This is a genomic window from Campylobacter volucris (assembly GCF_008011665.1).
Lineage (GTDB): Bacteria > Campylobacterota > Campylobacteria > Campylobacterales > Campylobacteraceae > Campylobacter_D > Campylobacter_D volucris_A.
In genome coordinates this window covers 55,333-112,870 of sequence record NZ_VOWJ01000033.1, presented here as the reverse complement: position 1 = coordinate 112,870, position 57,538 = coordinate 55,333, and the positions used below count along the sequence as shown (strand labels likewise).

Sequence of the window (57,538 nt, the reverse complement as noted above, 5' to 3'; positions counted from 1 at the left end):
GATTTGTCAAGGTATAGCTATAGGTGGGGAATTGCCTGGTGCTTGGGTTTTTGTCTTTGAGCATGCTCCAAAAGGACAAAAACGCACTTATCTTGGATTTTTAACAGCTTCTGTGGTGGGTGGAATTTTGCTTGGTAGTTTTGTATTTTTAATGATGAACAAGCTTTTTACACAAGAAGAGCTTTATGAATGGGCTTGGAGAATTCCATTTTTCTTGGGAGGAATTTTTGGAATTATTTCTGCTTATTTGCGCAAATTTTTACAAGAAACTCCTATTTTTGAACAAATGAAAAAAGACAAAGTTTTAGAAAAATTCCCTTTAAGGGAAGTATTTAAGAAAGCTAAGTTAGGTGTGGCACTTTCTATGTTGATAACTTGGGTTTTGACTGCTTGTATTATTGTGATGATTTTAATCATACCTTCTTTTATGGGAAAAATGTTAAATATTGATGCAAGTGTTCAAACTTACATACAAATGCTTGGTATAATGATGCTTGTATTTGGTTGCATATTAAGTGGAATTTTGGCCGACAAGATAGGTATAGTAAAAGCTTGTGTTATTTTTTCATTAGGATTTTTCTTAGTTTGTTTGTTTTATTTTGATGCTCTTTATACAAAATCACCTGATTTTAACTTGGTGAGTATGTATTACTTAAGTACTTGTTTTTTTGCTGGAGTGATGAATTTTTGTCCTTTGATGATGAGCGAAGTATTTGATACTAAGATTAAATTTTCAGGACTTAGTTTTTCATATAATATAGCTTATGCATTAGCTGGTGGTTTTACTCCACAGCTTGTTTTGTTTTTACATACTATTGCTTTGGAAAATTTAGAAAATATTATGCGTTTTTCTTTGGGATTTTATATGTTTGCTATGGTTATAATTTCACTTTCTTCTGCTTTGATATTTAAATATCTTAGTAATACCCAACGCACATACTCTCAGTGATTTTAATACGTTTTTCTAAGGGAGTAGGGCTGAAAAAATGGCATTTTTCGATATAAATATTATAACTATAATCTAGCTTTAAAAAATCGTAAAATGCCTTTAAATTTACAAATTTTATACCTTGAATTTCTTTTATTTGCAAAATTTTATAAATTTGAGAATTATTTTTTTTAACTAAATGAGAAGGTGCTAAAGTAGTAAAAGAACAAAATGCACTAGCTAAGACAAAGCCGTTTAAGTTGGTGCATTGATCTATGATATGTTGGTATTTATGCAAGATATTTTTTTTATGCAAGAAGATTACTCTAGCGCCTTGATATTTCGCAGCTTGAGTATTTTTCCAAAATTTAAAAGCATTTTTAGAAATACCTGCTAAATGATAAAATTCTACATTTAAAATATAATCATCCAAAAATTGATTGGGTGGTAAAATGGTATAGATCATTATAATTTTCTTTGTTTTTATAAAATTATACTAAAAATTGATTTATGTTTATATTTTTATTTTTTAAATAGATTAAAATATATAAAAACAAATTGAAGGAAAAATCAATGAAATTTGATAGTATTAACCAAGAAGGTATTGATAAACTAATGGATATTTTTTATGCCAAAGTTAGAAAAGATGGAAATTTAGGTCCTATTTTTAACAGGGCAATAGGAAATGATGATGAGAGTTGGATTAAGCATAGGGAAAAAATAGCTAGTTTTTGGAAAGGCATGTTTTTAGGTGAAGGTGGATATAATGGATCACCTTTAAAAGCTCATCATGATTTACCTCCTTTTCCAAGAGAATTTTTTGATATTTGGCTTGGATTGTTTGATGAAAGTTTGGCTGAAATTTTTACAGATGAGCCAAGAAGTATGATGCTAGAAAGAGCACAAATGATTGCTCAAAGATTTCAAATGATTATTTATGATCATAAATTCATCTAAGATAAAACTTAGATGAGATTAAATACATGAAGATTTTTACCTTTAGAATATTCATAGTCATATTTTCCATCTAAGTATATTACTAGTCTATAATAACCTTTATGGGATCCAAATACAACTTTTTTTACATTAGCCGTATTAACTTGCAGTGTTTTGGTATTGAAGTTTTGATTTTTTGCAAAATCAACGATGATTTTTGTAGGATCTCCAATAGATAAATTTCTTAGCATTTTATCTCGTGTTTTAATATTGATTTTATTATTATAAAAACTAAGAGAAAGAAAATTATAAATATCTCCTGTAAATAGTGGTGTTTCTATGTTTATAGTAGTGTTATTTTCTTCAACTTTTTTGCTAGATTTTTTATCAACTGTTACTGATACATCAAGGATGGGAGTAGCATTAGGTGCTTTACTTTTTATAAAAGCAAAGTTATCATGCCAATCTATGCTTTTGTTGATATCTAGCGTCATTTGTTGTTCTGAACCATCAAGATTTATATAAGTAATAGTAATATTTTTTAAAATTCTTGCATTAGAATCAAAATTAAAATCTTGTCTTTGAAAAGGACTAAATTGTGCAAATTCGAGATTTTTTTTCTCCATATTATTATCAAAAGGATTGTCTTTTGCATTTAAAAGTATTGTAGATAATACAAAAAATATAAAAAATTTAATTTTCAACATTTGCTCCTTTGAGTCGTAAAAGTTGTAAGTATTCTTTTTGTGCTTGAGCATTTTTTGCTTTTAAAATATCAATTTTATTTTCTAAATTTCTTTGTTCTTGTTTTAAACTTAATAACACATCTAAAGATGATTTACCAAAAAACATATTACCAAAATATATAGCAACAATTATTGCTACAAAAGATAGCATAATAGTTTTGATAAGATTTTGACGAGCTTCTTTTTTCTTAGAATGCTCATCATACTCTTTTAATAATTCGCTCAGAGCTTATCTCCTAAATATTCATCATTATCTAGTTCAATTTCTAATAAACGATTATATTTTGCAGTCCTTTCACCTCTTGCTAAAGCCCCAGTTTTAATTTGTCCTGTATTTAGTGCTACTGCAAAATCAGCTATAAACGCATCCTCACTTTCACCACTTCTATGACTCATAATGCATTTGTAATTATTTCGATGAGCTAATCTAACCGTTCTCATGGTTTGAGTGATGGTGCCTATTTGATTTGGTTTGATTAATACAGCATTGGCCATGTTTTTTAAAATTCCATCTTTTAAAATTTCTTCATTGGTTACAAACAAATCATCTCCAACAAGTTGTATTTTATGACCAAGTTTTTGGGTTAATTTTGTCCATCCTTCATAGTCATCTTCAGCTAAACCATCTTCTATGCTATAAATTGGATATTTTGAGCAAAGCTCTTCATAACGCGCTATTAAATCCTCGCTTGAAAAACTTTTTCCTTCTAAGTGGTATTTTCCATCTTTATAAAGTTCGCTACTTGCTACATCTAAAGCTAACTTGATTTTATTTTCATAACCAGCTTTTTTAATACAAGTCATTAAAAGATTAAGCGGTTCAGTGTTGTTTGCTAAATTTGGAGCAAAACCACCTTCGTCTCCTAAAGCTGTAGAGTGTCCTAAATTAGTCAGTTCTTTTTTTAATACTGCATAGATTTCACACACTGATCTTAAGCCTTCTTTGAAAGATGAAAAACCAAAAGGCATAATCATAAATTCTTGAAAATCCACGCTATTATTAGCATGAGCACCGCCATTTATGATATTGCACATTGGTACAGGTAATACACTAGCATTAGCTCCACCTAAGTAACGATATAATGGAATTTTAAGAGCATTGGCTGCTGCACGAGCTGTAGCCATAGAAATTCCTAAAGTTGCGTTAGCTCCTAGGTTTGAGTAATTTTTTGTCCCATCAAGTTCTAATAGAGTAAAATCAAGTTGAGTTTGATTAAAAGCATCAAGTCCTATAATATTTTCAGCTATGGTACCATTAATATTTTCTATAGCCTTTAAAACTCCTTTACCGCCAAATCTTTCATCATTGTCTCTAAGTTCTAAGGCTTCTTTTTTACCTGTGCTTGCTCCGCTTGGAACTATAGCACTGCCCATACTTCCATCGCTTAGCATGATTTCAGCTTTTATAGTGGGATTACCTCTGCTATCTAAAACTTCAAATGCCCTTACATCTTCAATCACTATCATTATTCTTCTCCTTCTTCGTCGTCTTTAGAACCTAAAATAACATTATCAATACCGATAGAATTTTGTATAGCTTGAGTGATTTCATCGGCTATGGTAGGATTTTCTTTTAAAAATGCTTTTGCATTTTCTCTACCTTGTCCAAGTTTAGAAGCATTATAAGAAAACCAAGCACCGCTTTTATCAATAATATCAAGTTTCACACCATAATCTATCAACTCACCTTCGCGGCTTATGCCTTCTCCAAACATCACATCAAATTCAGCTTGTTTAAATGGAGGAGCTACTTTATTTTTAGCTACTTTTACTTTTACACGATTTCCAATAGGCTCATCATTTTGTTTTAAAGTGGCGGTTTTTCTAACATCTAAACGCACTGAAGAGTAAAATTTAAGCGCATTTCCACCTGTTGTAGTTTCTGGGGTTCCGTAGCCCATCATGCCTATTTTCATACGAATTTGATTGATGAAAATTACTGTGGTATTCATTTTATGAACTATTCCAGTTAATTTTCTTAACGCTTGAGACATTAATCTAGCCTGAAGACCAACATGTTGATCTCCCATGTCACCTTCTATTTCTGCTTTTGGAGTCAGTGCAGCGACACTATCTACTATTATTAAATCAATAGCCCCGCTTCTTGCTATGGTTTCAACGATTTCTAAAGCTTGTTCTCCGAAGTCCGGTTGAGAAATATATAAATTTTCTGTATCCACTCCTAAATTTTTTGCATATTTTACATCCAGAGCATGCTCAGCATCTATAAAAGCACAAACTCCGCCTTTTTTTTGGCATTCAGCAATGATATGCAAGGTAAGTGTAGTTTTGCCCGAACTTTCAGGTCCATAAATTTCTATAATTCTTCCTTTTGGAACCCCGCCTATTCCCAAAGCTAGATCAAGCCCAACTGATCCTGTAGGAATAGAATCAATTTTTTCAACTTCTTTATCTCCAAGTCTTAAAATAGTGCCTTTTCCAAAAGTTTTATCCAAGCTTTTTAAAGCTGCATCTAAAGATTTTCTTTTATTATCATCCATGAATTATTTTCCTTGCTAAATTGAGTTTAAAATTGTATCAAAAAGAATTTAATGTAAGTTTTATTCTTTAAATTTGTTAAAATATCTTTATTAATTGATCAAGGAATAATATGAAAAAAGTTAGTGTTGCTCACTCTCCTGATGCTGATGATATTTTTATGTATATGGCTATAAAATTTGGTTGGGTTGGAAATGCTTATAAGTATGAAAATATAGCTTTAGATATACAAACTTTAAATGAATTTGCTTTAGAAAATATTTATGATGTTAGCGCTATTTCTTTTGCGTTATATCCTTTGATAGCAAATGAATATGCTTTATTAAAAACAGCTGTGAGTTTTGGGCAAGGTTATGGTCCAAAGCTTATCAAAAAAAAGAATAAAACTTTAAAAACAAATTTTAAAGTAGCTTTAAGTGGAGCTCATACTAGCAATGCTTTGATTTTTCGCATTAAATACCCACAAGCTAAAATTGTATATAAAAATTTTTTAGAGATTGAAAAGGCGGTATTAGATGGTGAAGTGGATGCGGGGGTATTAATACATGAGAGTATTTTAGAATTTGATAATAATTTATGCGTAGAGGCTGAACTTTGGGATATATGGCAAGAATTAGCAAAAGATGATTTGCCTTTGCCACTAGGTGGGATGGCTCTTAGAAGATCTTTACCTTTAAATGATGCTATTTCTATTGAAAAAGATTTGATCAAGGCTGTGCAATTAGCTAATGATAATAGAAAAATTTTAGCACCCATGTTAATGGAGAGAAATTTAATACGCGTTGATGCACAAAAATTAGACACATATTTAAATTTATATGCAAATAAAAATTCAATCAATATGAATGATAAGCAATTTGATGCTATAGATAAACTTTTTGAGCTAGGATATGAGCATAAATTTTATGATGTGTTGATTAAAAGTAGGGCTTATCTTATACCTAGTGAGTATGAAGAATTTAGAAATTCTTAAAAAATTTGGTAAAATTTCAATTTTAAATACAAGGAGAAAAGCAATGGAAAGTGCTTTAGTGTCTTTAGGCGTACAAACTTTTAAAATCACTCTTATGCTTTCTTTGCCTATGTTGCTAGCTGGGCTGATAGCGGGTTTGATTATAAGCATTTTTCAAGCTGTTACTCAAATTAACGAAGCTACTCTTTCTTTTGTGCCAAAAATTTTACTTGTTGTTGTTGTGATAGTGTTTTTAATGCCTTGGATGATAAGTTCTATGATGGATTTTACTATTAATATGCTCAATCATATTCCAAGTTTTATACGATGATTATTGATTTTTCAAAATATTCTTCTGTGCGAATAGGGCAAAGTTTTGAAGTTCAAGTTTTAGAAGAACTTTGCCAATTTGATGGAATTTTAATAGGTGGAGCAAATAATCTTTTGGTGTCTTCTAAGCCTAAAAATCTTGCGATTTTGGGAAAAAAATTTGACTATATTGAAATTTTAGATCAAAATGAAAAAGGTTATTTTTTAGAAATAGGATGTGCAAGCAAAGCGATTAATATATACAATTTTGCTAAAAAAAACAATCTTAAAGGTTTTGAATTTTTACGAAATATCCCAGGAACTTTGGGTGGTATTTTGAAAATGAATGCAGGTTTAAAAGATGAAAATATCAGCAAAAATTTGCTTAGTATTAGAATTTTTGATAAAGAAATTTCAAAACAAGACATAGCTTTTGATTATAGATTTAACCCTATTGCGCAAATAATGTTTAGCGCTAAGTTTTTTTTAGAATACGGCTTTGATACCAATAAAGATGAGTGTTTAAAAAATGCTAGAAAAAATCAACCAAAAGGAGCAAGTTTTGGTTCAGTATTTAAAAATCCACCTCAAGATCACGCAGGAAGACTTATAGAAGCGGTAGGTTTAAAGGGTTTTAATAAAAACGATGCTATGTTTAGTGAAGAACATGCAAATTTTTTAATCAATAAAAAACATGCAAGTTTTGATGATGCAATGTATTTAATCAATCTAGCCAAAACAAAGGTGTTTGAACAATTTGGTATAAATTTAGAAGAAGAAGTGGTGATTATATAGAATTTTGCAAGTCGTTGTAAATCTCATTAGCTATGTTTTGCACTAATTCTTGATAAGATTTTTGTTTATTATTTGTGCTAAATTGACTTTGAATTTGTAGTATTTTATGATCTTTTAGTTTGTTTGATTTGGCATTATATATTTTATATTCTATATTAACTAAAACATCAAAATTTGAAAAGAAGAAAAAATTTCTTTGAGTGGCTTTTATGTTTTTTAGATCAATCAAAATAATAAAATTAGCTTTTTTAAAACGATTAAATTCTAAAAAGTCACTAGCATTGATGAAACTTTTTTGTGGATATATGATGTTTTGAGAATCAATATAGTTTTGGTTTTCTTTTTGACTTAGCAAAATAAAATTATTTTTTTCATTGATAGTGTGGTTTAAGGCTATCAAGGTATCTTTAGCCATTTTATAAGCATTGATTTTTAAATCTGAAAAATAGAAATTATATTCTTTTTCATAGCTTGGAATTAAAGCTATAGTAGTGATATTAGAAAGTTTTTCATAATTAATATTTTGATTTAAATCAATGATGCTAAATTCATCTTTAGTACCTAATTTTATGATTTTTTTGTTTTCAAATGAATTCGCAAAAATAGCATTAACTAAACACAAAAATACAACAAAAAATTTCACTAAAAATCTTTGAGTTTGTATTCTTTTTTAGCAAAGGCTATAAAACTTGGCAAAGAAAGATCTTTAGTGTTATAATCTAATAATTTTTTATCAAAATCTTGCATTATTCCACCATTTTGAATGATTAAAAAATCACCCGCAGCTATATCCCAAGCTTTTGGCCCACCAAAACGAGGATAAATTCCAGCTTTAGCTTCAAGTAAATATACAAATTTTAAAGCAGAAGATACTTTTATACCTTCTAGTTTATTTTGGATAAAAAATTCTTCATTGTTGTCGTGATTTTTCGAATATAAAGCAATATTTTGTACTTTTTCATAAGCTTCATTGCTAATGTTAAGCAAATTATCGTTTTTATATACTTTAGTATGAGCATGAGCATAATAATATGCATCATTTTCTACATCTACTATAAGTGAAAGAATGGGGCGATTTTTATGGATTAGAGCTATTAAAACACAATATTCTTTGTCATTTTTAGCATAAGATTTAGTTCCATCTAAAGGATCTATTAGCCAAAAATATTCTAAATTTTGTCTAGTTTCATAAGAGAGTATATTTTCTTCTGAACATATAGCTATGTCACTTGAAGCTAAAATTTCACTAATGACTTTGTTAGATTTTATATCTGCTAAGCCAACAGGAGAGCTATCATCTTTGATCCAAATTTCATTTTTATTTTTATATTCTAGTAAAATTTTTGCAGCTTCTTTGCCTGCTTTTAAGCTTAATTGTAAAAGTGTGTCTAAATTTTTCATAATCAAAGTATAACATATAAAACTAAAGTAAAATCATAATCTTTTAAAATTATTAATAAATTTAATCAAACTTATAGCTAAAATTGCTTCAAGTAATGCAGTAAGAACTAATCCTGAATAAATTTCTTCAGATATGATTTTAGCACCAAGTGATAAAGTCGCTATAGCAATGAGTAAAGTTAGTGGCATAGAATGACTAAGTCCAAATAAAAAAGTATTTGTTAAGCCTAAATTTTTTAAAAAAACCATAGCAGATGCAATTCTTACAAATATCATAAAAGCAGTTAGCGAAAAGGCTATAATCAAAACTTCAGGATTTAAAAGTTTTTCGAGTTTAAAACTTGATCCTATATAAATAAAAAATATAGGAATTAAAAAACCATATCCAAAACTTGAAAGTTTGTGTTCTAAATCTTTTTTGTGATCAAAAAATGTTGCTATAAATGAACCTGCTATAAAAGCTCCTAATGCTACTTCAAGTTTAAAATAAATCATAATCGCTACAATAGCTATAAAAATTGCCATGCAAAATCTTATATCTTTTTCATTATGATCTTGCCAAGGCATAAGTATGGTTTTTAACTGCGGATACCACCAAAAAAGCACCTCTAAAAATTTAAAACTAAATATACAAAGAGCTAAAAATCCTACTAAATACAATAAATTTTGAGTGAGAGAAAAAAGATCTGTTCCTTGTCCTAAAAAAGCTGCTGTAATGGTTAGTAAAACTATGCTTACAACTTCTGCTAAGGTTGCAACTATCATGGAAATATTTAACCAATCGCAATTTTTCCCAAAATCCTTATATAAAGTAGAAAGCAAACCCACGCTCATTATAGGTATGATGATAACAAATACATAAGAAATTTCTATACTTTCAACAGCAATAATACTAAGCAAATATAAGCTTGCTATATAAATGAATGCTTTATTTAGCAAAGTTCTTTCAGTATTTAAAAAGGTTTTAAGATTAATTTCCATACCAGCGATAAACATTAAATAATAAAATCCAGCATTAGCTAAGAGTTTGAAATTCTCACTTTCTCCTATAAATCCTATAAATCCTATAAGCGAACCAAGTATGATCTCAGTTGCTGATAAAGGTAGTTTTAAAAATTTAGCTATATAAGGAGAAGTTAGCAAACAGCTTGCTACAACAAGTAAAATTTGTAAATCTGTTGCAGCTTGAGCGTCAATGACATTGTGTAGCAAAGCTAAATCCCATTTGTTTTAATTTTTGTATATCTTTACTAGGTTCTTCACCTTTTGTGGTTAAATAATCCCCTACAACAATGGCTCTAGCACCTGCATCAAAAATTTCATATTGTCTTTCTTTTAGCACTACTTCTCTACCACCTGCTACCATGATAACAGTTTGTGGTAAAGCTTTAACACTATCTTTGATAATCTGTAAAGCTTCATCAGCACTTAATAAAGGCTGTTTTAAATTTAAATTCTCATTGGGTATAAAAAAATTTATAGGAGAAGAAAAAGGTTGAAGCTCTTGTAAGCTTTTTCTAAGACTTATTCTATCATCATAACTTTCACCAAGTCCATAAATCCCACCACAGCAAAGCATTAATCCTGCTTCTTTAGCATAAAGATTAGTTTGAAATCTTTCTTCCCAAGTATGAGTAGAGCAAATTCGTGGGAAAAATTCTTTTGAGCTTTCAAGATTATGATTGTATGAAAAAATTCCAACTTTTTTTAATTCTTTTAGTTGCTCTAAATTTGCTTGTCCATTGCATGCTATTAGCAATAAATCAGGCTCTTCTTTTTTTACTGCATGAGCAGCTTTGCAAACATATTCTAATTTTTCATCATCTAAGCCAAGTCCAGCAGTAACTAAACAAAACCCTAAGGCTTCATTTTTTTTAGCCAATTTTGCTTCTTTTACGATTTGTTCAATATCTTTTTTTTTGTATTTTGGGATATTTGTTTTTACATGAGCACTTTGCGTGCAGTATTTACAATCTTCACTACAACCACCACTAGCTATATTTGATATAGCACAAAGCATTATTTGCATTCAATTTCCTTTTTAATTTTACATTTTAAACACTCTAAAAATGTGCCTTTTTTTAATTCTTTAATTACCATATTTTCATTACATTCTTCGCATTTTTCTTCGCTTGGTTTGTATTTGCTAATAAAATTACATTTTGGATAAGCGCTGCATCCATAAAATTTACCACGCTTTGAAAAACGCTCTATAATCATACCTTCATTGCAAGAGGGGCATTTAATACCTGTAGAGCTTAAAGGTGCTTTTTTTTGTTTTTGATTTTCTTGATTTAAATTTCTTGAGTATTTGCATTTTGGGAAATTTAAACAAGCTACAAATTCTCCATATCTTCCTTTGCGTATAGCAAGTTCACCACCACATTGTGGGCAGTTTTCATCAAGTTTAGTAAAAGTTTTTAAACTTTTTATATTTTTTTTACCTGCTTCAATTTTTCTCATAAATGGAAAATAAAATTCTTTCAACAACTCTTGCCAGTCTAGCTTTCCTTCTGCTATAGCATCTAATTCTTCTTCCATTTTAGAAGTAAAAGCACTATCAACAATGTCGCTAAAATTTTGCTCTAAAATTTTTATTACACTAAAGGCTATTTCATTAGGAATGAGTTGTTTTTTATCAATGCTTACATAGGTTCTAGCACTTAAAAGTGATATGGTTGGAGCATAGGTTGAAGGACGCCCTATGCCTAAATTTTCTAATTTTTTAACAAGTCCAGCTTCAGAATACCTAGAAGGTGGTTCTGTAAAATGAGAATTTAGCTCTATATTTTGGATATTTAAAGTATCATTGATGTTTAAATTAGGCAAGATTTTATCTTTATCCATATCTCCATAGATTTTATAGTGTCCATCAAATAAAATTTTTCTACCGCTGATTTTAAAGCTAGCATCTTTAGAATTTACAAAGACATTTTGAGTTTGAGAGATAGCAGCTTGCATTTGACTAGCTACGAAGCGATTATAAATTAGCGTATAAAGTTTTGCTTCATCTTTTTCTAAAAATTCATTTGCAAGTTTAGGAGTAAAGCTTAAATTTGTAGGTCTTATAGCCTCATGTGCTTCTTGGGCACCTTTGGTTTTGGTCGTATAAATATTTGCTTTGCTTGGTAAATATTCTTTACCAAATTCATCTTTTATGAGTTTTCTTACTTGGTCTAATGCTTCTTTGGCTATATTTAAGCTATCTGTTCTCATATAAGTAATCACCCCCATAATGCCCTCATGAGTTTTGACACCTTCATAAAGTTTTTGTGCTATCATCATGGTTTTTTTAGGGTTAAATCCTAAGCGGTTACTAGCACTTTGTTGTAAAGTAGAAGTCATAAAAGGTGGTGGTGGAGTGATTTTTCTATCTTTACTTTCTATGTTGCTTACTTTGAATTTAGCATTTTTGCAATTTTCAAAGATCAATTTTGCTCTATCTTCATTGGTTATAGTGAGTTTTTCTATTTTTGTATTTTGAAATTCGATTAACTCGGCTTCCAAGTCTTTATCAAAAATCATATCTATACTAAAATATTTTAAAGGAATAAAAGCTTTGATTTCTCTTTCTCTATCTACTATGATTTTCAATGCCGCGCTTTGAACTCTACCTGCACTAAGACCTTTTTGAATTTTTTGATTTAATAAAGGACTTAATTTATAACCTACAATACGATCAAGCAAACGCCTAGCTTGTTGAGCATTAACGCTGTTTATATCTAAAATTCTTGGATTGCTTAAAGCATGCTCTATAGCATTTTTTGTGATTTCATGAAAAACTATTCTAGGTAAAGAATTTTCATCTTTATTAATAGCCTTTGCTATGTGATAGGCTATGGCTTCACCTTCTCTATCTTCATCGGTTGCAAGATAGACTTGTTTTGCATTTTTTGCCTTTTCTTTTAATTCTTTGACTAAAGCAGTATGATCGCTTGAAATTCTATATTCTGGTTTAAAATTTTCATCTTCTATTTTTATGCCAAAGCTTGTTTTAGGTAAATCTCTAATATGACCTTTAGAGGCTATAACTTCATAGTTTTTTCCTAAGAAATTTCCTATGGTTTTTGCTTTAGCGGGTGATTCTACGATGATTAAATTTTTCATTTATTGCCTTAAAAATATAAATTGCCAAAAGTTTATAAAAAAAATATAAATTTTTTGCTTATAAGCATAGATTGTAAATTTAAACAATAAATAATGATATAATTTAATTTATTTTAAAATATGAGGAAAAAATGATTTTACAAAACAATCTCAATGCTTTAGAATTTACCAATAAACCCTTAAAAGAAAAAATTTTAAGCTTCAAAAAAGAAGAATTTATCGATATTTTTTCTAGTCAAACGCCTTTTGTGCCATCAAAACAAGATCTAAGCATGCCAAATATATTTTTTTGCGGCATAGGCGAAGGGCTTTTTTTGAAAAAATTGATTAATAAACATATTTTTATTTTCGATAAAGCTGAATTTTTTGCTAATGTTTTAAGTAAGATTGATTTAAGTATGGAGCTTTCAAGCGGGAAAATTTATCTTTGTGATGTAGAGGAAAAAAGACTAGAAGAGCAACTTTGTTTGCTTTTTTATCAGAAGGATTGTTTTGAATATTTAGGTCTTTTTAAACTTTTATCTTATAGTGAATTTTATGAGCAAAATGCTATGTTTTATTTTGTTTATAATATGTGCTTGAGTGTGATAAAAAGAGTGGTTGGAAATGTCGATATAAGCTTTGCTATGGATGCTAAAATTTATAAACAATTTTTAGCTAATATTCCTAGTATTCTTGAGAATATACCTTTTCAAAGATTTATTTATGAAAATAAAGCTAAAAATAAAAGTGTTATTGTAGTTTGCGCAGGACCTTCTTTAAACAAACAACTTGAACTTTTAAAAGCTTATCAAGATGATTATGTGATTTTTTCTTTGGATGCTACTTATAAGACTTTACTTAAAAATGAAATTTATCCAGATTTTGTTTTTTCTATGGATATTTATGAAGAATGTGCAAGTTTTTATGAAAATTTGCCATTAAATAAAAAAGAACCAATTTACATTGTAAGTTCTGCTGTAGATCAATCTTTAATGAAAATTTTAGAAAAAAAAGAGAACAAAATTTTTATTTTAAAAAATTTAGATTATCAACAAAAATTTAATCTAAATGAATTTGGATATTTAGATATAGGCATCAATGTAGCTCATTTTGCTTACTCCTTTGCTATCGCTTTAGGGTTTGTTAATGTCATTATGATAGGACAAGATTTAGCTTTTAATAGTGATGGAAAAACACACCATGAAGGATTTTTATATGAAGGATATTTTGAAAATGAGAGCAAAATTGAAATTTTGGCTTATGGTAAATTAGGGTTTGTTCAAACCTATATAGGTTGGGATGAATTTAGAAAACGATTAGAAGTTTTGTTTTTATCTCATCCTAATATAAATTTTTATAATGCTACCGAAGGCGGAGCTTTTATAGATTATACTAAAGAAATTACTTTTAAAGAAATTTTAGAAAAATTAAAAGACAAGAAACAAGGTTTTATTTTACCTAATGTTTTAAGTATTAATAGGCAAAAAAAATACCTAAACAAAGTTTTAGAAATTTTGCAAAAAGATTTTTTAGAATTACAAAATTTAAATGATGATGCTATAAAGCTTTTAAGTGTTTTGCAAAATTGTAAAGAAGCTAATGCTAATTTGGCATTTGAAACTATTTTAGATTTGATTTTAAAATTTAATACTTTTTTAGATGAGGCTAGAATTTTACAAAGTTTCATGTATAAGCCTTTATTTTATCATAGAGGTTTTTTTAATGCTAGTTTATATCAAGATCCGCAAAATGCTTTGGATAAATACATTGATTTTTTGAAAATTTTTATAGAATTTAGTAATTTAAGTCTTGAGGCTAGTGCTCAAGCCATGCAAAAATACAAAATTTCTTAAAAATATAAAATTTTTTTGTATTTTTACGATATGGTCTTTGTAAGTCGCATGGAAGCGATAAAATTATTTAAAAGGATTTAAAATGGGATTTCGTATAAATACTAATGTGGCATCTTTAAATGCTCAAACTAATGCAAATCTAAATTCAAGAGCTTTGGATAATTCTCTAAGCAGGCTTAGTTCAGGTTTAAGAATCAACTCAGCAGCAGATGATGCTTCAGGTATGGCTATTGCTGATAGTTTAAGATCACAAGCTAGTACTTTAGGTCAAGCTATAAATAATGGTAATGATGCTATAGGTATTTTACAAACAGCTGATAAAGCTATGGATGAACAACTTAAAATTTTGGATACTATTAAAACTAAAGCTACCCAAGCAGCTCAAGATGGACAAAGCACTAAAACAAGAAATATGCTTCAAGCTGATATCAATCGTTTAATGGAGGAGCTTGATGCTATAGCAAATACTACTTCATTTAATGGTAAGCAACTTTTAAGCGGTGGATTTATCAACCAAGAATTTCAAATGGGCGCCCAGTCTAATCAATCAGTTAAAGCAAGTATTGGTTCAACTCAAAGCTCTAAGATAGGTTTGACTAGATTTGAAACGGGATCTTTGGCTACTGAAGCAGGTGGAGGTGTAGCTCAACTTACTATTAAAAATTATAATGGTATCGATGATTTTAAATTTGAACCTGTGGTGATTTCAACTTCGGTTGGAACAGGACTTGGAGCTTTAGCAGAAGAGATTAATAAATCTGCTGATATAACCGGAGTTAGAGCTAGCTTTTTAGTGCAAACTACAGGTGTAGGAGCTATAAAAAAGGGTATTACAAGTGATGATTTTAAAATCAATGGGGTAACTATAGGTAAAATAGAATACGAAGATGGAGATAAAAATGGAGCTTTGGTAGCTGCTATTAATTCGGTTAAAGATACTACAGGTGTTGAAGCGGCTAAGGATGAGAATGGAAGATTACTTTTAACTTCAAGAGATGGTAGGGGTATTAAAATAACAGGTGAGATGGGCGGTGGCTCTGGTATTTTAAGAAAACATTATGAAAATTATGGTCGCTTATCTTTAGTTAAAAATGATGGAAAAGATATTTTAGTTTCTGGAACTGGTATCAGTACTATAGGTATGGGACCTACTCAAATGATTTCTCAAGCTTCAGTATCTTTAAGAGAATCTAAAGGTAGGATCGACACCAATGTGGCTGATGCTATGGGTTTTAATGCTTATAAAGGTGGTGGCAAGATGATGGTTACAGTATCATCGATGTCAATTTTTATGAGCGAAGGAAGTGGAATGAGCCAAGGTACAGGATTTTCTATAGGTAGTGGTCATGATTATTCGGCAATTTACGAAGGAAATCTTGTTTTTATAACAGCTTTCTCTTCTGCTTTTGGAGTAAGCCCTGATGGAGTATCCCAGTTTGCAAATTTTAAAGCTTCTATGAGTATAGCTGCTAAAGATCAAACCCCAGGAGTTACTACACTTAAAGGTGCTATGGCTGTAATGGATATAGTTGAAACGGCTACAGCAAATTTAGATGCTATCAGAGCTGACATAGGTTCAGTGCAAAATCAAATCACGGCTACGCTTAATAATATTAGTGTAACTCAAGTAAATATCAAATCAGCTGAATCAAATATTAGAGATGTGGATTTTGCTGCAGAAAGTGCAAACTTTGCTAAATACAATATTTTAGCTCAAAGTGGATCTTATGCCATGAGTCAGGCTAATGCTGTGCAGCAAAATGTTATGAGATTATTGCAATAGTTTAAACTTTCTAAAATGTCCTAAATATTTAGGACATTTTTTCTTTTATTTTTTTGGAATACTTTTTGCTTTAAATCTTTTCAAGCAATTTATTGAAAGGATTTAAAATGGGTTTTAGGATAAATACCAATATAGGTGCAATGAATGCACATGCAAATTCAACTATCACAGCAAGGGAATTAGATAAATCTCTAAGTAGGCTTAGTTCAGGTTTAAGAATCAACTCAGCAGCAGATGATGCTTCAGGTATGGCTATTGCTGATAGTTTAAGATCACAAGCTGCTACTTTAGGTCAAGCTATAAATAATGGTAATGATGCTATAGGTATTTTACAAACAGCTGATAAAGCTATGGATGAACAACTTAAAATTTTGGATACTATTAAAACTAAAGCTACCCAAGCAGCTCAAGATGGACAAAGCACTAAAACAAGAAATATGCTTCAAGCTGATATCAATCGTTTAATGGAGGAGCTTGATGCTATAGCAAATACTACTTCATTTAATGGTAAGCAACTTTTAAGCGGTGGATTTATCAACCAAGAATTTCAAATGGGCGCCCAGTCTAATCAATCAGTTAAAGCAAGTATTGGTTCAACTCAAAGCTCTAAGATAGGTTTGACTAGATTTGAAACGGGATCTTTGGCTACTGAAGCAGGTGGAGGTGTAGCTCAACTTACTATTAAAAATTATAATGGTGTAGATGATTTTAAATTTGAACCTGTGGTGATTTCAACTTCGGTTGGAACAGGACTTGGAGCTTTAGCAGAAGAGATTAATAAATCTGCTGATATAACCGGAGTTAGAGCTAGCTTTTTAGTGCAAACTACAGGTGTAGGAGCTATAAAAAAGGGTATTACAAGTGATGATTTTAAAATCAATGGGGTAACTATAGGTAAAATAGAATACGAAGATGGAGATAAAAATGGAGCTTTGGTAGCTGCTATTAATTCGGTTAAAGATACTACAGGTGTTGAAGCGGCTAAGGATGAGAATGGAAGATTACTTTTAACTTCAAGAGATGGTAGGGGTATTAAAATAACAGGTGAGATGGGCGGTGGCTCTGGTATTTTAAGAAAACATTATGAAAATTATGGTCGCTTATCTTTAGTTAAAAATGATGGAAAAGATATTTTAGTTTCTGGAACTGGTATCAGTACTATAGGTATGGGACCTACTCAAATGATTTCTCAAGCTTCAGTATCTTTAAGAGAATCTAAAGGTAGGATCGACACCAATGTGGCTGATGCTATGGGTTTTAATGCTTATAAAGGTGGTGGCAAGATGATGGTTACAGTATCATCGATGTCAATTTTTATGAGCGAAGGAAGTGGAATGAGCCAAGGTACAGGATTTTCTATAGGTAGTGGTCATGATTATTCGGCAATTTACGAAGGAAATCTTGTTTTTATAACAGCTTTCTCTTCTGCTTTTGGAGTAAGCCCTGATGGAGTATCCCAGTTTGCAAATTTTAAAGCTTCTATGAGTATAGCTGCTAAAGATCAAACCCCAGGAGTTACTACACTTAAAGGTGCTATGGCTGTAATGGATATAGTTGAAACGGCTACAGCAAATTTAGATGCTATCAGAGCTGACATAGGTTCAGTGCAAAATCAAATCACGGCTACGCTTAATAATATTAGTGTAACTCAAGTAAATATCAAATCAGCTGAATCAAATATTAGAGATGTGGATTTTGCTGCAGAAAGTGCAAATTTTTCTAAATACAATATTTTAGCTCAAAGTGGATCTTATGCCATGAGTCAGGCTAATGCTGTGCAGCAAAATGTTTTAAAACTTTTACAATAATTTTTTAAGTGGGTTTTTCCCACTTAGTTTTTATATATATTTTAAATTAAATTTCTTTTTTCTAAGATATCTTGTAAAGGCATAATAGCTATTTTTAGTGCTTTTTCTTGCACTAAAACTAATTCGCTTATTTCTTCCGTCCAAGCTTTATGAGCTTCAATCCAAGCTACAAGTTTATTTTGTCTATCACTTTCATTGTGCATATTATAAACATAAATATTTGAAAAAGTACTTTCTAAATGAAACAAAGAAGGACTTATGGCATCTCTTAAAAAAATATATTGTTGACTTTCTATTTTTTCTTTTAACCTGTCTATTTTTAAATTTAATTCATCAAAAGTATAGCGTATTTTACTTTTGTAATTTAATGCCTTAAATAATTTATTACATTCTTTTAGGAAAATTTGACTAGCTTTAATATTTTTTTTAATTTGTTTATATGCCTGAAGCATTAAAATTTCACTTTCTTTTCGTTTTAAATTATGTAGTTTTGTGAAAGGTTTTTTAAGATCTTTTGTTAATAAATCTTCGCACAATTTTTTAAAAGATTTTTCTATGGTTCCTTCTATTCTAGCCCCGCCTTCAGTAGCATTGTAAATTTTTACATTTTTGTATCTTTGTATTAAATTTTCAAATACTTGTTTAAATAAAACCCAAACTTCAGAGCTTTGCACCAAGCCTTTTCCACCATATGCTTTGATTTTATATTTATCCTTATCTCTTTCAAAGTCCCCTTCATGGTAATCTTCATGTAAAAATCCTTCACTATGAGTTTTACCATCATTGCTATATGCTAAATCTTGTCCTATTAAAATGATATTTTCATGCCCTAGTGTTATTGCAATTTCATAATTTAAATGAGCCACACTCATACCACCGCTTACATAGCCAAAATCATGCAAACCTAAAGAATATGCGAAAGGCATAGATCTTGAAATCAAGATATATTTTCTTTTATTTTTTTCTAAAAAATTAATGCTATTTTTATGAACTAAAGAAACTAATATAAAAGTAATATCTTTATCAAAATCTTTAAAATCATTATCAAAACATGAAGATGTAAAATCATCTCTTTCTAGCATACAAACATAATCAGGCTTTATACCTTCTTTAGCTAAAATAGGATAAGCACTGTCAGCGCAAAATATAGTAGCTTTACTAGCGTATTGTTTGAGCAAGGGAAGTTGTTTTTTTAAAGACGGACCAGTAGCTACTAAAATAGCATTTTTACTTTTATTGCTTCTTTTTTCTTTTAATTCTTTAAAGCTTGGGTGGGTTAGCATTTTAGGTATATTTAATACAAATTGTTCAATGCCTTGCATAGCATCAATTGGGTCATTACCTCTTCTTAGGGCTAAACTTTTTATAGCTTGAGAATTTAAATTATTAATAAAGCGTATTTCTTCTTTTTGTTCTTCATAAAATTCACAATGGATATGTAAATTGTAAGTTTTTAAAAATAAATCCAAAAAAGAACATAGCATATCAGATTTAGTATAGGTCATTTCTTTAGTATGTATGAGTATAAATCTACCTTGAGCAAATTCTTTAGAAAAATCAATCATACTTAAAACCAAAAACATTAATTCTAAATCTCTTTCAAAAACTATAATTCTTTCATGTTTTTTATTTGTAAGTAAGCTTTTGTATAAAATGCCATTTCCCAATCCATAAAAAAACAATATAGGATATCTTGCATAGTTTTCATTAAAAAATGCTAGTTTTTCTTCTAATTCATTTAAAGGGTTTTTATTATAAAGAAGTTTAGAATTTTGAAAAATGATATTACAATGTAAAGGATCTTTACCAAATTCATAAGCATAATCTTTGCTTTCTTTGATTTTGCTTAGTTTTTGTTTTAAGTTTTTATATTCACTTCCTTTTAAGGATTTTAAATTTTTTTTAAAAATTTCTGTTTTCATTGTAAATTTCATCCTTGTTTAATTTAAAAACATAATATCGTCAATTTTTGATATATTTTTCTAAATCATTTTTTAAAAGTTCATTTTCAATAATTTTTTTATTTCTTAAGATGAGAGTTTTTAAACTTTCTAAGGTAATTAATATCAATTGAAAATATTCTAAATGTAAATTGATCCAAGCTTGATTTTTTTGTAAAAGAGTATTTTCATCATTTGGAATGATGATGTAAATTTTAGCTAAAGCAAAACGCATTTGATCTAAATAGCATGCAAGTAAAAGTTTAATCAGTTCGTTGTTTTTAAAATCATCTAAATCAAAATTATCTAAAAACTGGATAATTTTTGAAAAATCATGAAAATTATCTTTGATAAATAAAATCATATCAGCATATTTTTGTAAATAATGTGTGATATCTTTTAAAAGCAAATTGATTTGATGGTAAGTTTTTAAAAGATATTCTTGTTTTTTGGAATATTTAAAATTCTCTAATTTTTTAAACTTTTTATCAATTTTTTCTTTTAATAAAGTTTCACACAATTTTTTAAAAGATTTTTCTACGCTTCCTTCTATTCTAGCTCCACCTTCTGTGGCATTATAAATTTTAGCTTTTGAGAGAGTAAAAAGATATTCCAAATTTACTCTAAACATGTCCCATGCAATATGTGTTTTAACAAAACCTTTTCCACCATAAGCTATAGTGTTAAATTTATCCATCTGACTTTCATAGGTTGCGCTATGTTTATAATTTTTTGGATGAGAATGTCCTAAATCATTATATGCTAAATCTTGTCCAATAAAAATGATATTTTCAAATTCCAATAAATTGGCAACTATAAAAGCTAAATGTGCTACTGAAATTGCATAATCTACATAACCAAAAACATTGAGTTTAAAATATGTTTCAAAGGTTTCTTTTGAGATTAGCATGAAATTTCTATTATTTTTTTCTAGGTATTTTAAAGCATTAGGATGGACTAGAGATGCTAATATAAATACAATATCTTCATCAAAATCTTTAAAATCATTATTAAAAAATTCAGCTGTAAAATTACTTCTTTCTACCATAAAAACATAATCAGGTTTAATATTTTCAAGTTGTAAAATACTATAAGCGCTATCAGCGCAAAAAATAACAACATTGTTTTGATATTGTTTAAGTAAAGGAAGTTGTTTACTCAAAGATGGTCCAGTTGAAACTATAATGGCATTTTTTGCTTTAGCCTTTCTTTTATTTAGTAATTCTTTCAAACAAGGTTTTGATAGCATAGTAGGGATATTTTGTATAAATTGATTTACTCCTTGTAATGTATCTTGTGTTGATGTCCCTTTTTGTATGCTAATAGATCTGATATTAGATAGCATTTTTTGATTTAAATTTAAAATGCTTTGCTCAAATTGCTCATAATATTGACAATGAGGTTCTAAAAAATAAGTTCGTATAAATTCTCTAAATGGATTTTTAGACATTAAAGCAAGCAAAGCACTATTTTGCAGATTTTCTTCAGCAATGATTAGCTTGCCTTGTTTTAATTCTTGTGAAAAATCAATATAAAAAAATAAAAGATATATAAGCTCAAAATCTTTTTCAAAAACTACAATATGTTTTAAATAAAGATTTTGCAAAAGAGCTTTGTATAAAATGCCATTTCCAAATCCGTAAAAATAAAGCACCGGATAAAGTCTATAATTTTGATGGTAAAAATTCAATTTAGAGTTTAGTTCTATCAAAGCATTTTTATAGACCATCTCTCCTCTTTCATCGATAATATTAATATCCAAAGAATCCTTGCCCTGTAAAATTTTATATTTTGTTTTTTTAATATTTTTAAAAATAGTTTGAAAATTTTCATTTAAAGCAGAAATATTTTTTTTAAAAAGAGTTTTATCCATTTTAGACCTTTAAATTTTCTTTTATGGTTTGGTTGTATTTTTCTAAATAAAGAAGAACTTCTTCGAAAAAAGCTAGTTGAGAATTTAAAAAATACTCTTTATCTAAATCTTTACTAATCTTATATCTTAAAACTTCACATTCATTTTGAAAACATCTAGCTTGTAAAATATCTGAGAAAAATTCACTTTTTGGTAGTTTGATTCTTAATTTTTTAAGTTTTTCTAAATTTTGTTCTTTTAAAGCTTTTTGACATTCTTTGATAAAAAGCTCACTTTGTTTGATTTGTTTTTGCAATTTTTCCTTGCATTGTTTGAGTTTTTTGCTAGGATTTTTTGGTCTTGATAAAACAAAACTTTTGTTAATTTTATCTTTTAATAAAGTCTCGCACAATTTTTGAAAAGATTCTTCTATAGTTCCTTCTATCCTAGCTCCACCTTCAGTGGCATTGTAAGTGGTGATTTTTAAAACATCTCTTGCTAAAGCAATATCTTTTTCAAAGCTTTTTAAAAACAAATACCAAGTTAGTTGAGTTTTAACTTCACCTAATCCACCATAAGCAGGAATTTTTTTATAAACTATCTCTTCATCTCCTTGATCGCCATATAAATGCTCTTTAGGATGAGATTTGCCATCATCGCTATATGCTAGATCTTGCCCTATTAAGATGATATTTTCAAATCTTAGCGCACCTGCTAACTCATAAGCCATATTTGCAACACTTAATCCATTGCCTAAAAAGCCATATTCTTTTAATCCAAGCTTGCTTTCAAAAAATAAAGGCCTTAAAACAAGCATATATTCTCTACCATTTTTTTCTAAATACTCTATGGTTTTAGGATGGGTTAAAGAAGATATGATAAATAAAACATTGTCATCAAAATCTTTAAAATCATTATTAAAAAATTCACTTGTTAAATCTTCTCTTTCTAAAGAAAATACATAATCAGGTTTTATTCCTACTTGAGCTAAGATATGATAAGAACTATCAGCACAAAAAACCACAACATTTTCTTGATATTGTTTTAGCAAAGGTAATTGTTTCATTAAAGAAGGTCCAGTTGAAACTATAATGGCATTTTTAGCTTTAGCTTTCCTTTCTTTTAAAAAATTTTGAAAAGGTGGGCTAAAAATAATTTTTTCAAGATTGATAACATTATGCTTAATCCCAATTAATGCATCTTTTGGATCATTTCCTCTACTTAGCATAAGTGTTTTAATGATGTTTAATAAAATTTGCATTAAATCATGGGCATTTTGAGCATAAAAATTAGCATAAAAGTCATTATAAAAATGAAAATTAAAAATTTTTAGTGTATGTTTGATATGAGGGTAATTAAATAAAACTTTAAGTTGAGCTGTATTGATATTTGGCGGGTAAAATAAAATAAGTTTTTCTTTTCTAATAAAATGAGTAAAATCAAACAAATGAAAAGCAAGATATAAAATTTCTAATTCTTGCTCAAAAACTATAATGTGTTTTAAATGAGGATTTTGTAAAAGAGTTTTAAAAAAACTACCATCTGCAAAACCATAAAAAAATAGTACCGGATAAAGCTCATATTTATCGGTATCAAAATTGTAGGGTTTGTCTAAAAAAATTTGATTTTGTTCATCAAAAATTTGATTGTTTATAAGTTTAAAACGCAAAGTTTGGGTGATTTTCCTAAGCTCATATGCTAAAATTTGATCTACTTCAAAAAGAGCTTGAGTGTTTTTTAAAAATAATTCTTTATTCATAAAAGTCCTTATCTAAGGTTAAAGAGTATTATAACAAACAAAGTATAAGGACTTTCTAAACCTCACCTAAACCCTTAAAATACAATTTAACTTTTTTATTTTTTGAATATATTGATGTAAATTTTGATTTTCAAGTTCTTTTTCTAAATTGATAATATTTTTTTCTAAAGTAATCTTTAATGCTTTTATATGATCATTTAACATTAAAATCCATTCTAAATGTTCTTTAATCCAAAGCAAAGTTTTATTAAAAGCATCTTCTTTTGTTTTAGGATTTAATACATAAATTCGAGCTAAGTTGAGTTCAAATTGGTGTAAAGATGGGGATAAAATTTCATATAAATCTTGCATTGTTTTTAAATCATCTACCATGTGTTTTAAATTATCTAGAATTTGGATTACATGATTAAGGTTGTTGTTGTTCTCTAAGCTTGTATTGCATTGTAAATAAAGCTTTTGTAGATAAGATTCTAATTTTTCACATTTATTTATACTTTTATAAACTTTATAAAATGCTTTTAACATTAATTCTTTTTGTTTATTTTGATTTAGTTTTTCAAGTTTTACAAAAGGTTTTTTAAGTTTTTTTGTTAGTAATTGTTCGCATATTTGTTTGAAAGGTTTTTCTATAGTTCCTTCTATCCTAGCTCCACCTTCGGTGCAATTATAGGTTGTGATATGTGGAGTGGAAAAAATAAGAAATTCTAACATTTTTTTAAAAAGCATCCAAATTTCATGTGTTTTAACTAAACCATCACTACCATAAGCTAAAACTTCTTCATGTTTATAACTAGTGCTTTCATAGTTTGCACTATAATGATACTCTTTAGGATGAGAAGAACCATCTTTTGCATAAGCTAAGTCTTGTCCTATAAAAATGATATTTTTGTGTTCTAAATGCATGGCTAGAAAATAAGCCATATGTGCTACACTAGGAGATGAGTGCAATTTCCCAAAATCTTTTAATTTTAAATAATTGCTAAAACCAGAATCTATTTGCATAAACATAAATTTCCTATGATTTTTTTCTAAGAAATGAGTTGTATTATGATGTATAGCGTTAGCACATACAAACAACACATCCTTATCTAATTCTTTAAAATCATTATTAAAAAATTCACTTGTAGCTTTGGTCCTTTCCAAAGATAAAACATAATCAGGCTTTATACCTTCTTTAGCTAAGATAGGATAAGCACTATCAGCACAAAATATACTAGCATAATCAGTGTATTGTTTTAACAAAGGAAGTTGTTTAATCAAAGAAGGTCCAGTTGAAACTATAATAGCTACTTCACTTAATTTTTTTCTTTTTAAACATAATTGTTTAAAAGAGTAATTACTAATAATTTTGGGTAAATTATAGATAAAATTTTCTATTCCCATTAGGGCATCTTGGGAAGAATTTCCTTTGCTTAAGATGATTTGTTTAATATGAAGTTGCATATTAGAATTAGTATTTAAAATATCTTCTTGGTATTTTTCATAATAATCACAATGAATATCTAAAAAATACACACGCAAGAAATTAAAAAAAGGAGCACTTGAGCATAAAAGTTGAAAATCAAGATCAATAAGATCTTGAGTATCTAAAACAATCAAAGCACCATTTTTTAATTCTTCACTAAAGTCTATATAATGAAAGCTTAAATAAATAAATTCTAATTCTTTTTCAAAAACAACAATATTTTGTCTGTTTTTATTTTGTAAAAGAGCTTTATATAAAATTCCATTTCCAAATCCATAAAAATAAAGCACGGGATATAAAAGATATTTATCATTGTATAAATTTAATTTTTCATTTAATTGCAAAAGTGCATCTTCATAAAGCCTATACCCCCCCCCATTATGGATAAAATTAATATCTAATGTATCATTTCCTATTATAGCTTTAAAATTATTCTTTTTAAAATTTTGTAATTTTTCTTTTAGTTTTACATTTTGTAAAGCTTGGATATTTTTTTCAAATAAAGCTTTTTGCATGGGAGTTCCTTATTTTTCAAAATCTTCTTCTTTTAAAGCTTGTGCAAATTCTATGTTAGAAGTTGCTTTTTTTCCTAAAATTATAGGTAAAAATTTAGGATGCAATCCTAAATTCGGTCTAATACAAGCTATATTTTCTTCGCTAAATATTTCACCTTTTTTTATATTTTTGCTAGCATATAAGCTTCTTGCAAAATGGCGATTTTTTAAAGTCTTTTCATCTATTTTAAATTCTTTATCTCCTAAAGCTTGCTCACTTTGTCGCACCATAAAACACATTTGCTTAAATTCATCAAAATCAAGGCTAAATTTAGCATCAGCGCTTTGTAAATTTTTATCTAGTATAAAGTGTTTTTCTATCACTCTTGCGCCTAGCGCTACAGCTAAAACAGGAGCTAAAAAACCTTCACTATGATCACTTAAGCCTATTGTAGTTTGGAATTTAGCTTTTAAAGTTTTTATCAAGTTTAAATTTAAATCTTGTATTAAAGATGGATAAGCTGAAGTACATTTTAGCAAAATTAGATTAGAATTTGATTCTTGATTGAAAATTTTTACAATTTCTTCTAATTCTTCTTCATAAGCAATGCCTGTGGAAATCAAAGTAGGTTTTTTTTCTTTTGCAACCAGTCTTATAAATTTATAATCATTTGCTTCAAAAGAAGCGATTTTATAGGCTGGTGGATTAAATTGTTTTAAAAATTCTAAATCTTTTTTAGAAAATGGACTAGAAAAACATATAAGTCCTTCATTTTTAGCACATTCAAAAAGTTTTTCGTGCCATTCATATGGTGTTTTAGCTTCTTCGTAGAGCTCATAAAGTTTTCTTTTTTCCCATAAACCATCTTTGATTATAAAATCATCTTTATCTGAATTTAGTGTCAAACTATCTGGGGTGTAAGTTTGTAATTTTATGGCATCAGCACCTGCTAATTTAGCTGCTTTTATGGTTTGTAGTGCTGTTTCTAAGCTATTTGCATGATTGGCTGAAAGTTCAGCGATGATAAAAACTTTTTTATTAAGATCAAAATTATCTATAAGCACAATGATATTCCTAAGTAATGATTATTTTTGAGTATTTTATAATTTTAATATTAATTATGATTAAAGGTTTATTTAGTAAAATGTTTGTTTAATGTTAAGTTATTTAAGGATTTGCTTATGAATAAAACTTTAGAGTATTCCATTCATCATTTTTGCGTGCAAGTGTTAAAGCTTAAAATCGAACCAACAAGCACGATTAAAGGGGAGCTTTATGGTGCTTCGATTCCGATTTATTTTAAAGATGAAGAATACAGTTTTTATTTATTTTTTCAAAAAAAAGCCTTAAATGAAATCGCTTTGGTTTTATTACATGAAGAGCTCAAAGAAGATGGTTTGGCTGATTTAGTAAAAGAAATTGCAAATCAAATAGTAGGTTATGCTAAAAAATTACTCAATGATACCAATGGTAAAGATGAATTTAAACTAGGCGTGCCAGAATATCTTGGACATATAGAAAAACTTTCTTCTATAAAACTAAAAGAAAAATTTACCTACACTTTAAAAGATTCACGTTTTAGAATAGGGTATAAAAAATTATGATTGAAGATCATTTAGGATTATTACAATCTTATGAAGAAATTTTAGATATTAGTGTAGATTTTGTTAGTGAGCTTGGTACTACCAATATGAGCGTAAAAGAATTGTTAAAGCTTGAAGTGGGTTCGGTTATAGATCTTGAAAAGCCTGCTGGGGAGAGTGTTGAGCTTTATTTAAATAAGAGAATTTTTGGAAAAGGTGAGGTTATGGTGTATGAAAAAAATCTCGCCATTAGGATAAATGAGATTTTAGATTCTAAATCGGTATTGCAGTATTTTAAAAAAGAATTGCAATGAAATTTTTATTATTATTTTGCATGGTTTTGCCTCTTTTTGGAGCAAAAATACTTGATTATAATATCTACCCAAGAGATGATAGGGTCGATCTTACCTTTTCTTTTGATACTCCATATGATGGTGGTATAAGTCAAAGTAAAAAAGATAATGTTTTAATTATAACTTTGGATGCTAAAACTTCCAAAGAAGAAGATCAAATGATAAACTCAAATATCATTAAAAAAATAAAAATTTTTCCTCAAGGAGAAAAAACTTTAATTGCTTTAAATCTTGGAGAAAAAGTAGAAATAAAAGCCGATAGCGTAGGTGATAAATTTGGCCTTAGATTGCGTGCACAAAAAGAAGGGGCGGCATCTTTGTCTTCTATAAAGCAAACATCCATACTATCTGAAGAAAATCTTCAAACAAACAAGCAAGAAGATAATTACGATTTTACTAATTATATTTTAGTTATGAGTGTATTATTGCTTTTGCTTATAGGACTTTGGATTTTAAAAATTTATTTAAAATCAAAATACCCTTTAGATAGAAATTTTAATTTGATTTTTCAAAGATCTCTTGATAGACATAATCAACTTATAGTGTTTGAGTATGGAGCAAAGCGTTATACTATGGTTATAGGTAATTCTAATCTTGTTTTAGAAACTAGTGATGTTTTGATCGAAGAAAAACCTATAAAAACTAATTCTAAAGAAAAAGATTTTAATTCTTATTTTGAAGAAAATAAACAAAGATTGCAAAATTTATTACTCAAGCAACAATAATTATTGCGCCTTTTGATTAAAAGCTAAAACTATGAGTTTTGGTTTTGCTATTTTTTTGATTTCTTCTTTTGAAAAATAAATATTTTTGTTATCACAATAAATATATAAAGTATGGTTTTTCAACTCAAATTCAAGATTTTCGTTTGTATCTTTAGCAAGTCTTTTGGCTAGTGCGAATATAAAATTAAGCCAAGAAATTATATGAGTATGAGGTAATAAATTTTTAAAATGTTCGACGCTATAAGGATTAAATTTTTTACCATTAAGTTTAAGTAAAGTAGAAATCAAAGTCAAATCTTTATGCGAGTAGCCAAAATTTAATCCATTAAGGGCCATATATGAGCTATGTTCATTTGAAAAATAAAAATTTAATTTTTCCCCTATGAGTGAAATTTTTGCAGCATCAAGTAAATTAGCTTTATATAAATTTTCTATTTTATGCAAAGGCTTTAAGCTTTCAAAAATTTTATTTGCAAAATACGCACATTTGTTAGGATAGTTTGTATTAAAACGATCTTGTAAAGATTTTAAACTTGGATTGAAATTAGGAGGAAATTTAGCATTAAATTTAGTAAAATCGCTTGTATTTTCTTTGATTTTTTCATGTTTATTAAAAATATCGGATAAAAATACACCTTCTCTTACCCCAACTGTAGAAGTGATAACTTGTTTCGCTTTTAAATTTTTTAACAAAGCAAGAAAGATTGCACAACCTTCTTTTATAGTATCAAAACGATCTTTTTTAATGCTAAAGTCTATTAAATTTTTAGCATTTAAAATTTTTTCTATATGATTTTTTTCTTTTTCGACTTCATAGCAAAAATTATGCAGCATTTTTAAAGGATAGGAATTTTTTTTCATTATAGAATTAGAAATAGCACGCAAGCTTCCACCTATAGCTATAATATTATCATTTTGAAATTTTTTAGGTATTTGCAAAATAATTTCTTGTATAAAATTATTTAAAGCATTAAATTTTTTCTGATCATAAAATAACTCTTTAAGTCTTACCGTGCCAATATCCAAAGAAAGACAATCAATAATTTTTCCATCTTTAATTAGACATAATTCTGTAGAGCCACCTCCTATATCAATAGTGGTAGCATTTTGGATGTTTGATAGTAAATTTAAAGCAGCAAGACCGCCTAAAAAAGACTCTGTTTTGCCATTTATACATCTTATATTTAAAGCTATATTTTGAGATATTCTTTTAATAAATTCTTTAGAATTGGGAGCATCTCTTAAAGCCGAAGTTCCAACAGCAATAATTTTTGCACATTTTTCTTTTAAAGCTTTTTCTTTGAAAAAAGCCAAGGTTTGTTCGGCTTTATACATAGCTTCATTTTGGAGAATTTTATTGTTATTGTAAGCGTTTTCTCCAAGTCTTACTTTTTTTTTATACTCACTGCAAATATAAAAACCATATCTTGAAGTTCTCTCAAAAACAACCATGCGAATAGAATTTGAGCCAAGATCTATTACTGCTGTTTTTTTAGCCATTAATTAGCTTTATTTTTGTGTTTTAAACGAAGCTCTTCAATGCTTTCAACATTATCAGGGTCAGGAATGATACAATCAACAGGACAAGCTACTATACAAGCAGGTTCAGAAAATTCATTGACGCATTCAGTACAAAGATCAGGATCTATAACATAGATTGGATCATTATCATAAATTGCTTCATCTGGGCATTCTTCTCTACAAGCATCGCACGATATACAATCTTTAGTGATTAAAAGTGACATTTTTTTCCTTTGGATGAGTGTAAATCTTATACAATATAAAAACTTATATGTAATTTAAACCAATAAAGTTAAGATGTCTTTAGGATTTCATCCTAAAGATCAATTTGATTTTTTAGGAAAACAAAAGCGATATCCCCTACGACGCACCGTTTCTATAGTAGAAATGTTTAAAGGTTTGTCCATTTTTTGTCTGATTTGATTGATAGCTACTTCTATAACATTTGGAGTTACAAGTTCAGGTTCTTCCCAAATAGCATCTAAAAGTTGTTCTTTTGATACAATTTGATCAGAATGTCTAGCTAGATGGGTTAAGACTTCAAAAGGTTTTCCTTTTAATTCTATGTCTTTTCCTTGATAAGTGATTTTTTCTTCATCTGGATCTATAGTTAAATCATCTATTTTGATTACATTTGTTCCGCCAAATCTAAGTCTAGCTTCTATTCTAGCCATTAAAATATCATAGTCTAAAGGTTTTTTTACAAAATCATCTGCACCTGCTTTTAAAGCTTTGATTTCATTTTCTTTATCTGTTTTAGAGCAAAGTGTTATGATAGCTGTTCTTGGAGATTTTTGTTTAATGACGTTGATTAAATCACTAGCATCATTACTACCAATTAACCAATTAGTCAATACTAAATCATAGTGTCTAATGCCTATAAAATATTCAGCATCTTTGAAATTTTCTGAAGTATCTGTTTGATAACCAAATTCATTTAAAGTATTTGAAACCGTTTTATTTAAAGCTATTTCATCTTCTACAACTAAAATACGCATTCTTTTCCTTTAAGGAGAATTTTAGGAAAGAAGTATAACACAAATTAAGCAAATATTCAAAGTTCTTTAAAAATATTTTAATATTTTTTTGTTAGAGTAGCTCCAACCTTGGCATTTTCGATGATATCGGGTTTATAGCAAGTTATAGTTATAAATGTAATTTTTTTATGATGTGTTTTTATATTTTTACATACATACTTCAAAGAATTTTCTATGGTTTTAAATTTTTTCTTTTTATAAATTTTTTTTATACGAGTACAAAGTTTAGCATAGTCAAGAAATTTTTTACTTTTAGCTTCTAGTTCTATTAAAATAGTCTGCTTTTGAATTCTTTCAAAATCTAAAAGTCCTATAATACATTTAAATTTTAGATTAATTTTTATATGACTTTGCACTCTTTTTTTCCTATAAGTCTTAAAATGTTTGGGATGTGTTTATATACTACTATAAAAGCTATGATGAAAATTGGTGCATGAGTGTTAATTACAGGCATATCATAATGAAAAATAAAGGAAGAAAAAATTAAAACTATCAAAGCTACCAAAGAAGCTACGCTAGAGATTTTAAAAACTTTTCCCACAATAAACCAAGCGATAAAAGCACTAAGGATTTCTAATGGTAAAAATATACTTAAAACCCCAGCTCCAGTTGCAATTCCTTTACCTCCTTCAAATTTTAAATATGGAGAAAAACAATGCCCTAATACAGCCAAAACAGCCATAGTCCATAAAATATTATCATCATATCCTAAAAATTTAGCTATTAATATAGGCACTACACCTTTTAAGGCATCTAAAATTACGGTGGCGATGGCGAGTTTTTTAGCTAATTTTGGATTGTGTTCTTTTAACACTCTTAAAACATTAGTAGCACCTATACTTTTACTACCTGCATTTTTGATATCAATCTTAGCAAAAACACGACTTAGTATTAAACCACAAGGAATAGCACCTATAAGATAAGCTAGAAGATAGATGATTAAATTTTCCATACTGATAGAATCCTATTAAAATATAAAATAATTTTTATAATAATATTGCATAAATGCTGAAACTATTATTTAAGATGTATATTATCCTAAATAATAATTTTTATTTTATAATTAATTTTTTATTTTATTTAAAGAAAATTTGGTATATATTTTCATAAAGTTTATTTAAATAAGCTTTATTCTTATTATAGGAGTGGTATTATGAAAAAAATTTCATTGTTGATTGCTTTGTCTTTGTTGGTATTTTCATCAGCATTTGCCGATAGATCTTTACTTGAAGAAGCAAAAGCAGCAGGTTTAGCACCTTTGCCAAAAGATCAAGCAGAAGTTGAAAAGCTTTTAGAGCAAATGGATGTTAAAGCAAGTAAATTTTCTAAAGAAAAAGTTAATCTTGGTAAAAAGCTGTATTTTGAGCCAAGACTGTCTAAAAGTGGCTTGATTTCTTGTAATACCTGTCATAACTTAGGCATGGGAGGAGCTGATGGTATAGCAGCTGCTGTGGGTCATCAATGGACAACCAATCCTCATCATTTAAATTCTCCCACTGTATATAATTCTGTTTTAAATTCAACACAATTTTGAGATGGAAGAGCAAAAACTTTAGCTGATCAAGCAAAAGGACCTATCGAAGCAGAACCTGAAATGGCAACTCCGGCAAGTTTAGCTGTTGAAAAGATTGCTTCTATGCCTGAATATGTAAAAGAATTTAAAAAGATTTATGGTAATGATGGTGTAACTTTTGACAATATTGCAGATGCTATAGCTACTTTTGAAAGAACGCTTTTAACTCCATCTAAATTTGATAAATTCTTAGAAGGTGATACAAGAGCTTTAAATAAAAAAGAGCAAGAGGGTTTAAAAACTTTCATTGATAAAGGATGTACAGCTTGTCATACGGGTGTAAATTTAGGTGGAAGTATGCAAGCTTTCCAAGTAGCAGCTAAATATAAATTTGCAAATATTGGAGACTTTAAAGGTGATGCAAATGGTTTAGTAAAAACTCCTACTTTAAGAAATATTGCTGAAACTGCGCCGTATTTTCATAATGGTGCTATATGGTCATTAAAAGATGCTATTAAAGAAATGGGTAGTGTTCAACTTGGTATAGAAATTTCTGATAAAGAAGCAGCTTCTATAGAAAGATTTTTACATACTTTAACAGGTAAAAAACCAAGTATTACTTATCCACAATTTCCAAAAGCTACTGAGAAAACTCCAAAACCAGAGCTTTAATGTAATTCCCAAAGAAATTTTTTATCTTTGGGATAATTTTTTATTGATTTTTATTATTTTTTCTTGTATATTTCATTTCAGTTTTATTTAATTTTTGAGGATTGAGTGTATGGGGAAAACTATTTTTTATGGTTTTGTATTAATTGTTGGATTATTATTTAGTGCTTGTGCTAATCATGCGCAAGTAAATAATGATTTTGAACAAAAATTAACACAAAAACTTTGTTCGAATGAATTTTTTACTCAGGAAATGAACAAAGTTAATCAAAAAGATGATCCGGTATATATAGGATTAAATGCAGGTTTGATTGCTAAAAATTGTGGAGATTTTAACATTAGCAATGAATTTTTTGATAAGGTTGAAGAGTCTTATCAAGTAGATGTTGATCTAAGAAGCGGTGCTCAAAAAATTGCCAAAACTACAACGGCTGTGTTGATAAATGATTCTATATTAGATTATGATGGTTCTTTATATGAAAGAATCATGGTAAATGTTTATAAGGGCTTAAATTTTATGAGCCAAGATGATTTTAACAATGCAAGAGTTGAATTTAAAAGAGCATTGCTTCGCCAAGATCGAGCAAAGGACTATTTTCAAGCTCAAATAGCTAAAAATAAAAAAAAGCTAGAAAAAGCTAAAAAAGAAGATCCAAATTTTGATAAAAATTTCAATGATTCTAGAAAACAAATCAATGCTCAATATGATGAGTTATTTGAAGAATTTTCAACTAGTAAAAATTTCACAAATCCTTATGCTACTTATTTAGCTTCTGTGTTTTATTTTATGAGTAAAGATTATACTTTGGCTAAAGGCTTATTTAGAGAGATTAAAATCTTAAATCCTAAAAATAAAGAAATAGCCAAAGAATATAAAATTATCAACAGAGCTAAAAAGAATGCAAAATATGTTTTTGTCGTTTATGAAAATGGTTTTGGCGTGATAAAAGATGAATTTAAAATGACTTTACCATTTATTTTAAGCGATAATGTCACTGCCGCTTCTATTGCACTGCCAACTTTGAAAAAAAGAAGCAAGTCTTTTGATTATATTAGTGTAAATGATGCCAATACTACTACTTTAGTAAATTTAGATGATGTGGTTGCAAGCGAGTTTAAATTTGAATTACCAACTATAATTACAAAGGCTATTACTTCTACTATATTAAAAACTACTATGAATGCAGCAGTTGCTAATAATGACTCTACGGGCGGATTTTTAAGCATAGCTAGTGGTATAATGAATGCAGTCACAACTAAAGCAGATGTTAGATCTTGGAGAGGGTTGCCTCAAAGCATTGAAGTAGTAGCAGTTAAAAATACAGGTAAGGTTTTGATTAAAACTCCTAATGGAGAAGAATTGTTTAAAAAACAAGTTAATCCAAAGAAAAATGTGTTAATTATCGTGCGTTCTTTTGCGCCATATATCACACCAAGTATTAATGTGATAGAAAAATGAAAAAAATAATTATTTTATTATTAAGTTTTATGTGTTTATTTTCTCAAGATGTGAGTCAATTTAAACACACAAATGTTAAAAGTGTCAAAGAAAGAATAAATGATGCAGGATTATTAGAAGTTCAAATAACTTTTTATAGCTCAGTAAGTAAAAAAATTTCTTATAAAATTGAATGGTTTGATAAAGATGGTTTTGCTGTAAAAAATACCATAGATGAAAACTATCAAAATATAAGATTATTGAGCGGGCAAGATTATATTGTTCAAAAAGTTGCTACAAATGAAAGAATTAAAAAATATAAAATATATATTAAATAAGGAGTGGAAATGAAAAAAATAAAAATATTAACAAGTATTGTAGTTATTAGTATTTTGTTTAGTGCTTGTATGCAGCAGCCTAGCTATGTAGATGGCACTGCTGCAAAAGTAAAAAAAGGTGATTCTTTAAGCATGGGTTTAACCGGAGAAGATTTTGATAATACTGCAAGGGAAATGCTAAATAGCTTATTTAATTCAGCTTATGTTGTCAAAAAAATAGGAAATTCAGGTAAAGCTGTAGTGGCAGTTTATGATGTGGTAAATAATACAGCTTTAAGAATAGACACTAGAAATTTAACAGATTTAATGGCGGAAGAGCTTATAAATTCAGGTAAATTTGCAGCTTCAGCTACTCAAGGCAATGACATTGCTACTCAAGATAATATGGATGATTTAATAAGCGATAAAGATGATGATAGATACGATAAATCAACAGTTTTTAAAAATCGTACTCAAATTAGTGCTTCTTTGACTTTACAAGGAAGAATTGATCAAAAAAATATAAAATTAAACGATGGTAAAACTCAAGTAGAATACTTTTTTGTGATGAAATTGGCTGAAAAAGTTAGTGGTTTGGTGGTATGGCAAAAAACTACTAGAATCAACAAATTAGGTTCTAGTAAAACTGTTAGCTGGTAAGAATAAAATTTAAAAGGATATATAATGAAAAAAATGTTTATTATTGGTTCTTTGGCTTTAGCGAGTTTTCTTTATGCACAAGCAACACCACAAGTAGAAATCACTCAAGAAGATATTAAAACTCAAAATGAAATGTCAGATGCTAGTACTAAAGATATTACTCCAAAATCTTTAGATGATTTTTTTGAAGAATTTGCAGATAATTTTGATATAGAATATGGTGTTACAAAAGATGGAAAAACTTTTTATGTCGGAAAAAGTGTAGTTGCTCTAAACGATAGTGATCCACAATTTGCTCAAGCTTTGCAAAATGCTTATCAAAAAGCTATGTTAAATTTGCAAACTGAATTTATTAAAGATGCTTTTGGAAGAATAGCGGTAAATAAAATTCAAAATTATGAAGCTGATAATTCTACTAATGCAAAAGAATTTGAAGAACTTCCAAAAGGAAGTATTATGAGTCAAATTTTTGACAAACTTGCTCAATTAAGTGGAGCAAAATTAGACAAAGCTTTAAAAGATTTAGGTATTAATGTAGAAGGTTTAACAGAGGAAAGAAAGAAGACTTTATTAAAAGAAGAATTTCTTAATAAAACCATCACAAGTGCAGTTGGTTCAATGAGTGGGTTAATTCCTGTACAAACCATAGTTACACAAAGAAGAGGTCAATATGATATAGGAGTTATTGCAGTTGTTTCTAAAAAAACACGCCAACTTGCTAAAGATATGTCATTAGAGCGCAAAAGCAATATCACAGGTAAAGGTAAAAACATTAGTGAGTATTTACCAAAAGAAGAAAAAGGTTTTCTTAATGAATATGGTATTCGTTTAGTTTATGATGAAAAAGGCTCACCTGTCATTTTAAGCTATGGAAATTGGGGTTATATAGCTGATGCTAATAATGCTAAAAAAACTAATATATTAGAAGATAGGGCAAAAGATACAGCTGCAACTATGGCTGATGCTGCTATTGTTGAATTTATCAATACAAATTTAAGTTTAAAAGATGAAAAAACTACAGGTGAAAGTTATGAAGAAATCATCAAACAAAGCTTAAATATTAACGATAACACTACCCAAGAACAAATTCAAGATTTTACAAATATTATAGAAAAAATCAATACAAAAGTAAAAGCAAATTCTAGTGGAAAAATTAAAGGTATAAGAACGCTTAAAAAATGGAGCTATAAAAGTGAAAATGGCATAGAACATGTGGGCGTTGTAAGATTTTATTCTTATGATAATGTAGCTAATATTAATGAAGCTTTAAAATCAAATTCAAACACTCCAAAAGCTGAGCCTAAAAAGTCTTCTAATATACAAAGAAGTTCTAATATTGTTAATGATATAGATGATTTTTAGGAAAATTTTATGAAGATTTTGCGTATTTTTATTTTAACTTTACTTTTGCATTTTACTTTAAGTGCAAAAGTAATTACTTCAAGCACTACAAAATCAAGCAGCGGAGAAGGTGTTGGCGTTACTAGAGAAGAAGCGATTAACAATGCCATTATAGAAGCTGTTGGAAAATTAAATGGTGTTAATATTGATTCGGTTAAACAATCTTTTGTTGGCATTAATTCAGATGATAAAAAAACCAATATTAAAGATATCTATGAAGAGCAAATCATAAAAGCTACAAAAGGTAAGGTTGATACTTACGAGATTGATAATATAGTGCAAGATAAAGACAAATATATAGCAAATGTAACCGTTTTTAAAACTAATGTTAGTAAAAAATACCAAGCACCAGGATTAAATGCAGATAGTAGAAGAAGTATCACGGTTTTTAGCACTTCTTCTAATCATCAAGAGCTTGGTAGTATTTTACAGCAAAAAATTATCACAGATTTGATTCAAAGTAGGAAATTTAATGTCTTAGATAGAGATTCTAAGGGCTATTATGAGATGGAAAAAGCTTTGATAAATTCATCCAATACCCATGAAGATGAAATTTATAAGCTTAAAAATGTAATGGCTACAGATTATATTTTATTATTTAATGTAAGCGGGATTGATTTTAAAACAAAAGGTTCTAAAAATAAAGCAGATATTGTGATTGATTATAGAGTATTATTATTTGCTACAAGACAAATTAAATTTTCAAATACTTTAAGTATGTCAGTTTCTTTTAAAGGTGATTCTTTAGTTGCTAGCGAAAAAGTTAGTGAAAAAATAGCAAAGAAAATTTCTGATGATATTTTAAATGCCATTTATCCTTTAAAAATATCACAAATTCATCAAAATGAAGTAGTATTTTCACAGACTTTAACCATTTATGATACTTATGAGTGTTATTCTTTAGGTGAGGTGGTAAAAGATGCATATACCAAAGAAAACACAGGAAGAATTGAGACTAAAACAGGTGTTGTAAAAATCATTCGTTCTACTCCAAAAATTTCCTATGCAAACATTATAGAAGGAAATGTTAAAAAAGGAGATATTTGTAGGCCTTTGGGTGATGATGGTGAAGGTATGGAAAAACAGCACAGTGTCAATCCAAATGGCACGGTAAATTTGGGTTGGTAATTAACCTAAATTTAAAATTATTTGAGTATAATCTCAAGTTTTAACCATTAGAGCTTTTTAAATTTATGTTTATACATAATGCTTTGTGGTGCTACCAAAATATATTTTAGAAAGGATAGCTGTATGTATGCTATTATAAAACACAGCGGGAAACAATACAGAGTAAGCCAAGGTGATGAGCTTAAACTAGATCGTTTTGAAGCTGAAGTAAAATCAAGCATTGAAGTAAGTGAAGTTCTTGCTGTATGCGATAAAGAATTAAAGGTAGGTGCGCCTTTTGTTGCGGGTGCAAAAGTTGTTTTGGAAGTGATAGTTCATGGAAAAGACAAAAAAGTTGTGATTTATAAAAAAAGACGCAGAAAAGATTCTAAATTAAAACGCGGTTTTAGAAGACAATTTACTCGTGTTAGAGTAGTAGATATTAAAGCTTAAGGAGTAAAGAATGGCACACAAGAAAGGTCAAGGTTCAACTCAGAATAATCGCGATTCTATAGGTCGTCGTTTAGGTGTTAAAAAATTTGGTGGTGAATTTGTTCGTGCTGGAAATATAATCATCCGCCAAAGAGGAACAGCAACTCATGCTGGAAATAATGTAGGTATAGGAAAAGATCATACAATTTTTGCTTTAATTGATGGTTTTGTAAAATTCGAAAGAAAAGATAAAAATAGAAAAAAAGTTTCTGTTTATCCTGCATAATTTCAAGGCTACTTTGTAGCCTTTCTTCTTAAACCTCATATATTAAAAAAATATAATATCATTTTTAAAAAATTAAATTTGGTGAAAATATGTTTATAGATAATGTTAAATTGATTTTGAGTTCAGGAAATGGTGGCAAAGGTGCTGTTAGTTTTCGCCGTGAAAAACATGTCCCGCTCGGTGGTCCTGATGGTGGAGATGGTGGAGATGGTGGGAGTGTTTATTTTATATGTGATAACAATACTCATACATTAGCACATTTTAAAGGCAAAAAAGAATTAAAAGCTCAAAATGGTTACCCAGGACTTGGGCGTAATAAAAATGGCAAACGTGGAGAAAATTTAGAACTTATAGTCCCACAAGGTACTCAAGTTATTGATGCTCAAAGTGGAGAAGTTTTGCTTGATATGCTTGTAGAGGGGCAAAAAGAATTATTTTTAAAAGGTGGCAAAGGCGGTCTTGGCAATACCCATTTTAAAAATTCAACCAATCAACGTCCAGACTATGCTCAGCCAGGTGTAGCAGGTAAAACTATCAATGTGTGTTTAGAATTAAAACTTATAGCCGATGTTGGTTTGGTTGGTTTTCCAAATGTAGGAAAATCCACACTCATAAGTGTAGTATCTAATGCTCGTCCTGAAATAGCTAATTATGAATTTACTACTTTAACTCCAAAACTTGGTATGGTCGAAGTTGATGATTATAATTCTTTTGTGATGGCTGATATTCCAGGTATTATAGAAGGAGCAAGTGGTGGAAAAGGCTTAGGACTTGAGTTTTTAAGACATATAGAAAGAACTTCATTTTTACTTTTTGTTTTAGATCCTTTAAGGGAAATGAGCTTGAAAGAACAATTTTGCATTTTAAGAAAGGAATTGGAAAAATTTTCAAACAAACTTTATGCAAGAAATTTTGGAATAATGCTTTCAAAAAGCGATAGTGTAAATTTAGGCGAAGAATTTGCAAAAAAAATTGAAGATGAATTTAATAAACTTACTTCGTATTTAAATGAACTTAATAATCCTCAAAGCTTTTTCATTAAGGTTTCGAGTCTTGAAAAAACAGGCTTAAAAGAGCTTAAATTTATGCTTTTGGAAGAAGTTAAAAAGATCAGAAGTCAAAATAATTAATTCCAATGAAAGAAAATTTAAGTATAGATTTTATCCAAGAATATATCAAGTCTAATTTTAAAGGCTTGGTATATAAATTTACTTATAAAGAACATAGCTTTTTTTATAATCCCGATAAAGTTTTAAAAAATGGAGTTTATTTTTGTACTATTAAAGAAAATGATGGCATAAATGATAAAGCTTCAAATTTAAATAGAGAAGGTGTGTTTCGTTTAAGTTGTTCTCTTTGTGATCAAGACTATCAAAAACTTTTTGGTCAAAAACCTAAAAAAGCTTTAAAGGGTGAGATTGTTAATTTAAATTATGATTTTTCTAAACTTGATTTTATTATGCCTCATCCAATTTATGCTTATATGGGATATATTTGTATTAATAACCCTTCTAGAAAAAATTTTGAAATTTTCAAAGATTATCTTGAGCTTTCATATCAAAAAGCTATAAAAACTTACCAAAAAAGGATGATGATATTGTGAAAAATATTATTTTTATGGGAACTCCTTCTTATGCTACTTGTATTTTAAAAGAGTTGATAAAAGAAGGTTTTAATATACAAGCTTTATTTACTCAAAGTGATAAACCTGTTGGTAGAAAACAAATTTTAACCCCAAGTGATACTAAAAAATTTGTTTTAGAAAATAATTTACATATAGAAATTTTCACTCCAAAAAGCTTAAAAGATGAAAATATAATCAATGGAATAAAAAGCTTAAAACCTGACTTTATAGTTGTTGCTGCTTATGGTAAAATTTTACCAAAAGAAATTTTAGATATTGCTCCTTGCATAAATTTACATGCTTCTTTGCTTCCTAAGTATCGTGGTGCTTCTCCTATACAAAGTGCTATTTTAAATGCAGATAAGATTAGTGGGGTTTGTTCTATGCTTATGGAAGAAGGGCTTGATAGCGGAGCTGTTTTAGAAAGTGTAGAATTTAATATAGAAGGTAAAAAATCAAATGAAATTTTTGATATTTTTTCAAATTTAGCAGCAAGACTTTGTGTTAGTACTTTAAATAATTTTTTTAAAATAACTCCTAAAATTCAAGATGAAAGCAAAGTCAGTTTTTGCAAAAAAATAAAAAAAGAAGATGGTCTTATAGCACTTAATGAAGCAAGTGTTGTTTATCAAAAATTTTTAGCTTTTTATCCTTGGCCAGGAATTTTTTTAAAAAATGGATTGAAATTTTTAGATATTGAACTTTTTGATAAAGATAGCTTACAAGAAAGTGGAAAAATTTTAAATATAGAAAATGATGGATTTTTATTAGCTTGTAATAAGGGTGTTTTAAAGATAAAAATTTTACAAGAAAGTGGAAAAAAAGCACTAGATGGTAAAACTTATTTAAATGGCAAAAGGTTAAAAATTGGAGATAGTTTATTTTGAAGAATTAGAATCTACTCAAAAATATTTATGTGAAAAAATAAAAAATAATGAAATAAATACAAACACAGTAATAATAGCAAACAAACAAACAAATGGTATAGGAAGTAGAGAAAATTCTTGGCAGAGCAAGGAAGGAAATTTGCATTTTTCTTTTTGTTTAAAAATAGATGATTTGCCAAAAGACTTGCCTTTGGCATCTTGTAGTATTTATTTTGCTTTTTTAATGAAAGAAATTTTAAGCAAAAATGGCTCTAAAATTTGGCTTAAATGGCCAAATGATTTTTATATAGATGGTAAAAAAATTGGTGGATTGATGAGTTCTAAAATAAATGATTTTTTAGTAGTAGGATTAGGACTTAATTTAGTTTATGCACCTTGTAAAGCACAAGTATTAGATATTAAAGTAGATATTACAGAACTTTTAAAAGAATATTTTACATCTATACAAAAGAACCAATCATGGAAGAATATTTTTAGCAAGTATATGTTAGAATTTGAAAAATCAAGGAAATTTTTTATACATTATGATGGTAAAATTTTATCTTTAGATGATGCTTTATTGTATAAAGATGGTTCGATATTATTAGATAATAAAAGGATATATAGTTTAAGATGAGTGAGATAATAACTATAGCAAATCAAAAAGGTGGAGTTGGTAAAACGACAACAGCTATAAATTTAGCAGCTTCATTAGCCGTAGCTGAAAAAAAAGTACTTTTAATAGACATTGATCCACAAGCTAATGCCACTACAGGACTTGGTTTTAATAGAAGCAATTATGAATATAATATTTATCATGTTTTTATAGGTAGAAAAAAACTTTCAGAAATTATTTTGAAAACAGAATTATCTCAGCTTTTTTTAGCTCCTTCAAATATTTCTTTAGTTGGGATAGAACAAGAAGTTGTAAAAGAAAATGGAGAATATAGAACCATTTTAAGAGAAAAATTAAAAGAGATTTCTAGTGAATATGATTTTATCATTATAGATTCTCCTCCAGCTCTTGGAAGTATTACTGTAAATGCTTTTGCCGCTAGTGATAGTGTTATCATCCCTATACAATGTGAATTTTATGCATTAGAAGGTGTTGCTATGGTTTTAAATACCATTAAATTTGTAAAAAAAACCATTAATCCTAAGCTAAAAATCAAAGGTTTTCTACCTACAATGTATAGCTCTCAAAATAATCTTTCAAAAGACACTGTTGAAGATTTAAAGCAAAATTTTAAACAAAAACTATTTAAAATTGGTGAAAAAGAAGATGATTTTATCATTATTCCAAGAAATGTTAAATTAGCTGAAAGTCCAAGCTATGGTAAGCCTATCATACTTTATGATATAAAATCACCAGGTTCTTTGGCTTATCAAAATTTAGCTCAATCAATATTAGGATAATTTATGGCAAAAAAAAGTGCTTTAGGTAGAGGTTTAAGTAGTATTTTAGCAGATATTGATGAGGTTTATGAAAAAGAACTTGGCTCAAGCGATAATAAAATAGAAGAAATAGATATAGATCTTATTACTCCAAATCCATACCAACCAAGAAAAAAATTTGATAATCAAGCCTTAGAAGAACTTGCAAATTCCATCAAAGAATATGGCTTAATACAACCTATTGTGGTATTAAAAAAAGATGAATTTTCTTATGTATTGATCGCTGGTGAGAGAAGATATAGAGCTTGTAAGCTTTTAAATAAAGGAGAGATTAGAGCAATTATTCTTAATGTTGAGGATATTAAATTGAGAGAATTAGCTCTGATAGAAAACATACAAAGAGAAAATTTAAACCCTATCGAATTAGCTCATTCTTATAAAGAACTTTTAGATATTCATAATATTACCCAAGAAAAACTTTCAGATATCATCCATAAATCAAGATCGCAAATTGCCAATACTTTAAGATTATTAAATTTAAATGATAATACGCAAAATCTTATCATAGAAGGTAAGCTTTCACAAGGTCATGCAAAGGTTTTAGTAGGACTTGATAAAGAAGATGAAAAAACTATTGTAGATACTATCATTGGTCAAAAATTAAATGTAAGAGATACTGAAAAATTAATTAAAAATTTTAAAAATTCCAATTTTAATGAAAAATCTGAAAAAAATTTATCTCAAATAAATCCAATGCTTCAAAATCTACATACTAAATTTTTATCTCTTGGCTTTAAATCTTGTATCAAAAATTCAAAAATTATTATTAGTTTTGATGATGAGGCAAAGATTAAAAAGTTATTGCAAATCCTAGATTAAATATGTTTTTAGGATTTATTTGATATAATTACGACTTTTATTTAGAGAATTTTAGGAGTATTAATGTTTGATGATGTCCATTTTTCTATTATGATTGCTACAGGAGTAATTTTTTTACTTATGATAGTAATTTTAAATTCAATACTTTATAAGCCTTTGATTGCTTTTATGGACTCTAGAGATTTAGAGATTAAAAGCAATGAAGAAAAAATGAAAAAAAATTCCGATGATGTATCCAATGTAGAATTCGAACTTGAAAAAATTCATAATCAAACTAGAGATGAAATTAATCAAATAAAACAAAAAGCTATAGAAGAAGCAAAACTAAAACAAGAAAAAGAAATTACAAATAAAAAGAAAGAAATAGAAGAGCAAATGGGTGTTTTTTTAAAAAGCTTAAAAGAAAAAGAAAAAGAGCTTAAAGAAGAGATGCGTTTAAAAATGCCTGAATTTAAACAAAGTTTTCAAAATAGTTTGAGTAAAATTTAAAGGATTTTAATGAAAAAAACTTTATTGCTTGTCCTTCCTTTTTATGTTTTTGGTGCTGAAAGTGGGAGTGGGGATTATGATATTTTGCCAAGAACAGTAAATTTTATTTTATTTGCGGCTATATTGTATTATTTTATTGCTACTCCCTTGAAAAAATTTTATAATGATAGAATTTATAAAATTTCTTCTAAAATGAATGAAATTCAAGAAAAGCTTATCGCAAGTAAAAATTTAAAATTAGAAATGATGAAAAAATTAGATTTAGCTAAACAAGAATCTGCTAATGCACTTGCATTAGCAAAAAAAGAGGCGGAGATATTGGTTAGAAAAATTGAAATAGAAACTAAAGCAGAAATTGAAGTTTTAGAAAAATCATTTCAAGAACATAAAGAATATGAAATGAGAAAAATGGAACAAAGTGTTGCGAGCTCAGTTTTAGATGAAATTTTCAAGGATGAAAAATTACATTTGCAACAAAAAGAAATTCTTAACATTATGATGAAAAAGGTATCTTAATGGATAATACTATAGCAAAAATTTATGCTAAAGCTATTTTAGATAGAGGTGATTTTGATGAATTTTATTCTAATTTATTAGATCTTGCCTCTGCTTTTGGGGTGTCAAAATTTGTTGATATTTTAAATTCGTATGATATAAAACAAGAACAAAAATTAGAATTTTTACTTTCTTTGTTGGATAATCCTAGTCAAGAATTTAAAAATTTTATAGCATTAGTTGTAATTAATTCTAGAGAAAATTTAATTCCTAATATAGTAGAAGAATTGAGCAAACAAAAGGCTTTAAAAGAAAATATGTTTTTAGGTTGTATTCATTCTAAAGAAATTTTGACCGAAGATGAGATTAAAAATTTAGAAGATAAATTAAGTCAAAGATTTAATGCAAAGATTAGATTAGAAAGTAAAATAGGAATTAATGATGGTGTAAAGATTAGCTTAGAAGGTTTGGGTTATGAGATTTCATTCTCAATGCAAAATTTAAAAGTTAAAATGAGTGAATATATATTAAAAGCAATTTAAGGAGAGTTGATGAAATTTAAAGCAGATGAAATTAGTTCTATTATCAAAGAAAGAATAGAAAAATTTGACTTTAATTTAGAAATAGAAGAAACTGGTAAAATCATTTCGGTAGCAGATGGTGTTGCTAAGGTTTATGGCCTTAAAAATGCTATGGCTGGAGAAATGGTTGAATTTGAAAATGGCGAAAAAGGTATGGTTCTTAATCTTGAAGAATCAAGCGTGGGTATTGTTGTTTTAGGAAAAGGTTTAGGGCTTAAAGAAGGTAGTTCAGTTAAAAGACTTAAAAAGCTTTTAAAAGTACCTGTTGGTGATGCTTTGATTGGTCGTGTTGTAAATGCTTTAGGTGAACCAATTGATGCAAAAGGAGTTATCGAAGCTAGTGAATATCGTTTTGTAGAAGAAAAAGCAAAAGGTATTATGGCTAGAAAAAGTGTTCATGAGCCATTGCAAACTGGTATTAAAGCTATAGATGCTTTAGTGCCAATTGGAAGAGGTCAAAGAGAGCTAATCATAGGCGATAGACAAACTGGCAAAACAACGGTTGCTATTGATACAATTATTAGTCAAAAAGGTAAAGATGTTATTTGTATTTATGTAGCAATAGGTCAAAAACAAAGCACTGTTGCTCAAGTTGTTAAAAAACTTGAAGAATATGGTGCTATGGAATATAGTATAGTAGTAAATGCTGGTGCATCTGATCCTGCAGCATTGCAATATTTAGCTCCATACACTGGTGTAACCATGGGGGAATATTTTAGAGATAATTCAAGACATGCATTGATTGTTTATGATGATTTAAGCAAACATGCTGTAGCATATCGTGAAATGTCTTTAATTTTACGCCGTCCTCCAGGTCGTGAAGCATATCCAGGTGATGTTTTTTATCTTCACTCAAGATTACTAGAAAGAGCTAGCAAATTAAGTGATGAATTGGGTGCAGGAAGTTTAACAGCATTGCCTATTATAGAAACTCAAGCAGGAGATGTTTCAGCTTATATTCCTACAAATGTTATCTCTATCACCGATGGTCAAATTTTCTTAGAAACTGATTTATTTAATTCAGGTATTCGTCCAGCTATTAATGTGGGTTTATCTGTATCTCGTGTTGGAGGTGCAGCTCAAATTAAAGCTACTAAGCAAGTTTCTGGTACATTAAGACTTGATTTGGCTCAATATAGAGAATTACAAGCTTTTGCACAGTTTGCAAGTGATTTGGATGAAGCAAGTAGAAAACAACTTGAGCGCGGCCAAAGAATGGTTGAAGTTTTAAAACAACCTCCATATTCACCACTTTCTGCAGAAAATCAAGTAGTGATAATTTATGCTGGCACTAAAGGTTATTTGGATGATGTAGCAGTTTCAAAGATTGGGGAATTTGAAGCAGCGTTGTATCCCTTTATTGAAGCTAAATATCCAGAAATATTTGAGCAAATTAGAACTAAAAAAGCTTTAGATAAAGATTTAGAAGAAAAATTGGCTAAAGCGTTGAGTGAGTTTAAAGCAAACCATATATAAGGTCTTTTGATGTCTAATTTGAAAGAAATAAAAAGAAAAATTAAGAGTGTTCATAATACTCAAAAAACTACCAATGCGATGAAGCTTGTTTCTACTGCCAAGCTTAGAAAGGCAGAAGAAGCAGCTAAAAAGTCAAAGGTATTTGCTCAAAAAATTGATGAAGTTTTGTCTGAAATAGCTTTTAAAATAAATCAATATCAAGATCTTGATGATAAACTTCCATTTTTTAGAAAAAAAGATAATGTAGAAAAAATGGATATTATATTTGTAACTGCTGATAAGGGTCTTTGTGGTGGTTTTAATGTAAAAACTATTAAAGCAGTTAATGAGATGCTTGAAGAATGTAAGATTAAAAAAATAAAAGTAAGACTAAGAGCCATTGGAAAAACAGGTATAGAATATTTTAATTTTCAAAATATAGAAATTTTAGAAAAATATTTGGATACAAGTTCTAGTCCAGATTATGATAAAGCATGTGCTATTATCCATAGTGCCGTTGAAGATTTTGTACAAGGTTTAAGTGATAAGGTAGTGATCGTTCATAATGGTTATAAAAATATGATTTCTCAAGAACTTCAAATAAATGAATTATTACCAGTTACAGCTATCGTAACTAAAGAAGAAGAAAAGTCAGATTCATTGCTTGAGTTGGAGCCAGAAGATGGTGAGATTTTAAATGATTTATTAAAAACATATTTTGAATATAATATGTATTTTGCTTTAGTAGATTCTTTAGCTGCTGAACATAGTGCAAGAATGCAAGCAATGGATAATGCTACTAATAATGCCAAAGCTAGGGTAAAACAGCTTAATTTAGCTTATAACAAGGCTAGACAAGAATCTATTACCACTGAACTGATAGAAATTATCAGTGGTGTTGAATCGATGAAATAAATTTAGGAGTGATAATGCAAGGTTTTATTTCTCAGGTTTTAGGACCGGTTGTTGATGTAGAATTTAAAGATTATTTACCTCAAATCAATGAGGCTATTATTGTAAATTATGAGTTAGAAGGAAAAGAGTGCAAGTTAATTCTTGAAGTGGCTGCACATTTAGGCGATAACAAAGTAAGAGCTATTGCTATGGATATGACAGATGGTTTAGTAAGAGGATTATCAGCACAAGCAACAGGAAACCCAATTAGTGTTCCGGTTGGAGAAAAAGTTTTAGGTAGAATTTTTAATGTTACAGGTGATTTAATAGATGAGGGTGAAGCTGTAAATTTTGACAAACATTGGTCAATTCATAGAGATCCTCCTCCATTTGAAGAGCAAAGCACAAAAAGTGAAATTTTTGAAACAGGTATTAAGGTTGTGGATTTATTAGCACCTTATGCTAAGGGTGGTAAAGTAGGTTTATTTGGTGGTGCAGGTGTTGGTAAAACCGTTATTATAATGGAATTGATACACAATGTCGCTTTTAAACATAGTGGATATTCTGTATTTGCAGGAGTTGGCGAAAGAACTCGTGAAGGAAATGACCTTTATAATGAAATGAAAGAAAGTAATGTTTTAGATAAAGTTGCTTTATGTTATGGACAGATGAATGAACCACCAGGGGCTAGAAATCGTATAGCTTTAACAGGTTTGACTATGGCTGAATATTTTAGAGATGAGATGGGTCTTGATGTATTGATGTTTATAGACAATATATTTAGATTTTCTCAATCAGGTTCAGAAATGTCAGCGCTTTTAGGTAGAATTCCTTCAGCTGTTGGTTATCAACCAACTTTAGCTAGCGAAATGGGTAAATTCCAAGAAAGAATTACTTCTACAAAAAAAGGTTCTATAACTTCAGTTCAAGCAGTTTATGTTCCAGCAGATGACTTAACAGACCCTGCTCCTGCTACTGTTTTTGCGCATTTAGATGCTACAACTGTTTTAAATAGATCTATAGCTGAAAAAGGTATTTATCCTGCTGTTGATCCACTTGATTCTACTTCAAGAATGCTTGATCCTCAAATCATAGGAGAAGAACATTACAAAGTAGCACGCGGTGTTCAATCAGTGCTTCAAAAATATAAAGATTTACAAGATATTATAGCTATTTTAGGTATGGATGAACTAAGTGAAGAAGATAAGCTAATAGTTGAAAGAGCTAGAAAAATAGAAAAATTCTTATCTCAACCATTCTTTGTCGCTGAAGTATTTACGGGAAGTCCAGGTAAATATATCACTTTAGAAGATACAATAGCAGGTTTTAAAGGTATTTTAGAAGGTAAATATGATGATGTACCAGAAAATGCATTCTATATGGTTGGAAATATAGATGAAGTCATAGCAAAGGCTGAAACTTTAAAAGAAGTTAGCAGAAAAGATGTTTGCTTGGATAATTGCAAAGTAGATAAGGCTAAAAAAGGTTAATTTATGAAAGATCTAATATCTTTAGAAATAGTTACTCCTGTTGGGGTAATTTATAAAGATGAAGTAAAGCTCGTTGTTTTGCCAGGAAGTGAAGGAGAATTTGGAGTATTAAAAGGACACGCTTCTTTAATATCATCTTTAAAAGCAGGTGTTATAGATGTTGAAACGGCAAATTCTACCCATGAATTAATTGCGATTGACTCAGGACATGTTAAAGTTTCTGAAACAAAAGTAAGTGTTCTTGCTAAAGGTGCTGTTTGGGTTGGTGGAAATAGCGATAGCGAAATAGCAAAAAAACTTAATGAAGCAAAAGAACTCATTAAATCAATGAGTAGTGATAATGCAGCTTTAGCTTCTACTTTTGCTAAAATGGATAATAATGTAAGGCAAAAATAGTGGATTTTCAAGCAATTTTTCATTTTTTTGGAAACACAAGCTTAATTACTTATATAGTATTAGCTTGGCTTTCTGTGTATTTTATACTTAGTTTTACTATTTTGTTTTCAAGATTAATGACTATAAATAATTGGATACAAAATGAGTCTCAAGCACTTAAAGCTTTGATGGGAGGTGAAAAAGATTTAAGTCAAAGTGCCTCTATTTTAAAAAAATGTATTGAAATAGATGAAGCTAAAATGAATATTTATAAAAATTCTTTAGAAAAAAAAGCTTCTATAGGTTTAACATGGCTTAGTATTGTAGCTTCTACCTCTCCTTTTATAGGTCTTTTTGGAACAGTCATTTCTATACTTGAGACCTTTGGAGGATTAGAAGTTCAAAATTCTTTAAGTATTATTGCGCCAAAAATTAGTGAAGCTTTAGTGGCGACTGGATGTGGAATTTTAGTGGCTATTCCTGCTTATAGTTTTCATTTAATAATTAAGCGTAAAGCCTACGAATTGATAAATATATTAGATAGTGAGATTAAGTTATTAGTTAGTACAAAGGCTTAAGGTGAAATTTTTAGAAGAAAAACCTGAATTAAATATCACTCCTTTGGTGGATATTATGCTTGTTTTACTTGCTATACTTATGGTTACTGCACCGAGTGTGACTTATGAGGAAAAAGTTCAACTTCCTCAAGGTTCTCAAAAAAATTCTAGTGCTCCAAATTTAAAAAGTTTAATTATTACCATCAATGCTAAAAAAGAAATTTTTATTGGTAACAATAAATTTGATTTTTTGAGTTTTGCTGATAATATTAATGCCTTAAAAGCTCAGTATGATACTAATGAAATAGTATTTATAAGAGCAGATAAGAATTTAAAATATGATGATGTGATGAGTGTTTTAAGAACTATGAAACATATAGGTTTTCATAAGGTTGCATTACAAACTGAGTAAAATATGCAAGAGCATTCTGAATACACTACTAGATCTTTAATTTATGCTATTTTGATTTATTTTAGTGTTGTTTTTTTAGTATTTTTTAAAATAGTACAATACAAGCCACAAGCTTTGGAATATACTGATGATCCAAATAGTTTTATCAATATAGAATTAGGAGATAATGTTAATACAAATCCTTTATCAACACTACAAGAAGCGCAAAAAGAATCTTTGCAAGATCTTTTTGAAAAAAATATAGTACAAAAATATACTACTAATAAAAATGTTAAAACCCAAGATGTAGAGCAACAAGCAAGTAAATTTAATGAATTATTCGGAGATTTAGAAGATTATCAAGAAGAAAAAACAACTAAAGTTCAATCTTCAATGCCTTCGAAACAACCTGTATTTTCTAAAAGAGAGCAAATTTCAGATTTTTCTAAACAACTTAATAAAAGCTTACAGAATAATCAAGAATTGGGTCAGTCTTTAATAGAGCAAAAAGTTGGAATTTATGATCAGTTTTTAGGAGCTGTTAGAAAATATCTTGAAGAAAGATGGAGAGTATATAATCCAAGTGGAAATTTAAGTATAGATGTTGAATTTATTATCGATAATAATGGATGTTTTCATCTGGTTAATTCTTCTAAATCATTTAGCGAAAATTTTGACACAAAAGCACAAGAATTTTTAAAAAATTTAGAAGGAAAATATATAACTTTACCTCCAAATGGTAAAATACGACAAATTAAAATGAAACTTAGTGATGTAATTGAATTTAATACGGAGAAATAATGAAAAAGATATTAGTTTTTTTATTTTTTTGCACTATTTTATTTGGAGAAGATGCAACTATATCTGTTATCAATAAAGGTATGCAATTACCAAAAATTTATATTAAAGATCAGTCTAGTTTAACAGATTTAGATCTTAAAAAAAGTTTTTATAATATGCTTGTAAATGATATTAAAGTGAGTGCAAATTTTGAAGTAGTCGAAGAAGAGGCTAAAGGAGATTATGTATTTTCTTACATTTTAAATAAAAATGGAAAGCTTTTAGATATTGATGTTGAAGTTTTAGCTGGAAAAGAAAGTAAAGCAAGATTTTATGAACAAATTTTATCAATAGAAGAGTATCCATTTTTAGCACATAAGAGTATCGCTCAAATGAATAAAAAACTAGGTTTTTCTCCTGTTGATTGGATGGATCATAAAATTTTAATAGCGAGAACTCAAGGTAGCAAACAAAGTGATATTTTGCTTGCAGATTATACATTAACCTATCAAAAGGTTTTGATATCTAAAGGCTTAAATTTATTTCCTAAATGGGCAAATAAAGAGCAAGATGCATTTTATTTTACTGCATATGATGATGAAATTCCAACTTTATATAAATATAATATGAAAAATAAAAGTACTACAAAAATCATAGCAAGTAAAGGCATGATAGTAGCTTCTGATGTAAGTGATGATGGTAAAAAAATTCTTCTTACTATGGCTCCAAAAGATCAACCTGATGTGTATTTATATGATACAAATACAAAAAATTATCATCAGCTTACAAATTATTCTGGTATAGATGTAAATGGAAATTTTGTCGATGGAGATCAAAAAATAGTATTTATATCAGATCGTTTAGGTTATCCAAATATTTTTATGCAAGATTTAGGGACAAATATTACAGAGCAAGTTGTGTTTCACGGAAAAAATAATTCTTCAGTTTCTACTTATAAAAATTATATAGTTTATTCTAGCAGAGAGGCAAATCAAAGCGGAGTTTTTAATCTTTATTTAATGTCAACTCAAAGTGATTATATACGCCAACTTACGGCAAATGGAAAAAATTTATTTCCTAGATTTTCAAGTGATGGTGAAAGTATAGTTTTTATAAAGTATTTGGGTTCTCAAAGTGCTTTAGGTGTGATAAGAATTAAAGCTAATAAAGCTTTTTATTACGGGTTAAAAGTTGGTAAAATTCAATCAATTGATTGGTAAAATATCAAAATGATATTTTTTTTGTTATAATTAGCAAGATTTTATTAAATAAGGAGAGGTAATGAAAAAAATCATTTTTGCTTCAATCACTGCTTTTGCTGTAATTGTAAGTGGATGTGCTACAAAAAATACAACTGTAAGCAGTTCAAGTAGTGTAGATGGTTCTAAGGGAAGCGGTGGATCGGATAGATTTGAAAGTTTAGAGTCTTTAAATTCCATTTCTAATGTTTATTTTGATTTTGATAAATTTAATGTTAGAAGTGATATGCAAAAAGTTGTAGTAAATAATGCTAAAATTTTTAATAGCGAGGCTATAAATTCTGCTATCGTTGTTGAAGGAAACTGCGATGAGTGGGGTACTGATGAATATAATCAAGCTCTTGGATTAAAAAGAGCAAAAGCTGTAAAAGAATCTTTAGTAGCTCAAGGTGTTAATGCTGATAGAATTAGTGTTAAAAGCTATGGAGAAACCAATCCTGTATGTACTGAAAGAACAAAAGCTTGCGACGCTCAAAATCGTCGTGCTGAATTTAAAATAGCAAAATAATTTTTTAATCAAAATATGAAATTTAAATTATTTTCAGTAGCTCTTTTAGGAGCTACTTTTTTACATGCTGAAATTTCAGCTTTTGACGCAGGAAAAGTAGATAGCAAAACACCTTATGGTTTAACTCAAAATGAAAAGCTTCAATATGAAAACCAAGAACGCTTAAGAGTATTAAACGAGTATTATACAAATTTAACCAACAAGCTTAATACAGCAGCGGAAAATATAGAAGGCTTACAAAGTGTTACTGAAGGCTTAAATGCTCAGTATTCTAAAGCAAATACTAGATTGCTTTCTTTAGAAGAAAGTCATCAAAATTTAGATTCTAATGTCACTCAAGAGATACAAAATTTAAGAGCTTATATAGAAGAAAGTAGAAAAATTCAAGAAAAAAATTATCAAGAAATTCAAAAAATTTTAAGCGAAATGACTGCAGTGGTAAATAAAATCAATGCAGATTATGTTTCTCAAAGTGATATGAATCAAAGTATAATGTTTTTTCAGTCTGAAATTTCAAAAGTCCAACAAGACAATAAAACATCTTTAAAACCATTGATTATCAATGATAACAACAAAACTCAGATAAATCAAGAATTAAACACTACTGATGATAATGCAACTCAAGAAGTAGTTAAAATCAAAGATGATAATTGGAAAAAATTACAATCAAATGAAATTTTAAAGAAAGCAATTGATGAAGTAAATAAAAATCAATTTGATGATGCAAAAGAAAAATTTGAGTACTTAATAAGCATCCATTATAAACCTGCTAGATCTACTTTTTGGTTGGGTGAAATTCAATACAAACAGCAAGATTATGCGGGTGCATTAGGGTTTTATAAAAAGAGTTCAGCTATAAGCACTAAAGGTGATTATGTGCCAAAATTACTTTATCATACGGCAATTAGTTTAGATAAAGTTGGAGATACAAAATCGGCAAATAAATTTTATAAAGCTTTAAAAACGGCTTATCCAGATAGTCCCGAGGCAAAAGCTTCACCAGATAGAAAATAAACAAAGGAGTAAAAATGGCTATAGAAAAAAATAGTGTAGTTTCTATGTTTTATGAATTAAAAGATGCAAATACAAATGAGATTTTAGAATCAAATATTCACGCAGAACCTATATCTTTTATTTTAGGTAAAGGTCAAATTTTAGAAGGCCTTGAAGAAGAAATTCAAAAATTAGATGCTCCTTGTAATGCAGATATTGTTATTAAAAAAGAACAAGCTTTAGGTGAGTATGATGCAAATGCTTTACAAACTTTACCGAAAGAACAATTTGCAGGAATTGATTTGCAAGTTGGTATGGAGCTTTTTGGAGAAGGTGAAGATGGTGCAACCGTAAGAGTGATAGTAAGAGAAATTACTGATAATGAAGTAACTATTGATTATAACCATGCTTATGCAGGTAAAGATTTGTTATTTTCTTTAAATATAGTTGATGTAAGACCTGCTACTGAAGATGAAATCTTAACAGGTATTGTTGCAGGTAGTAGAAGTTGTGGATGTGCTAGCAGAGGACATCATGATCACCACCATGGTGGTGGATGCTGCGGTGGTGGCCATGGCCATGGTGGCGGTGGTGGATGCTGTGGAGGACATCATCACTAATGAATAGCGCATTTATATTTCCTGGTCAAGGCTCTCAAAGCTTTGGCATGGGACTTAGTTTTTATGAAAATTCTAAAAAAGCTAAAGAATTATTAGATAATGCTAGTGATTTTTGTAAAATTGATTTTAAAAATTTGCTTTTTACAGAAAACGATGATTTAAATAAAAGCGAATTTACTCAAATGGCTATAGTTTTAAATTCTTTAATGGCATATGAAGCCTTAAATGAAAATATTGCATTAAAAACTAATTATGCTTTAGGGCATTCTTTGGGTGAATTTAGTGCTTTAGCGGTGCAAGGTGCATTTGATTTTTTAGAAGTGATTTCTTTGGTTAATAAACGCGGAATTTTTATGCAAGAAGATTGCTCTAAAATAGAAGCTGGTATGATGGTGGTTTTAGGCTTAAAAGATGAAGTGGTAGAAGAAATTTGTTATAAAGCTCAGCAAAATGGTAAAAAAATATACGCAGCTAATTATAATTGCCAAGGGCAAATTGTAGTTGCAGGATTAAAGCCTGATTTGATTCTAGCTGAGGCAGAATTTAAAGAAGCTGGAGCTAAACGAGCTATGCTTTTAAATATGAGTGTAGCAAGCCATTGTCCGCTTTTAAAAGAAGCTTCATTAAAATTAACACAAGAATTAAAAAGTATTTTAAAATCTGATTTTAATCAAGTTGTTTCTAATGTAAATGCAACAATTTATACTAATAAAGATCAAGCTTTGCAATTATTAAGCGATCAACTGATTAAACCTGTGCTTTATAAACAAAGCATACAAAACATAGATGAAAAGATTGATTTTTATATAGAATTTGGTGCTAGTGTTTTAAAGGGATTAAATAAAAAAATTAGCCAAAAAGAAACATATGCTTTAAGCAAAATGCAAGATATAGATGAAGTATTAAAGGTTTTAAAATGAAAATTGCAATTTTAGGCGCTATGCCAGAAGAGATTACCCCTTTATTGGAAACTTTAAAAGATTATGAAACTATAAATTATGCTAATAATGCTTATTATTTAGCAAAGTATAAAAATCATGATTTGGTTATTGCTTATTCTAAGATAGGTAAAGTAAATTCCACTCTTAGTGCTAGTATAATGATAGAAAAATTTAAAGCAGAAATTTTACTTTTTACTGGGGTTGCAGGTGCGTTTAATCCAAATTTAGACATAGGTGATTTAATCTATGCTACAAAGTTAGCTCAATATGATTTAGATATAACTGCTTTTGGGCATCCATTGGGATATGTTCCTGGTAATGAAATTTTTATAAAAACTGATGAGAGGTTAAATAATCTAGCTTTAGAAGTTGCAAAAGAATTAAATATCAAAATTCAATCAGGTGTTATAGCTACTGGAGATGAATTTATTTGCGATGAAAACAAAAAAGCAAAAATAAGAGATATTTTTAATGCTGATGCTTGTGAAATGGAAGGAGCTAGTGTGGCTTTAGTTTGTGATGCTTTAAAAATTCCTTGTCTTATATTAAGATCAATGAGCGATAAAGCTGGTGAAAAGGCTGAATTTGATTTTGATGAATTTGTAGAAAAATCAGCAAGAATTTCAGCTAATTTTGTATTAAAAATGTGCGATAAATTATGATAAATCTTAGCAAAAGACTTATCAGAGAAGTAGCTAAGGCTAATGCTAAATTTTCTCTTATAGAAGATAAAGATAAAGTTTTATTAGGGCTTAGCGGGGGTAAAGATTCTTTAGCTTTAGTCCATCTTTTATCGCGTATGCAAAAACACGCTCCTTTTAAATTTGAACTTAAAGCTGTAACTTTAAGCTATGGTATGGGAGAAGACTATACTAAATTACATAATCATTGTAAAGAGCATGGTATAGATCACGAAGTGATTGATTCTAATATATATGAAATTTCTGGTGATACTATAAGAAAAAATTCTAGTTTTTGTAGTTATTTTTCTAGGATGCGAAGAGGTGCTTTATATACTTATGCATTAGAAAATGGATACAATAAACTTGCTATAGCTCATCATTTAGATGATGCAGTGGAAAGTTTTTTTATGAATTTTATTTATAATGGATCTTTAAGAAGTTTGGCTCCAAAATACAAAAGTAAAAGAGGTATAGAGGTGATTAGGCCTTTAATATTTGCAAGAGAAAGACAACTTAGGGAAAATGCTATAAATAATGAGTTAGAAGTTATAGGAAATGAGTTTTGTCCTGGTATGAAACTTAGTGAAAAAAATGTTAAATTTCCACATGCTAGAGAAGAAGCAAAACAGCTTTTAGCAAATTTAGAAAAAGAAAATCCAAAATTATTTACTAGTTTAAAAACTGCATTTAGTAATATACATTTAAATAGTTTTTTTATGAATGAGTAAGCTTTTAGTTGTAGTAGATTATCAAAATGATTTTATAGATGGTAGTTTGGGTTTTGCTCAAGCTACTAAAATCAAAGAAAACATACTCTTTCTTTTGCAAAATCACCAAGGTGATATAGTTTTTACTTTCGATACACACGAAAAAGATTATTTAGACACTCAAGAAGGTAAAAATATCCCTGTTTATCATTGTTTAAAAGATACAAATGGCTGGAATATGCCAAAAGAATTTGATATATATTTAAAACATGCCAAACACATTTTTTATAAAAATACTTTTGGAAGTTTAGAATTTGCGAATTTTTTAAGAGTTAATTTTTATGAAAGTATTGAATTTTGTGGCTTAGTTTCACATATTTGCGTTTTTAGCAATATTATTTTAGCTCAAAGTGCTAGTTGTAATTCTGAAATTTTATTACATCAAAAAGCTTGTGCAAGTTTTGATGAAAAATTAGAACAAAGTGCTTTTGAAATTTTAAGAGCTTATGGTGTGAAGATTGTATAATGCAAGGATATATTTTACACACTCAAAGTGTAAAAGATGAAGATTTAATTGTAAATATATTAAGTCTTAAACAAGTGGTTAAATCTTATCGTTTTTATGGAATGAGACATTCAAATATTTTAAATGGCTATAAGATAGATTTTGAATTAGAAGAAAGCTCAAGATTTTTGCCTAGATTAAAAGATGTTTTGCATATTGGTTTTTCTTGGATTTTAGATAGAGAAAAAATGTTTTTTTGGCAAGAATTTATTAGACTTTTTTATTGGCATTTAAAAGATGTAGAAAATTTAGACTCTTTTTATTTTGAGCTTTTAGATGAGTGTGCTAAACGCTTTGAAAAGCAAGATTGTAAAAGAGTAATAGTAGATGCGTATTTGA

The 57,538-nt window shown here is 28.7% G+C and carries 63 protein-coding genes and 1 pseudogene (2 of these 64 running past the window's edge); 44 read left to right on the top strand and 20 right to left on the bottom strand.

The window, feature by feature from the left end; all coding sequences use genetic code 11:
* Positions 1-949, top strand: partial view of an MFS transporter gene (locus tag FPD38_RS07835; protein WP_147556228.1) — the 3' portion only. The gene continues 362 nt to the left of window position 1, outside the view; 949 of the gene's 1,311 nt are visible here — the last part of the coding sequence; its start codon lies off the left edge, out of view; the stop codon is at positions 947-949.
* On the opposite strand, the gene cheQ is transcribed toward FPD38_RS07835, so the two are convergent.
* Positions 918-1,394 carry a cheVAW transcriptional regulator CheQ gene (gene cheQ, locus FPD38_RS07830; RefSeq protein ID WP_147556226.1) on the bottom strand — a complete coding sequence of 159 codons (477 nt, stop codon included), beginning with the start codon at positions 1,392-1,394 and terminating at the stop codon, positions 918-920. The two genes, FPD38_RS07835 and cheQ, sit on opposite strands and share 32 nt — an antisense overlap.
* A 107-nt stretch (positions 1,395-1,501) precedes the next feature.
* Between cheQ and FPD38_RS07825 the strand changes: the two genes are divergently transcribed.
* Positions 1,502-1,885: a group III truncated hemoglobin gene (locus FPD38_RS07825; RefSeq protein WP_147556224.1), complete on the top strand. Its 384-nt coding sequence runs from the start codon at positions 1,502-1,504 to the stop codon at positions 1,883-1,885.
* Positions 1,886-1,893: 8 nt separating this feature from the next.
* Here the strand turns inward: FPD38_RS07825 and FPD38_RS07820 are convergent, their stop codons facing one another.
* The 4 genes from FPD38_RS07820 to recA form a co-directional block, all read right to left on the bottom strand.
* A complete protein-coding gene (locus FPD38_RS07820; protein WP_261798320.1) occupies positions 1,894-2,571 on the bottom strand; it encodes an AMIN domain-containing protein in 678 nt (225 codons plus the stop codon).
* Entirely contained in the window at positions 2,558-2,716 is a 159-nt protein-coding gene (locus FPD38_RS07815) for a hypothetical protein (protein WP_410002942.1), read from the bottom strand. The genes FPD38_RS07820 and FPD38_RS07815 overlap by 14 nt, the downstream gene beginning before the upstream one ends.
* A gap of 116 nt (positions 2,717-2,832) precedes the next feature.
* Positions 2,833-4,077: a phosphopyruvate hydratase gene (gene eno, locus FPD38_RS07810; RefSeq protein ID WP_147556220.1), complete on the bottom strand. Its 1,245-nt coding sequence runs from the start codon at positions 4,075-4,077 to the stop codon at positions 2,833-2,835.
* On the bottom strand, positions 4,077-5,111 hold the full coding sequence (recA, locus tag FPD38_RS07805; protein ID WP_039664996.1) for a recombinase RecA: 1,035 nt from the start codon (positions 5,109-5,111) through the stop codon (positions 4,077-4,079). Before recA ends, eno begins: the two co-directional genes overlap by 1 nt.
* Before the next feature lie 110 nt (positions 5,112-5,221).
* Between recA and FPD38_RS07800 the strand changes: the two genes are divergently transcribed.
* From FPD38_RS07800 to FPD38_RS07790, 3 genes are read left to right on the top strand one after another with little or no spacing between them, the layout of a single operon-like run.
* Complete coding sequence (locus tag FPD38_RS07800) at positions 5,222-6,082, top strand: menaquinone biosynthesis family protein (RefSeq protein WP_147556217.1); 861 nt, start codon at positions 5,222-5,224, stop codon at positions 6,080-6,082.
* Positions 6,083-6,125: 43 nt separating this feature from the next.
* Positions 6,126-6,392, top strand: coding sequence for a flagellar biosynthesis protein FliQ (fliQ, locus tag FPD38_RS07795; protein WP_147556215.1), 267 nt, complete (start codon positions 6,126-6,128; stop codon positions 6,390-6,392).
* On the top strand, positions 6,389-7,165 hold the full coding sequence (locus FPD38_RS07790) for a UDP-N-acetylmuramate dehydrogenase (protein WP_147556214.1): 777 nt from the start codon (positions 6,389-6,391) through the stop codon (positions 7,163-7,165). Before fliQ ends, FPD38_RS07790 begins: the two co-directional genes overlap by 4 nt.
* On the opposite strand, the gene FPD38_RS07785 is transcribed toward FPD38_RS07790, so the two are convergent.
* The 5 genes from FPD38_RS07785 to topA are packed head-to-tail and all read right to left on the bottom strand — an operon-like array spanning position 7,158 to position 12,673.
* Entirely contained in the window at positions 7,158-7,808 is a 651-nt protein-coding gene (locus FPD38_RS07785) for a hypothetical protein (protein ID WP_147556212.1), read from the bottom strand. The two genes, FPD38_RS07790 and FPD38_RS07785, sit on opposite strands and share 8 nt — an antisense overlap.
* Positions 7,808-8,566: a 3'(2'),5'-bisphosphate nucleotidase CysQ family protein gene (locus FPD38_RS07780; protein ID WP_147556210.1), complete on the bottom strand. Its 759-nt coding sequence runs from the start codon at positions 8,564-8,566 to the stop codon at positions 7,808-7,810. The genes FPD38_RS07785 and FPD38_RS07780 overlap by 1 nt, the downstream gene beginning before the upstream one ends.
* 33 nt (positions 8,567-8,599) lie before the next feature.
* Entirely contained in the window at positions 8,600-9,778 is a 1,179-nt protein-coding gene (locus FPD38_RS07775; protein ID WP_147556209.1) for a cation:proton antiporter, read from the bottom strand.
* On the bottom strand, positions 9,759-10,595 hold the full coding sequence (locus FPD38_RS07770; RefSeq protein ID WP_147556207.1) for a biotin synthase: 837 nt from the start codon (positions 10,593-10,595) through the stop codon (positions 9,759-9,761). The genes FPD38_RS07775 and FPD38_RS07770 overlap by 20 nt, the downstream gene beginning before the upstream one ends.
* Positions 10,586-12,673 carry a type I DNA topoisomerase gene (gene topA, locus FPD38_RS07765; protein WP_147556205.1) on the bottom strand — a complete coding sequence of 696 codons (2,088 nt, stop codon included), beginning with the start codon at positions 12,671-12,673 and terminating at the stop codon, positions 10,586-10,588. Before topA ends, FPD38_RS07770 begins: the two co-directional genes overlap by 10 nt.
* Positions 12,674-12,804: 131 nt before the next feature.
* On the opposite strand from topA, the gene FPD38_RS07760 reads away from it, so the two are divergent.
* The 3 genes from FPD38_RS07760 (at position 12,805) to FPD38_RS07750 (ending at position 18,099) form a co-directional block, all read left to right on the top strand.
* Positions 12,805-14,508: a motility associated factor glycosyltransferase family protein gene (locus tag FPD38_RS07760; RefSeq protein WP_147556203.1), complete on the top strand. Its 1,704-nt coding sequence runs from the start codon at positions 12,805-12,807 to the stop codon at positions 14,506-14,508.
* A gap of 82 nt (positions 14,509-14,590) precedes the next feature.
* Complete coding sequence (locus FPD38_RS07755) at positions 14,591-16,291, top strand: flagellin A (RefSeq protein WP_147556201.1); 1,701 nt, start codon at positions 14,591-14,593, stop codon at positions 16,289-16,291.
* Between the two features lie 107 nt (positions 16,292-16,398).
* On the top strand, positions 16,399-18,099 hold the full coding sequence (locus tag FPD38_RS07750) for a flagellin A (protein ID WP_147556199.1): 1,701 nt from the start codon (positions 16,399-16,401) through the stop codon (positions 18,097-18,099).
* 41 nt (positions 18,100-18,140) lie between these two features.
* On the opposite strand, the gene FPD38_RS07745 is transcribed toward FPD38_RS07750, so the two are convergent.
* From FPD38_RS07745 to pseI, 5 genes are all read right to left on the bottom strand, one after another.
* Positions 18,141-20,021, bottom strand: a complete 1,881-nt coding sequence (locus FPD38_RS07745; protein WP_147556197.1) for a motility associated factor glycosyltransferase family protein — start codon at positions 20,019-20,021, stop codon at positions 18,141-18,143.
* Positions 20,022-20,061: 40 nt separating this feature from the next.
* Entirely contained in the window at positions 20,062-21,912 is a 1,851-nt protein-coding gene (locus tag FPD38_RS07740; RefSeq protein WP_147556195.1) for a motility associated factor glycosyltransferase family protein, read from the bottom strand.
* Between the two features lies 1 nt (position 21,913).
* Complete coding sequence (locus FPD38_RS07735) at positions 21,914-23,650, bottom strand: motility associated factor glycosyltransferase family protein (RefSeq protein WP_147556193.1); 1,737 nt, start codon at positions 23,648-23,650, stop codon at positions 21,914-21,916.
* 66 nt (positions 23,651-23,716) lie between these two features.
* A complete protein-coding gene (locus FPD38_RS07730; protein WP_147556191.1) occupies positions 23,717-25,630 on the bottom strand; it encodes a motility associated factor glycosyltransferase family protein in 1,914 nt (637 codons plus the stop codon).
* A gap of 9 nt (positions 25,631-25,639) precedes the next feature.
* Entirely contained in the window at positions 25,640-26,674 is a 1,035-nt protein-coding gene (gene pseI, locus FPD38_RS07725) for a pseudaminic acid synthase (protein WP_147556189.1), read from the bottom strand.
* A gap of 117 nt (positions 26,675-26,791) precedes the next feature.
* On the opposite strand from pseI, the gene FPD38_RS07720 reads away from it, so the two are divergent.
* From FPD38_RS07720 to FPD38_RS07710, 3 genes are read left to right on the top strand one after another with little or no spacing between them, the layout of a single operon-like run.
* The gene (locus tag FPD38_RS07720; protein WP_147556187.1) at positions 26,792-27,214 is read left to right on the top strand and encodes a chemotaxis protein CheX; all 423 of its coding nucleotides are present in this window, start codon (positions 26,792-26,794) and stop codon (positions 27,212-27,214) included.
* Positions 27,211-27,507, top strand: a complete 297-nt coding sequence (gene fliN, locus FPD38_RS07715) for a flagellar motor switch protein FliN (RefSeq protein WP_147556185.1) — start codon at positions 27,211-27,213, stop codon at positions 27,505-27,507. The genes FPD38_RS07720 and fliN overlap by 4 nt, the downstream gene beginning before the upstream one ends.
* The gene (locus FPD38_RS07710) at positions 27,504-28,271 is read left to right on the top strand and encodes a hypothetical protein (protein WP_147556183.1); all 768 of its coding nucleotides are present in this window, start codon (positions 27,504-27,506) and stop codon (positions 28,269-28,271) included. Before fliN ends, FPD38_RS07710 begins: the two co-directional genes overlap by 4 nt.
* On the opposite strand, the gene FPD38_RS07705 is transcribed toward FPD38_RS07710, so the two are convergent.
* The 5 genes from FPD38_RS07705 to plsY form a co-directional block, all read right to left on the bottom strand.
* A complete protein-coding gene (locus tag FPD38_RS07705) occupies positions 28,272-29,771 on the bottom strand; it encodes a Ppx/GppA phosphatase family protein (protein ID WP_147556181.1) in 1,500 nt (499 codons plus the stop codon).
* Positions 29,771-30,016 (bottom strand): YfhL family 4Fe-4S dicluster ferredoxin, encoded by a 246-nt coding sequence (locus FPD38_RS07700; RefSeq protein ID WP_147556179.1) that lies wholly within the window; start codon positions 30,014-30,016, stop codon positions 29,771-29,773. Before FPD38_RS07700 ends, FPD38_RS07705 begins: the two co-directional genes overlap by 1 nt.
* 99 nt (positions 30,017-30,115) lie before the next feature.
* Positions 30,116-30,790, bottom strand: coding sequence for a homeostatic response regulator transcription factor HsrA (hsrA, locus tag FPD38_RS07695; protein WP_147556177.1), 675 nt, complete (start codon positions 30,788-30,790; stop codon positions 30,116-30,118).
* A 77-nt stretch (positions 30,791-30,867) separates the two neighbouring features.
* Entirely contained in the window at positions 30,868-31,185 is a 318-nt protein-coding gene (locus FPD38_RS07690) for a dihydroneopterin aldolase (protein WP_147556175.1), read from the bottom strand.
* Positions 31,170-31,781 (bottom strand): glycerol-3-phosphate 1-O-acyltransferase PlsY, encoded by a 612-nt coding sequence (gene plsY / locus FPD38_RS07685; protein ID WP_147556173.1) that lies wholly within the window; start codon positions 31,779-31,781, stop codon positions 31,170-31,172. The genes FPD38_RS07690 and plsY overlap by 16 nt, the downstream gene beginning before the upstream one ends.
* 201 nt (positions 31,782-31,982) lie before the next feature.
* On the opposite strand from plsY, the pseudogene FPD38_RS07680 reads away from it, so the two are divergent.
* From FPD38_RS07680 to recO, 33 genes and pseudogenes are all read left to right on the top strand, one after another.
* Positions 31,983-33,014, top strand: a pseudogene (locus FPD38_RS07680) (cytochrome-c peroxidase).
* Between the two features lie 109 nt (positions 33,015-33,123).
* Positions 33,124-34,470 carry a COG3014 family protein gene (locus tag FPD38_RS07675; RefSeq protein WP_147556171.1) on the top strand — a complete coding sequence of 449 codons (1,347 nt, stop codon included), beginning with the start codon at positions 33,124-33,126 and terminating at the stop codon, positions 34,468-34,470.
* Positions 34,467-34,787 (top strand): YcfL family putative periplasmic lipoprotein, encoded by a 321-nt coding sequence (locus FPD38_RS07670; RefSeq protein ID WP_147556169.1) that lies wholly within the window; start codon positions 34,467-34,469, stop codon positions 34,785-34,787. The genes FPD38_RS07675 and FPD38_RS07670 overlap by 4 nt, the downstream gene beginning before the upstream one ends.
* Before the next feature lie 9 nt (positions 34,788-34,796).
* Complete coding sequence (gene lpoB, locus FPD38_RS07665; RefSeq protein WP_147556167.1) at positions 34,797-35,426, top strand: penicillin-binding protein activator LpoB; 630 nt, start codon at positions 34,797-34,799, stop codon at positions 35,424-35,426.
* 24 nt (positions 35,427-35,450) lie between these two features.
* Positions 35,451-36,788, top strand: a complete 1,338-nt coding sequence (locus tag FPD38_RS07660) for a DUF6844 domain-containing protein (RefSeq protein ID WP_147556165.1) — start codon at positions 35,451-35,453, stop codon at positions 36,786-36,788.
* Between the two features lie 9 nt (positions 36,789-36,797).
* Positions 36,798-37,955 (top strand): hypothetical protein, encoded by a 1,158-nt coding sequence (locus tag FPD38_RS07655; RefSeq protein ID WP_147556163.1) that lies wholly within the window; start codon positions 36,798-36,800, stop codon positions 37,953-37,955.
* Between the two features lie 123 nt (positions 37,956-38,078).
* Entirely contained in the window at positions 38,079-38,387 is a 309-nt protein-coding gene (gene rplU / locus FPD38_RS07650; protein WP_133373841.1) for a 50S ribosomal protein L21, read from the top strand.
* Between the two features lie 10 nt (positions 38,388-38,397).
* Positions 38,398-38,652 carry a 50S ribosomal protein L27 gene (gene rpmA, locus FPD38_RS07645; RefSeq protein WP_039649045.1) on the top strand — a complete coding sequence of 85 codons (255 nt, stop codon included), beginning with the start codon at positions 38,398-38,400 and terminating at the stop codon, positions 38,650-38,652.
* Positions 38,653-38,741: 89 nt separating this feature from the next.
* Positions 38,742-39,782 carry a GTPase ObgE gene (gene obgE / locus FPD38_RS07640; protein WP_147556161.1) on the top strand — a complete coding sequence of 347 codons (1,041 nt, stop codon included), beginning with the start codon at positions 38,742-38,744 and terminating at the stop codon, positions 39,780-39,782.
* A 5-nt stretch (positions 39,783-39,787) separates the two neighbouring features.
* Positions 39,788-40,255: a DUF6194 family protein gene (locus FPD38_RS07635; protein ID WP_147556159.1), complete on the top strand. Its 468-nt coding sequence runs from the start codon at positions 39,788-39,790 to the stop codon at positions 40,253-40,255.
* A complete protein-coding gene (gene fmt, locus FPD38_RS07630; protein WP_147556157.1) occupies positions 40,252-41,163 on the top strand; it encodes a methionyl-tRNA formyltransferase in 912 nt (303 codons plus the stop codon). The genes FPD38_RS07635 and fmt overlap by 4 nt, the downstream gene beginning before the upstream one ends.
* Complete coding sequence (locus FPD38_RS07625) at positions 41,144-41,779, top strand: biotin--[acetyl-CoA-carboxylase] ligase (RefSeq protein WP_147556155.1); 636 nt, start codon at positions 41,144-41,146, stop codon at positions 41,777-41,779. The genes fmt and FPD38_RS07625 overlap by 20 nt, the downstream gene beginning before the upstream one ends.
* Positions 41,776-42,558: a ParA family protein gene (locus FPD38_RS07620; protein WP_147556153.1), complete on the top strand. Its 783-nt coding sequence runs from the start codon at positions 41,776-41,778 to the stop codon at positions 42,556-42,558. The genes FPD38_RS07625 and FPD38_RS07620 overlap by 4 nt, the downstream gene beginning before the upstream one ends.
* A 3-nt stretch (positions 42,559-42,561) precedes the next feature.
* Positions 42,562-43,416, top strand: coding sequence for a ParB/RepB/Spo0J family partition protein (locus tag FPD38_RS07615; RefSeq protein ID WP_147556151.1), 855 nt, complete (start codon positions 42,562-42,564; stop codon positions 43,414-43,416).
* Between the two features lie 63 nt (positions 43,417-43,479).
* Entirely contained in the window at positions 43,480-43,905 is a 426-nt protein-coding gene (locus FPD38_RS07610) for a FoF1 ATP synthase subunit B' (protein WP_147556149.1), read from the top strand.
* A 9-nt stretch (positions 43,906-43,914) separates the two neighbouring features.
* Entirely contained in the window at positions 43,915-44,421 is a 507-nt protein-coding gene (locus FPD38_RS07605; RefSeq protein ID WP_147556147.1) for a F0F1 ATP synthase subunit B, read from the top strand.
* The gene (locus FPD38_RS07600; RefSeq protein WP_147556145.1) at positions 44,421-44,942 is read left to right on the top strand and encodes a F0F1 ATP synthase subunit delta; all 522 of its coding nucleotides are present in this window, start codon (positions 44,421-44,423) and stop codon (positions 44,940-44,942) included. Before FPD38_RS07605 ends, FPD38_RS07600 begins: the two co-directional genes overlap by 1 nt.
* A 9-nt stretch (positions 44,943-44,951) precedes the next feature.
* The gene (atpA, locus tag FPD38_RS07595; protein ID WP_147556143.1) at positions 44,952-46,457 is read left to right on the top strand and encodes a F0F1 ATP synthase subunit alpha; all 1,506 of its coding nucleotides are present in this window, start codon (positions 44,952-44,954) and stop codon (positions 46,455-46,457) included.
* 9 nt (positions 46,458-46,466) lie between these two features.
* On the top strand, positions 46,467-47,351 hold the full coding sequence (gene atpG, locus FPD38_RS07590) for an ATP synthase F1 subunit gamma (protein ID WP_147556141.1): 885 nt from the start codon (positions 46,467-46,469) through the stop codon (positions 47,349-47,351).
* Between the two features lie 14 nt (positions 47,352-47,365).
* Positions 47,366-48,820 (top strand): F0F1 ATP synthase subunit beta, encoded by a 1,455-nt coding sequence (gene atpD, locus FPD38_RS07585; protein ID WP_147556139.1) that lies wholly within the window; start codon positions 47,366-47,368, stop codon positions 48,818-48,820.
* Between the two features lie 3 nt (positions 48,821-48,823).
* Positions 48,824-49,216, top strand: coding sequence for an ATP synthase F1 subunit epsilon (gene atpC / locus FPD38_RS07580; RefSeq protein WP_039665036.1), 393 nt, complete (start codon positions 48,824-48,826; stop codon positions 49,214-49,216).
* Positions 49,216-49,773, top strand: coding sequence for a MotA/TolQ/ExbB proton channel family protein (locus FPD38_RS07575; RefSeq protein ID WP_147556137.1), 558 nt, complete (start codon positions 49,216-49,218; stop codon positions 49,771-49,773). The genes atpC and FPD38_RS07575 overlap by 1 nt, the downstream gene beginning before the upstream one ends.
* 1 nt (position 49,774) lies before the next feature.
* On the top strand, positions 49,775-50,164 hold the full coding sequence (locus FPD38_RS07570; RefSeq protein WP_147556135.1) for an ExbD/TolR family protein: 390 nt from the start codon (positions 49,775-49,777) through the stop codon (positions 50,162-50,164).
* 3 nt (positions 50,165-50,167) lie between these two features.
* Positions 50,168-50,944 (top strand): energy transducer TonB, encoded by a 777-nt coding sequence (locus FPD38_RS07565; RefSeq protein WP_147556134.1) that lies wholly within the window; start codon positions 50,168-50,170, stop codon positions 50,942-50,944.
* On the top strand, positions 50,944-52,143 hold the full coding sequence (gene tolB, locus FPD38_RS07560; protein ID WP_147556132.1) for a Tol-Pal system protein TolB: 1,200 nt from the start codon (positions 50,944-50,946) through the stop codon (positions 52,141-52,143). The genes FPD38_RS07565 and tolB overlap by 1 nt, the downstream gene beginning before the upstream one ends.
* 61 nt (positions 52,144-52,204) lie before the next feature.
* Positions 52,205-52,690, top strand: a complete 486-nt coding sequence (locus tag FPD38_RS07555; protein ID WP_147556130.1) for an OmpA family protein — start codon at positions 52,205-52,207, stop codon at positions 52,688-52,690.
* A 15-nt stretch (positions 52,691-52,705) separates the two neighbouring features.
* A complete protein-coding gene (locus tag FPD38_RS07550) occupies positions 52,706-53,704 on the top strand; it encodes a tetratricopeptide repeat protein (RefSeq protein WP_147556128.1) in 999 nt (332 codons plus the stop codon).
* A 14-nt stretch (positions 53,705-53,718) separates the two neighbouring features.
* Positions 53,719-54,303 carry an FKBP-type peptidyl-prolyl cis-trans isomerase gene (locus tag FPD38_RS07545; RefSeq protein WP_147556126.1) on the top strand — a complete coding sequence of 195 codons (585 nt, stop codon included), beginning with the start codon at positions 53,719-53,721 and terminating at the stop codon, positions 54,301-54,303.
* Positions 54,303-55,223 carry an ACP S-malonyltransferase gene (gene fabD / locus FPD38_RS07540; protein WP_147556124.1) on the top strand — a complete coding sequence of 307 codons (921 nt, stop codon included), beginning with the start codon at positions 54,303-54,305 and terminating at the stop codon, positions 55,221-55,223. Before FPD38_RS07545 ends, fabD begins: the two co-directional genes overlap by 1 nt.
* Positions 55,220-55,906 (top strand): 5'-methylthioadenosine/adenosylhomocysteine nucleosidase, encoded by a 687-nt coding sequence (locus tag FPD38_RS07535; protein ID WP_147556122.1) that lies wholly within the window; start codon positions 55,220-55,222, stop codon positions 55,904-55,906. Before fabD ends, FPD38_RS07535 begins: the two co-directional genes overlap by 4 nt.
* The gene (locus tag FPD38_RS07530; RefSeq protein ID WP_147556120.1) at positions 55,903-56,655 is read left to right on the top strand and encodes a PP-loop family protein; all 753 of its coding nucleotides are present in this window, start codon (positions 55,903-55,905) and stop codon (positions 56,653-56,655) included. The genes FPD38_RS07535 and FPD38_RS07530 overlap by 4 nt, the downstream gene beginning before the upstream one ends.
* The gene (locus FPD38_RS07525; RefSeq protein ID WP_147556118.1) at positions 56,648-57,160 is read left to right on the top strand and encodes a cysteine hydrolase family protein; all 513 of its coding nucleotides are present in this window, start codon (positions 56,648-56,650) and stop codon (positions 57,158-57,160) included. The genes FPD38_RS07530 and FPD38_RS07525 overlap by 8 nt, the downstream gene beginning before the upstream one ends.
* Positions 57,160-57,538, top strand: partial view of a recombination protein RecO gene (gene recO, locus FPD38_RS07520; protein ID WP_147556116.1) — the 5' portion only. The gene runs 236 nt beyond the window's last position; the window shows 379 of its 615 coding nt (coding positions 1-379); its start codon is at positions 57,160-57,162; its stop codon lies off the right edge, out of view. The genes FPD38_RS07525 and recO overlap by 1 nt, the downstream gene beginning before the upstream one ends.

Excerpts from the sequence above, each read along its gene's own strand:
- FPD38_RS07815 (WP_410002942.1), bottom strand. The coding sequence starts at position 2,716 with ATGTTTTTTGGTAAATCATCTTTAGATGTGTTATTAAGTTTAAAACAA.
- fliQ (WP_147556215.1), top strand. The coding sequence starts at position 6,126 with ATGGAAAGTGCTTTAGTGTCTTTAGGCGTACAAACTTTTAAAATCACT.
- FPD38_RS07565 (WP_147556134.1), top strand. The coding sequence starts at position 50,168 with ATGCAAGAGCATTCTGAATACACTACTAGATCTTTAATTTATGCTATT.
- eno (WP_147556220.1), bottom strand. The coding sequence starts at position 4,077 with ATGATAGTGATTGAAGATGTAAGGGCATTTGAAGTTTTAGATAGCAGA.
- FPD38_RS07770 (WP_147556207.1), bottom strand. The coding sequence starts at position 10,595 with ATGCAAATAATGCTTTGTGCTATATCAAATATAGCTAGTGGTGGTTGT.
- FPD38_RS07720 (WP_147556187.1), top strand. The coding sequence starts at position 26,792 with ATGAATAAAACTTTAGAGTATTCCATTCATCATTTTTGCGTGCAAGTG.
- FPD38_RS07530 (WP_147556120.1), top strand. The coding sequence starts at position 55,903 with ATGATAAATCTTAGCAAAAGACTTATCAGAGAAGTAGCTAAGGCTAAT.
- atpD (WP_147556139.1), top strand. The coding sequence starts at position 47,366 with ATGCAAGGTTTTATTTCTCAGGTTTTAGGACCGGTTGTTGATGTAGAA.
- FPD38_RS07790 (WP_147556214.1), top strand. The coding sequence starts at position 6,389 with ATGATTATTGATTTTTCAAAATATTCTTCTGTGCGAATAGGGCAAAGT.
- rplU (WP_133373841.1), top strand. The coding sequence starts at position 38,079 with ATGTATGCTATTATAAAACACAGCGGGAAACAATACAGAGTAAGCCAA.
- plsY (WP_147556173.1), bottom strand. The coding sequence starts at position 31,781 with ATGGAAAATTTAATCATCTATCTTCTAGCTTATCTTATAGGTGCTATT.
- FPD38_RS07825 (WP_147556224.1), top strand. The coding sequence starts at position 1,502 with ATGAAATTTGATAGTATTAACCAAGAAGGTATTGATAAACTAATGGAT.
- tolB (WP_147556132.1), top strand. The coding sequence starts at position 50,944 with ATGAAAAAGATATTAGTTTTTTTATTTTTTTGCACTATTTTATTTGGA.
- FPD38_RS07750 (WP_147556199.1), top strand. The coding sequence starts at position 16,399 with ATGGGTTTTAGGATAAATACCAATATAGGTGCAATGAATGCACATGCA.
- rpmA (WP_039649045.1), top strand. The coding sequence starts at position 38,398 with ATGGCACACAAGAAAGGTCAAGGTTCAACTCAGAATAATCGCGATTCT.
- fabD (WP_147556124.1), top strand. The coding sequence starts at position 54,303 with ATGAATAGCGCATTTATATTTCCTGGTCAAGGCTCTCAAAGCTTTGGC.
- FPD38_RS07660 (WP_147556165.1), top strand. The coding sequence starts at position 35,451 with ATGAAAAAAATGTTTATTATTGGTTCTTTGGCTTTAGCGAGTTTTCTT.
- lpoB (WP_147556167.1), top strand. The coding sequence starts at position 34,797 with ATGAAAAAAATAAAAATATTAACAAGTATTGTAGTTATTAGTATTTTG.
- hsrA (WP_147556177.1), bottom strand. The coding sequence starts at position 30,790 with ATGCGTATTTTAGTTGTAGAAGATGAAATAGCTTTAAATAAAACGGTT.
- atpA (WP_147556143.1), top strand. The coding sequence starts at position 44,952 with ATGAAATTTAAAGCAGATGAAATTAGTTCTATTATCAAAGAAAGAATA.
- FPD38_RS07550 (WP_147556128.1), top strand. The coding sequence starts at position 52,706 with ATGAAATTTAAATTATTTTCAGTAGCTCTTTTAGGAGCTACTTTTTTA.
- FPD38_RS07610 (WP_147556149.1), top strand. The coding sequence starts at position 43,480 with ATGTTTGATGATGTCCATTTTTCTATTATGATTGCTACAGGAGTAATT.
- atpG (WP_147556141.1), top strand. The coding sequence starts at position 46,467 with ATGTCTAATTTGAAAGAAATAAAAAGAAAAATTAAGAGTGTTCATAAT.
- FPD38_RS07710 (WP_147556183.1), top strand. The coding sequence starts at position 27,504 with ATGAAATTTTTATTATTATTTTGCATGGTTTTGCCTCTTTTTGGAGCA.
- FPD38_RS07555 (WP_147556130.1), top strand. The coding sequence starts at position 52,205 with ATGAAAAAAATCATTTTTGCTTCAATCACTGCTTTTGCTGTAATTGTA.
- atpC (WP_039665036.1), top strand. The coding sequence starts at position 48,824 with ATGAAAGATCTAATATCTTTAGAAATAGTTACTCCTGTTGGGGTAATT.
- FPD38_RS07670 (WP_147556169.1), top strand. The coding sequence starts at position 34,467 with ATGAAAAAAATAATTATTTTATTATTAAGTTTTATGTGTTTATTTTCT.
- FPD38_RS07755 (WP_147556201.1), top strand. The coding sequence starts at position 14,591 with ATGGGATTTCGTATAAATACTAATGTGGCATCTTTAAATGCTCAAACT.
- FPD38_RS07820 (WP_261798320.1), bottom strand. The coding sequence starts at position 2,571 with ATGTTGAAAATTAAATTTTTTATATTTTTTGTATTATCTACAATACTT.
- FPD38_RS07535 (WP_147556122.1), top strand. The coding sequence starts at position 55,220 with ATGAAAATTGCAATTTTAGGCGCTATGCCAGAAGAGATTACCCCTTTA.
- FPD38_RS07620 (WP_147556153.1), top strand. The coding sequence starts at position 41,776 with ATGAGTGAGATAATAACTATAGCAAATCAAAAAGGTGGAGTTGGTAAA.
- FPD38_RS07800 (WP_147556217.1), top strand. The coding sequence starts at position 5,222 with ATGAAAAAAGTTAGTGTTGCTCACTCTCCTGATGCTGATGATATTTTT.
- FPD38_RS07675 (WP_147556171.1), top strand. The coding sequence starts at position 33,124 with ATGGGGAAAACTATTTTTTATGGTTTTGTATTAATTGTTGGATTATTA.
- fliN (WP_147556185.1), top strand. The coding sequence starts at position 27,211 with ATGATTGAAGATCATTTAGGATTATTACAATCTTATGAAGAAATTTTA.
- FPD38_RS07700 (WP_147556179.1), bottom strand. The coding sequence starts at position 30,016 with ATGTCACTTTTAATCACTAAAGATTGTATATCGTGCGATGCTTGTAGA.
- FPD38_RS07740 (WP_147556195.1), bottom strand. The coding sequence starts at position 21,912 with ATGGATAAAACTCTTTTTAAAAAAAATATTTCTGCTTTAAATGAAAAT.
- FPD38_RS07545 (WP_147556126.1), top strand. The coding sequence starts at position 53,719 with ATGGCTATAGAAAAAAATAGTGTAGTTTCTATGTTTTATGAATTAAAA.
- FPD38_RS07780 (WP_147556210.1), bottom strand. The coding sequence starts at position 8,566 with ATGAAAAATTTAGACACACTTTTACAATTAAGCTTAAAAGCAGGCAAA.
- FPD38_RS07655 (WP_147556163.1), top strand. The coding sequence starts at position 36,798 with ATGAAGATTTTGCGTATTTTTATTTTAACTTTACTTTTGCATTTTACT.
- FPD38_RS07635 (WP_147556159.1), top strand. The coding sequence starts at position 39,788 with ATGAAAGAAAATTTAAGTATAGATTTTATCCAAGAATATATCAAGTCT.
- obgE (WP_147556161.1), top strand. The coding sequence starts at position 38,742 with ATGTTTATAGATAATGTTAAATTGATTTTGAGTTCAGGAAATGGTGGC.
- FPD38_RS07730 (WP_147556191.1), bottom strand. The coding sequence starts at position 25,630 with ATGCAAAAAGCTTTATTTGAAAAAAATATCCAAGCTTTACAAAATGTA.
- FPD38_RS07705 (WP_147556181.1), bottom strand. The coding sequence starts at position 29,771 with ATGGCTAAAAAAACAGCAGTAATAGATCTTGGCTCAAATTCTATTCGC.
- FPD38_RS07760 (WP_147556203.1), top strand. The coding sequence starts at position 12,805 with ATGATTTTACAAAACAATCTCAATGCTTTAGAATTTACCAATAAACCC.
- cheQ (WP_147556226.1), bottom strand. The coding sequence starts at position 1,394 with ATGATCTATACCATTTTACCACCCAATCAATTTTTGGATGATTATATT.
- recA (WP_039664996.1), bottom strand. The coding sequence starts at position 5,111 with ATGGATGATAATAAAAGAAAATCTTTAGATGCAGCTTTAAAAAGCTTG.
- topA (WP_147556205.1), bottom strand. The coding sequence starts at position 12,673 with ATGAAAAATTTAATCATCGTAGAATCACCCGCTAAAGCAAAAACCATA.
- FPD38_RS07615 (WP_147556151.1), top strand. The coding sequence starts at position 42,562 with ATGGCAAAAAAAAGTGCTTTAGGTAGAGGTTTAAGTAGTATTTTAGCA.
- FPD38_RS07735 (WP_147556193.1), bottom strand. The coding sequence starts at position 23,650 with ATGAATAAAGAATTATTTTTAAAAAACACTCAAGCTCTTTTTGAAGTA.
- FPD38_RS07605 (WP_147556147.1), top strand. The coding sequence starts at position 43,915 with ATGAAAAAAACTTTATTGCTTGTCCTTCCTTTTTATGTTTTTGGTGCT.
- FPD38_RS07600 (WP_147556145.1), top strand. The coding sequence starts at position 44,421 with ATGGATAATACTATAGCAAAAATTTATGCTAAAGCTATTTTAGATAGA.
- FPD38_RS07745 (WP_147556197.1), bottom strand. The coding sequence starts at position 20,021 with ATGAAAACAGAAATTTTTAAAAAAAATTTAAAATCCTTAAAAGGAAGT.
- FPD38_RS07525 (WP_147556118.1), top strand. The coding sequence starts at position 56,648 with ATGAGTAAGCTTTTAGTTGTAGTAGATTATCAAAATGATTTTATAGAT.